Origin of the sequence: Micromonospora sp. LOL_015 (assembly GCF_048060275.1) — a bacterium.
Lineage (GTDB): Bacteria > Actinomycetota > Actinomycetes > Mycobacteriales > Micromonosporaceae > Micromonospora_E.
Genome location: NZ_JBHMIO010000029.1, coordinates 1 through 57671, shown reverse-complemented (window position 1 = coordinate 57671; position 57671 = coordinate 1). Strand labels below are relative to the sequence as shown.

Below are 57671 nucleotides of genomic sequence, written 5' to 3'. Positions count from 1 at the left end.
GGCGCGGCCCGGCCCGGCCAGCAGGAGATGGCGTCGGCGATTGCCGACGCCATCCGTACCCGGCACCACCTGCTCGTGCAGGCCGGCACCGGCACCGGCAAATCGCTGGCCTACCTGGCACCCGCGCTGACCGTCGACGGCCCGGTGGTGGTCTCCACCGCCACCCTGGCGCTGCAGTCGCAGCTGGTCGAGCACGACCTGCCCCGACTCGCCGACGCGGTCGAGCCGATCCTGCGCCGCCGGCCCACCTTCGCCGTCCTCAAGGGCCGGCACCACTACCTGTGCCTGGCCCGGCTGGAGGACTCGGCCGAGGAGGAGCCGACGGACCTGTTCGACGCCGCCGGCGACAACGGCGACAGCGGCGGTAGCAACGGTGGCGGCGGCACCCGCTGGCTGGGCGCTGCCAACCGGCTCGGCAAGCAGGTGCAACGGTTACGTGACTGGGCGATGGAGACCGACACCGGCGACCGCGACGAGCTGGACCCCGGCGTCGACGACCAGGTGTGGCGGCAGGTGTCGATGCCGGCCCGGGAGTGCGTCGGGGCGGCCCGCTGCCCGTACGGCGAGGAATGCTTCGCCGAGGCGTCCCGGTTCCGGGCCCGCGAAGCCGACGTGGTGGTCACCAACCACAGCCTGCTCGCCGTCGACATGCTCGCCGACCGGCACATCGTGCCGCCACACAAACTGCTGATCGTCGACGAGGCCCACGAGCTGGCCGACCGGGTCTCCTCGGCCGCCCAGGCCGAGCTCACCCCGGACGTGATCGACCGGGCCACCCGGCGGGCCCGGCCGCTGCTGCCGCCGGAGACCGCCGAGCAGCTCACCGAGGCCGGTGACGCCCTCGCCGTCGGGCTGGGCGAGTCGCCGGCCGGGCGGCTGACCAGCGGTCTGCCGCCGGCGCTGCGCGAGGCGTGCACCCTGCTGGAGTCGGCGACCCGGGCCGCGCTGGACAAGATCGGCGACATCAAGGCCGACGACCCGGACCCGGTGCGCAAACAGCAGGCCAAGTCGGTGCTGGACGAGCTCTCGACAACCGCCCAACGGCTGCTCGACGAGGCCGAACACGACGTCGCCTGGGTGGAGAAGCCGGACGGTCCGGCCGCCAACCGCCGGGCGCTGGTGGTGGCACCGCTGTCGGTGGCCGGCACCCTGTCCAGCCACCTCTACGAGGAGCGGACCGTGGTGGCCACCTCCGCCACCCTGACCCTGGGCGGGCGGTTCGACACGGTGGCCCGGTCGCTGGGTCTGGAGACCGCCGCCCCGGTCACCGACCAGACCGAGGCGGTCACGGCCGACGATCTCAGCTGGCGGTCACTCGACGTCGGTTCCCCGTTCGACTACCCCAAGCAGGGCATCCTGTACGTCGCCGCGCACTTGCCCCGGCCGACTGTCTCCGGGCTGCCCGCCCAGGCCGGCGAGGAGCTGCTGTCGCTGATCGGCACACTCGGTGGCCGTACCCTCGGATTGTTCTCGTCCCGGCGGGCCGCGCAGCAGGCCGCGGAGCTGGTCCGGGCGCGGACCGGGCTGACCGTGCACGTGCAGGGCGAGCAGGCGTTGCCGCTGCTGGTCCGCCGGTTCCGGGAGGACCGGGCGAGCTGCCTGTTCGGCGTGATGTCGCTGTGGCAGGGGGTGGACGTGCCCGGCGACGCCTGCCAGCTGGTGGTGATCGACCGGCTGCCGTTCCCCCGGCCGGACGAGCCGCTGGCCGCCGCCCGCGCCGCCGCCGTGGACGCCGCCGGCGGCTCCGGGTTCGCGGCGGTCAGCGTGCCGATCGCGGCGGTACGCCTGGCGCAGGGAGCCGGGCGGCTGATCAGGTCGACCGGTGACCGGGGCGTCGTGGCGGTGCTGGACTCCCGGCTGGAGACCGCCCGTGGCTACGGCGCGTTCCTGCGCCGGTCGCTGCCGCCGTTCTGGTACACCACCCGGCCCGAGGTGGTGCAGGGCGCGCTGCGCCGACTCGCCGCCAGCTGACCGCCGCGAACGCCGCGAGTCAGGCGGGTCGGCCGCCGGCCGGCGGCGTTCAGATCACGGTGGGCTGGTGCCGGTCACCACGGACTCCGGCGGTGGCGGCGGCGGCGGGACGTGCCGGCGGCGGGCCAGCCGGCGTACCGCCGTGTTCAGCACCGCGATCAGCGGTACGGCGACCAGCGCGCCGACGATGCCGGCCAGCACCACACCGGAGGTCACTGCCAGCACCACGGCCAGCGGGTGGATCGCCACCGCCCGCCCCATGATCAACGGCTGCAGGACGTTGCCCTCCAGCTGCTGCACCGCGATCACCGCACCCAGGATGATCAACGCGGTGACCCAGCCGCTGTCCACCAGGGCCACCAGGATGGCCACCGCGCCGGACAGGGTCGCGCCGACGATCGGGATGAACGCCCCCAGGAACACCAGCGCGGCCAACGCGAACGCGAACGGGATGTCGAACAGCACCAGGAAGATCCCGATGCCCACGGCATCGATGAACGCCACCAGCACGGTCGCCCGGACATAGGCGACCAGGGTCGTCCAGGCCGCGCTACCTGCGTCGTCGACCCGCCACCGGGCACCGGTCGGGAACAGCCCCACCAGGAACCGCCAGATCCGCTGCCCGTCCCGGAGGAAGAAGAACGTCGAGAACAACACCAGCAGCGCACCGGTGAACAGTTCGACGACCGTCCCGGCGGTGGAGACCGCGCCGCTGGTCAACGTCTGGGTGTTCTCGTTGATCCAGTTCTGTCCGGCCTCGACGTACTGGTCGAGCTGTCCATCGTCGAGCTTCAGCGGACCGGTGCGCAGCCACTGCTGGATCTCCCCGATGCCGCTGGACGCCTTCTCGCTCAGGTCCGGCAGTCCGGTGATGAACTCGTTGACCACCAGGGTCAGCGTGCCGACCACCCCGGCCAGCCCGGTGATCAGCACCACCGCCGTGGCCAGGGTGCGGGGCACGTGGGCCCGCAGCAGCCAGCCGACCGCCGGGGCGAGCAACGCGGCGAGCAGCAATGCCACCAGCACCGGAATGATGACGATCCGGACGTTGCCGATGACCCGCAGCAACGCCCAGCCGACGATGCCGATCACGATCAGCCGCCACGACCAGGCGGCGGCGATCCGGAGCGCGTGCGGCACGTCCGCGTCGTCGCGGCTCGTGGTCGACAGGTGCCCGTCGCCCGGCGGCGGGGTCTCCGCGCCCGGCTCGGCACCCGCGCCGGCCAGCTCGTCGGCGGCACCGGCCGCGGCGGCCCGGCGGGACCGTTCCCGCTCCCGGGCGGCCCGCACCGATTCCCGCCCAGCCTCGTACGCCTGGCGTAGCCGCCCTCTCATTTGTTGCAGCCGGCTCAAGCCAACCCCCGGAGTCAAGTAATCGGTCCGTACACGGTAACGGGCACATGTCCACCGTTGTTGCCGCTACCTCCCTGAACTCTCCCCGAAGTGCCCCGTACGGGCATCGGGCAACCATCCGGCCGACCCACCCGCGACCGGCCGGCACACCCCACGCGGTACGGTTCGGTCGTGACCGCCGACCCACCGCACGACAACGGTTTGCCGATCCGCCTGCTGCACGACCGAGTGCTGGTCAAACTCGAAGGCGGCGAGGGCGAACGCCGCTCCACCGCCGGCATCGTGATCCCGGCCACCGCGTCGGTGGGCCGGCGACTGTCCTGGGCGACCACGGTCGGGGTCGGGCCGAACGTACGCTCGATCGTCACCGGCGACCGGGTGCTGTTCGACCCGGAGGACCGCTCCGAGGTCGAGCTGCACGGCCGGGGTTACGTCCTGCTCCGCGAACGCGACGTGCACGCGGTGGCCGCCCAACGGGTCGAAGAGGACTCCACCGGCCTCTACCTGTAGTTCAAAGGCCCACGCCGTCTCTGCACGCCAGCGGCGGGGCCCGTTGCGGTGGCATCCGACAGTAGGATCGGCGTGTGACGCCGGACGAGGCCAGTTCTGAGCCGCTGACGGCGGCGCAGCGCTTGGCGGCGGATCTGGGGTGTACGGGGGCAGGCTGCGGCGTGAGGCTACGCCCGCCACGGATCTTCGACGGCTCGGCGCTGATTGATCTCTTTCACGGCTACCGGGAGCTTGGCGAACTGCTCGACCAAACCGAGTCCGGCTGACCACGTCGTGCACGAGACTGCGGCGGTACGCGGTGTCGTGGTTACCCGCTCGCCGGGAACCTACAGCGGTCTACGCGTTCCGTTGCTGGTGGTGTAAGCGCAGGCGCCGCCTTCTCTGCCCGCGCGTCGCTGACCAGGTCGCGGGCAGCCACCCTCGCGATCGTCACGGCCAATGATCAGCGAACTGGCCGCCGACGCTCCAGTGTGGCTGCGGCACCAGCGGTACGCCCGCGACACCGTACGCATGATCAGCACCAGTCGACGTCGGGCGATGGGCCAGGAGCTGGCGAAGCTCGCCACGTTGATGGACGGCCAGGCCGCCTGACCTGACACCGCCGCTCTGCATTGATCCAATGCGCCCCATCAACTCGACACGCCGACCCCACCTCAGATCACCCGCATCCGATCCCGCGCCGACTCGCTTCCCACTGGTCAGGTCACTTTTGCGCTGCGGCTCGTTCCTGGCGAACCTGTTCCAACATGGCGGTGTCTGAGGCGAGGTCCGGGTGCTCCACCTGACGGTCAAGCTCGACGACGAGCTCCAGCTCGCCGATCGCCTTGTCGAGGTCCCCTTCCGCCCGGTGAACCATCGCGAATTTGTACCGGGTGACCGCCTCACCAGCCCGATCACCCACCTCCCGCCGAATCGGCAACGCCTCCTCCAAAAACACCAACGCCCGCCGCCGATCCCCCAACCCGTCATACACAAGCGTAGCCGCTTCGCCAACACGGTCACCAACCTCCCGATGAATAACAAGCGCCTGTTCATAGTAACCAAGCGCCCGCTGCCGATCCCCGAGGCCGTCGTAAGCGTTGCCGATGTTGTTTAGGGTAACCGCTTCGCCAACACGGTCACGAAACTGCCGCCGAATGATGAGCGCCTGTTCGTAGTACTCTAGCGCCTGTCGCAAATTCCCCAGCCCGTGCTGTGCGGCACCGGTGTTATTTAGGGTGGCTGCTTCGCCAACACGGTCACCAACCTCCCTATGAATAACAAGCGCCTGTTCGTAGTAACCAAGCGCCCGCTGCCGATCCCCAAGGCTGTCGTACATGCGGCCGATGCCGACAAGGGCGGCCGCTTCGCTGCCGCGATCGCCTGCACTGCGGTACAGGCACAGAGCTTCCTTGTAGCTCGCCAGGGCTCACCGGTGTAGGACAGAGCCCAGCCAAGGTCGTACGAGGCCCCGGCGTCCGGGCCAAGCGTCAGGGTTGCGGTAGCCATCGCCACGACGTCTACGAACCGGGACGTACGTAGCCACCCCATCGCCACCCGGTGACCGACGTCACGGGCGATCGCCGCCTCCCGGCCGGCCACCGCGAGTCGGTGCACCTCCACCAACTGGCTGACGGTTGCCGACGACCTGCCACGTACCGGCGTTTCCAGGTCCCCGAGACGACCGAGCGACGCCCCTGAGGCTGGATCAGCTGTCAACCCGGCACCGTCCCTGTCCCATGTGAGCGGTCGTCTCGACACCGCCATCGGTCGTCAGCAAGCCGAAACCCTCTACAACGGCCAGCAGAATAGGGCAGGCACCGATGCGGCGGCCAGAAATGACCATGATCTGACATCGCGAGTTGACCATGGCTTCAACAAGGACGACGTTGATCAGGCTGACGGCTATCGGCGATCCTGGATGGCGTCAGGGGCACGGAGTACCGTCTGGTGTGGTGGTGTGCCGGGGCTCGCGGTCTGGTGTGCCGCTGTCCAGACCGTTGACGGGGAAGGACCACCCGATGGCCACCATCGGCGACAACATCGCGCAGGTCAGGCGCCGGCAGTCGATCACTCAGGAACAGCTTGCGGCTGCGGCTGGGGTGAGCACGGAGACGATCCGCAAGCTGGAGACGAATCAGCGTACGACGCCTCGGATCGCGACGTTGCATGCGATCGCGCGGGCGCTGGGCGTACCGACGGCTGCGCTGCTCGGGGATGCGAGCACCGGTGCAGCCCGCCGGGAGCGCAATCATCGTCCGTTGGCGTTGCTCGACCTGCGTCGGGTGTTGATCCCTGCCCGTGGCCCGGCGGGGCTCATCGCTGACGAGGTGCCGGCGTTGCCGGCGGCCGGCGTCCCGGGTCGGCTCGCCGAGGCGGACCGTGCCTACCACCGGGGCGACTACGCCGCAGCGTTGGCAGTGCTGCCGCCGCTGATCGCCGGAGCCCGGCATGCCGCCGAGAACGCCGACGACGCCAACAGGCCGGCCGCGTACCGGACCTTGGCCCGCACCTATGACCTGACCAGCAGCCTGTTGATCCAGGTACGCGCGGTCGACCTCGCCTACCAGGCAGTGAACGCCGCCCAGGACGCTGCCGCATCCGCCGGCGACGAGCTGCTCAGCGCGACGACGGTCAAGCGCATGTCATGGCTGTTGCTGCGCCAGGGCCGGCTGACCGACGCGGAGCGGCTGGCGATCGCCACCGCTGACAGCGTCGAGCCACGGATCTCCCGCGCCACACCAGATGAACTCGCGGTGTGGGGCTGGCTGATGATGGCGGCAGCCGCCGCTTCCGCGCGGGACAACCGCCCGGACGACGCGGCCGCCCAGCTCGACGCGGCGGCTGCCGCCGCTGCCCGGCTGGGCACCCGACCGGTCAGTGCTGGTCACCTGACGATCGTTGGTGGAATGCGGTCAACCAAGGTCGACATGATGCGGGCCGAGGCGGCGGCGGTCGCTGGCGAGCCGCGCCGGGTTCTTGACCTGGCGACCAATGTCCGCCGTGGTGGTGCTGAGAAGACTTCGTGGCGGCGGCACCGGCTCGACGTGGCCCGCGCCCACGCCGAGCTGCGGGACTGGTCGGAGGCAACGGCGGTGCTCAGCGAGCTGACCGCCGACGCTCCAGTGTGGCTGCGGCACCAGCGCTACGCCCGCGACACGGTCCGCATGATCACCACCAGTCGCCGTCGGGCGATGGGCCAGGAGCTGGCGAAGCTCGCCGCACTGATGGACGGCCAGGCTGCCTGACCTGCACAACCGGCACCGGGAGTACCGGTTTTGGGGTCTGTCGGACACCGGGCACAACCCATGCATTCACTCTCAGTGATCAACTCGGCATCCTTCTACGTAGGACGGCGGTGCCGGGTCGCGCGCCATCACACAGCGGAACACCGCCCGGCCCGCCGTCCGCTCAGCTGGGCCCGACGCCGTACCCGCGATCGCCCTTTCACGCGTCGGGCCCGCCCGCTGGGCGGCGGCCCCGGGGTCGACACGGAGAGCCACCTCGGGTTGCCGCCCTCCACGCCCTATGCCGAGAGGGAGCCTGTGTAGTGATGGATACGCGGAGTAACGTCTGGTGTAGCGGCAAGAGCCAGAAGGTTGTTGGTCGGTGCCACCCGGCAGCTGACAAGGTGGTGACGCGCATGACCCGCATCATCGACCCACGATGGCCGTCGGCCTTGCGCCAGTTGCGTCAACAGGCCGGGCTCTCGCTGCGTGATCTCGCCGCGAAGGCGCACTACGCCAAGTCGTACCTGCATGATCTGGAGACCGGTCGCAAGACACCGACGCCCGAGGTCGCCGATCGGCTCGACGACGTGCTCGAAGCCGGTGGTGCGCTCTCCGCGATGCTCACCGACGACGGCGCACACGATTCCGCCGAGCTGGCCCGCCGGGTCGCGGCCACCGACATCAGCAGCAGCACCCTCGCTGGTCTGGAAGCGGCCGTCGACGAGCTTGCCGTCGCCTACCCCGTCACCGCGTCGCACGTTCTCCTTCCACGCGTCCGCCAACACCTGACCTACGTCACCACCCTGATCAGCTCCGGCCGCCGGATGACGCTGGACCAGCACCGACGGATCCTCGTCGCCGGCGGATGGCTGTCGCTGCTCACCGCTACCGTGCTGATCGACCTACGGCGGACCGGTGCCGCTGCCGGGCACCTGCACACCGCCAACGAGATGTCCGCCCACACCGAGCACGCCGAGATCCGTGCGTGGTGCCTGGAAACCCGCGCTTGGGAGGCGCTCACCAGCGGCGAGCCCGCGACGGCGCTTGCCCTGGCCGAGGGGGCGCAGACCGTCGCTCCGACCGGCAGCAGCGCCAAACTGCAGGCGACCGCTCAGACCGGCCGGGCGCTGGCGCTGCTCGGCGACCGACCGGCCACCGGGCAACGACTGGCCCAGCTGGAGCGGATGGTGTCGCCGTTGAGCCAGCCGGACCGGCCTGAGCACCACTACCGCTACGACCCGGGCAAAGCCCGAGCGTACGTGGCGACCACCTTGGCGTGGGTCGGTGATCCGGCCGCCGCCGCCGAGGCCAGCGAGGGCCTGGCCAGGCTGCTCGCCGAGGGCAGCCGCCCCCGGCGGATCGCGTCGGCCCGGTTGGATCTCGGCCAGGCCGTGCTGCCAATTGATCCGCACGAGTCGATAGCGCAGGTTGCGGCGGCGGTCGCCTCGGGCCGGGTCGCGGCGTCGAACTGGTGGCGGGTCGACCGGGTACGCCGAGGTCTGGCCGAGGTAGGGGTGCCGGCGGCCGAGTTGGATGAGCTGTGCGCCACACATCAGCCATCATGTGGCAGCGGACAGTAGCCAGCACTGGCGGACGGCGACACTGTAGACCGTCGGCCGAGCGCCGGTCAGGCTGGGACCAGGTCGCATCACCTGTGGATCAGCGACCTGCCAGCAGGGCCCGACATCGCATCCCGTGATCGCCCTTTCGCGCGTCGGGCCCGGCTACGGCGGCGGCCTCGGGGTCGACACGGAGAGCCACCTCGGGGTCGCCGCCCTCCACACTCGTCGAGGGGGACGTTGTGTTCGGGAAGTGGTTTCAGCCTGCGGACATACCGGTCGATGTGGTGTATCCGGTGCCGGGTCGGCGGCGGTACGCCGACCGGACGGTGCCGCCGCCGGACCGGCGGCCGGCGACCCGTACCGACCGCGCGGAGCGCCGGGGCGGTAACGCCGGCCGGCACTACCTGCGGTGAGAGAGCCCCAGGCCGGTAGCGGTGGGCCGGTGCACGAGCCGATGCGTCCGTCGTGGTGCTGTGCGGTGTGCCCGGAGGGGACGCCGTGGCCGTGCCCACCCGGCCGTGCGCCGTGAGTGTGGCGGTCGGGCGGCGGGTGGCCCTGTGGCGGGTCCGGCGACGGATGACCCAGCAGGTGCTCGCCGACCGGATCGGCCGGTCGAAGAGCTGGGTGGAAAAGGTGGAGCGCGGTGTCCGGACGCTGGACCGGTTCTCACTGATCCAGCAGGTCGCCGACGTGCTGCGGGTCGACCCGACGGAGTTGCTGGGCGACACCGGCCAGCCGCAGTCCGGCGGCGCGCCGGCCGGTGTCGACGCGGTCCGGGCGGCGCTCGCGCGTTACGAGGTGTTCGCCGCCGGGCCGGTCGGGCCGGCACCCGCTGCCGGGGAGGTGTCGCAGCGGGTCGAGCATGCCTGGTCGACGTACCGGCACGGGGACCATCCTCGGCTGCTGCGGACGGTGCCGGAGCTGCTGGACGCCGCACGGCGGCTGCACACCGCGCGACCGGAACATGGGACGGGTCTGCTGGTGCAGGCGTACCGGGTCACGGCGCTCGTGCTCGTCAAAGTCGGCGAGTCGGAGCTTGCCTGGCTGGCCGCCGACCGGGCGCTCGCGACGGCGGGCAGCGATCCGCTACCGGCCGGGTCGGCAGCGGTGCCGCTCGCACAGGCGCTGCGCGGGCTGGGCCAGGATCAGCTGGCGATGACCACAGCGGTCGCCGCCGCCGACCGGGTCGCCACATCCACCAATGGGAAGGCGAGACCGGGTTCCCGGGCGGTGTACGGGACGTTACTGCTGCAGGCCGGGTTGGCCGCTGCCGGCTGCGGCGACACTCACGGTGTCAGTGGGCTGCTCGGCCGGGCTGCCGACGTCGCCGGACAAGTTGGCGACGGGCAGGACTACCGGACGGCGAGCTTCGGCCCGGCGGCCGTCGAACTGGCGCACGTGGTGGCGGCGGTGGAGGCGGGCGACGCCCGGCAGGCGGTACGCCGACACGAGACAGCCACTCGGCGGCAGGCGTGGCGCGGGCTGCCTGCCGAGCACCGGGCGGCGTACCTGGTGGACGCCGCACGCGCGTACCTCGACGTCGCTGACTTCACTGCGGCAGGACGGTGGGTAGTCGAGGCGGACCGCGTCGCACCGGCTGAAATCCGCTCCCGGCCTTCCGCCCGTACCCTCGTGGCTGAGATTTCCCGCCACGGACCGCAGGTCGCCGGCGTCGCCCGGCTGGCGACGGCGCTCGGGTTGACCCGCTGCTGATCTCCCGCTAGCCCGGGGGCGGGCCGTAGCCGGGCGGCGGTGGGTTGTAGTAGCCGGGCCGGACCTGATATCCGGACGGCGGACCGTACCCAGGCGGGGGCGGAGCGCCGTACCCAGGCGGGGGCGGAGCGCCGTACCCAGGTGGCGGAGCGCCGTAGCCGGAGAACGGGGGCGGGCCGTAGCCGGGCGGGGTGCCCGGACCGGCACCGGGCCAGCCCGGGTAGCCGGCGAACATCGGCGGCGGAGGGGGCGGTGGCGCGGTGAGCACCACCGGGATCGGCACCACCGGCTCATCCGGCGCGGGCACCTGCCGCTGGCTGCCGTCCGGGAAGGTAATTTCGTAGTCCGCCCCGTTCCACAGCGCGTGCGGCGCCTGCGGGTCCCGGCCGACGAATGCCTGCCGGTAGGCGGCCAGCGCGGTCAGTAGCCGCTGCTCCTCCTTGGCATGGCGGGCCAGCTCCTCCGGTTTGCTCTCCAGGCCGCGCAGCAGCCCGTCGCGCAGCAGCGCCAGCTCGGTGGCGGCGGCCTGGAAGTCGCGCATCGCCCGTACGCCCGGCTCGCCGGCCACCCGGCTGGCCCAGCGGCGCGCCGAGTGCCGCCGGCCCAGGCTGCCCAGCGCCGCCACCTCCGGCGGGGTAAACCAGCCGGCCCGGACATAGTCGGGCAGCACCCGCTCGGTCAGCCGCCCTTCCCAGCTGCGCAGCCACACCGCCAGGCCGACCATGCCGAAGAAGATCGGCACCATCAGGCCGATGTAGCCGTACAGCAGGATCAGGGTCTGGCCGGTCGCCTCGACCAGCGTCGGGATCAGGTTCCAGGCCCCGTGCAGCATCATCGCCAGCAGCAGCCCAGCGGTCGGCGCGAGCACCCGGATCCGCCGGTCGGCGCTGCGCGCGGCCACCCCGAGACCGACACCGGCCATCGAGGTGAACAGGGGGTGGGCGAAGCCGGTGAAAAGGATCCGGACGATGAAGATGGCGAAGACGTTCTGCGCGCCGGTCGCCGGGCCGTACTGCTCGGCGCCGGCGGCGTAGCCGTATCCGCCGAGGTAGAGAATGTTCTCCACCATCGCGAAGCCGATCGCGGACATGCCGCAGTAGACGATCCCGTCGGTGATGCCGGACCACTCGCGGCGGCGGGTCAGCAGCAGCAGGATCGGGCCGAGGGTCTTGGTCAGCTCCTCGATGAACGGCGCCACCAGCACCGCCACCAGCGCTTCCGAGTAACCCAGATTGTAGAGCAGATCCGCCGAGAAGGTGTTCACGTTCAGCGAGGCGTACGTAGAGACGAACGCCCCCCAGGCGAAGCAGAAGGCGAGGTAGCGCACCGGCTCCGGTTCGTACCGGTCCAGCCACAGGAAACAGGCGACCAGCACCGGTACGGGCAGCACTGCCGCGATGACGCCGACGGTCAACGCGACCGGGCCGAGCGCGGTGCCGAGGTAGACCAGGATGGCGACACCGCAGCCGGCGATCAGCACCACGATGCCGGCCAGGGTCAGCCAGCGCAGCCAGACGCTGCGCCGCAGCCGATCGGCCGGCACGGTCCCGTCCGCCGGCTCCGCCGGAACGGCCGCTGGGGCCGCTGGCTCAGCCGTTGAAGCCGCTGGCTCAGCTGCGGTTGGCGGGTCCGCCGCAGGTACCGGCTCGGTCGAAGCCGCCGCAGGGCGGGAGCCGGATGGACCACCGGGGACAGTGTCGGACATTGGGCTAGCGTAGCCAGCGTCGACGAACGGCGGGCAGCGTGTCACCCGGTGGGTACGCCAGGAATGCTGACCGGTTAGTCCGATTCCTCGTTCCCGAACGCCTCGCTGATCATCTCTTCCACCACCCCGGCCTCGGTGCCACTGGCCCGGACCAGGTCGCTCGCGGTAGCCCTGATCTGGGCGACCACCACGCTGCCGTTGAATCCCACCCCGGCGCCGTACGCCGCACCGGCGCACCTGGCGGCGTCCAATGCCCGACGTCGGGTGCGCACCGGGTCGGTACCCGTGTCGAGTTCGTGGCGCAGGATGCGCACCGCGTCGCCGAGGTGGCAGACCGCCTCCGGCAGAGCAGACGGCACCGGCTCGTCCTCGGTCAGCAGGGAGACCACCCGCCGGGTGAGCACCCGCGAGTTGCGCAGCCCTCGGGTGACGTACTCGGCGCTCTCGGCGTACTGGGCCAGTGGGCCGCGGGCCCGCCAGCGCGCCGGCGCCAGGACCGCCGTCTCGTGTCCCGCCTCGACCGCCTCCCGGAACTCGGACAACTCCTTCTCCGCATCGTGCAGCCGCTTCGATGCGGCCTCTGCCCGGCGGCGGTCCCGCCCAGCCAACGCCTTTCCGCTGAGGATCAGCATGTCGGACAGTACGTCCAGCGCCGGGTCGGCGGCGCGGCGCGCGATGACCAGCGGGTTGAGCGGCAGCAGCAGGATCAGCACCACCAGCCCGACCAGCCCGCCGACCAGGGCATCGATGAACCGGTCGGGGTAGAGGTTTTCCGACTGCGACGTCAGGGTGGCGACCAGCACTCCGGACGACGCGGCCTGGGTGACCAGGGCCGCGCCGCTGCCCAGAAAGACGGCGGCCACCACCGCGAGCGGCACGATCAGCAGCAGCTGCCAGGTGCCGGTGCCGATGGTGATGACGATCAGGTCGCCGATGGCGATCCCGACCGCGACCCCGACCACCAGTTCGGCGGCGCGTTTGAGTCGTTGCCCGATCGAGGCGCTGAGGATGATCACCGCCGCGATCGGGGCGAAGAAGGGCACCGGGTGGCCGATCACCCGGCGGGCGATGAACCAGGCCAGCGCCGCCGCCAGACCAGCCTGCAGGGCGAGTACGAGGTTGGCGCGGACCCGGTCCGACCGTTCCCGGAACTCGGTTCCAACCCGGCTGCGGGTCAGCGTGAGCAGCCCGGTGAGACGGGGTGCCGCCGCCGCACGTGGTGGCTTCCCGGCGTCGGCCATGCGGGCAGCGTACCGAGCAATTCGCGGCTTATGGTGGTATTGCCCATCCGGTCACGCCCGCGGTGGCCGATCTGGTGCCGCGCTGGCTAGCCTGCGAAGATGTCCGACCTCATCGAGGCACTCCGCGCGGCCTTGCCCGACACCGCGGTCCTCACCGACCCCGACCTGCTGCGCGGCCACCAGCGCGACGAGGCCGACCTGTGCGCCGCCGGCACCCCGGCCGTCGTGGTCCGACCCCGGACAACCGCCGAGGTGGTCGCCACCGTCAAGGTTGCCGCCCGGTACGGCGTACCGGTGGTGCCGCAGGGTGCCCGGACCGGGCTGGCCGGCGCGGCGAACGCGGTCGACGGCGCGGTGGTGCTCTCCACCACCGCGATGGACCGGATCGTCGACGTCGACCCGGTCAACCGCACCGCCGTCGTCCAGCCCGGCGTGGTCAACGCCACCCTGGCCGCCGAGGTGGCCCGGTACGGGCTGCGCTACCCGCCGGACCCCGGCTCGTGGGAGTCGTCCACCATCGGCGGCAACGTGGCCACCAACGCCGGCGGCATGTGCTGCGTCAAGTACGGCGTGACCGGCGAGTACGTCATCGGGCTCGAAGTGGTGCTGGCCAGCGGCGAGGTGCTGCGCACCGGCCGGCGCACCGCCAAGGGGGTCGCCGGCTACGACCTGACCCGGCTCTTCGTCGGCTCCGAAGGCACCCTCGGGGTGATCACCAAGGTGACCGTCGCGTTGCGGCCGGCCGCCGACGCCTCGCTCACCCTGGTCGCGGTCTTCGACTCCACCGCCGCGGCCGGCACCGCCGTCGCCGGCATCGCCTCCGGCGGGCTCAGCCCCAGCCTGCTGGAGCTGCTGGACCGCACCCACCTGCGGGCGATCGAGGTGTACCGGCCGATGGGGTTACGCACCGACGCCGCCGCGCTGCTGCTCGCCTCGGTCGACACCGGCACCGCCGCCGGCACCGACCTGGACCGGATCGCGCAGGTGTGCACCGCCGCCGGCGCCACCGAGGTGTACGCCGCCAGCGACGCGGTCGAGGCCGCCGCCCTGCTGCAGGCCCGCCGGCTGGCCCACCCGGCGATGGAACGTCTCGCCGCGCAGACCTTCCCCGCCGGCAACGGCGGGCTGATCATCGACGACGTGGCGGTGCCCCGCTCGACGCTGGCCCGGATGCTCGACGGTGTCGAGGCGATCGCCGCCGAACACGCCGTACCGATCGGCGTCGTCGGGCACGCCGGCGACGGCAACCTGCACCCGAACATCGTGGTCGACCGGGCTGACCCGGACAGCCTGACCCGCGGCCGGGCCGCCTTCGACGCGATCATGCGACTCGGGCTGGAGCTGGGCGGCACCTGCACCGGCGAGCACGGGGTCGGCCTGCTCAAACGCGACTGGCTGGCCGAGGAGATCGGCCCGGTCGGCATGCGGGTGCATCGCGCCGTCAAGCAGGCGCTGGACCCGACCAGCCTGTTCAACCCCGGCAAACTGCTCTGACCTTCAGCCGGTCGGCATACCGGAGTCGGTCGGCCAGTCCACACCCCGGTCGGCGGCGAAGCCACGGACGTCCGCCGCACCGAGGCGCGCCGCATCGGCGGTCGCGTCGTCCGGCATCCGCTGCGACTGCAGCTCCGCCGCCACCCGGGCCCGGTAGTGCTCCACCTCGCGGTCCCGCACAGCCTCGTCCCAGCCAAGCACCCGGCCCATCACCTCGGCGGCGTGCCCGGCCGACTCGTTGCCCCGGTGCGGCGTCTCGATCGAGATGCGGGTCCGCCGGGTCAGCACGTCGTCCAGGTGCAGCGCGCCCTCGGCGCGGGCCGCGTACGCGATCTCGACGGCCAGGTACTCGGGTGCGCCGGGCACCGGGCTGGCCAGCAGCGGATCGTCGTCGATCAACGCCAGCAGCTCCACCGCGAGGGTGCCGTACCGCTCCAGCAGGTGCTCCAGCACCCCGACCGGGACGCCGTGCCGGCGGGCCACGTCGGCCCGGTCCCGCCACATCGCGGCGAACCCGTCGGCACCGAGCAGCGGCAGGTCGGCGGTCCGCGACGGCCGGTCCACCCCGAGCCGGGCCGCCGCCCGGTCCACCACGTCCGCGGCCATCACCCGGTACGTCGTGTACTTGCCACCGGCCACCAGCAGCAGACCCAGCATCGGCTCGACCACGGCGTGCTCGCGGGACAGCCGCGACGTCGAGTCCGCCTCACCGGACAACAGCGGCCGCAGACCGGCGTACACCCCTTCGATATCGCGCGGCGCCAGCGGCCGGTCCAGCACCGTGTTCACCTGGTCCAGCAGGTAGCCGATGTCGCGTTCGGAGGCGGCCGGGTGGGCGCGGTCGAGCCGCCAGTCGGTGTCCGTGGTGCCGATGATCCAGTGCCCGCCCCAGGGCAGCACAAACAGCACCGAGGTGGCGGTACGCAGGATCAGCCCGGCCTCACCGGTGATCGCCGACCGGGGCACCACCAGATGCACGCCCTTCGACGCGCGTACCCGCAGGCCGGGCCGAACCCCGACGTCGCCGAGCATCCGCGACACGTCGTCGCTCCACACTCCGGTGGCCGCGATGACGGTACGGGCATGTACCTCGAACTCGGCGTCCGGATCGCCGGGCCGGGCCTCCATGTCCCGGACCCGCACCCCGGTCACCTCGCGGGCCTGGCGCAGCAGGCCGACGGCGCGGGCGCTGGTCACCACGGCCGCGCCGAGACTGGCTGCGGTCCGCGCCAGGGTGACCACCAGCCGGGCGTCGTCGACCTGACCGTCGTAGTAGCGCACGGCACCGGCGACGGCGTCCGACCGCAGGCTGGGGAAGACCCGCCGGGCGCCTTCGCGGGACAGGTGCCGGTGCAGCGGCATCCCCCGACCGCCGCCGAACACCCCGGCGAACACGTCGTACGCGGCGACCCCGGCGCCGTAGTAGGCCCGCCGCCAGACCCGGCCGGGCAGCGCCCGTGGCCCGCTGGCGCCGCCCTGCGGCAGCGGAACCAGGATCGGCACCGGCCGGACCAGGTGCGGGGCGATCCGGGAAGCCAGCAGCCCACGCTCGGTCAACGCCTCGTGCACCAGCCCGAACTCGAGCTGCTCCAGATAGCGCAGCCCGCCGTGAATCAGTTTGCTGGACCGGCTGGACGTGCCGGCGGCGTAGTCGCGGGCCTCGACCAGCGCCACCTTGAGCCCACGGGACGCGGCGTCGAACGCGGCGCCGACGCCGGTCACCCCACCCCCGATCACCAGTACGTCGAACCGCTCGCCACGGAGGCGGCGCAGATCGGCGGCGCGGCGGGTCACGGACAGTTGGCCGGCTGCGTACCGGGAGACGGCAGGGTCACGCACCTCTCCACCGTATCCCGCCGCCTAGGGTGGCGGACATGACGCAGCCGCCCGGTCATCCCGGCTACCCGTACCCCGGTCAGCCCTACCCGGTGCCGCCGCCGTACCCGATGCAGCCGTCCGCCGCCGCCGGGCCGCCGCCGGCCAGCGTGTGGCCGACGGTCGCCGCGGTGGCGATCGCGATCTGGTCGGTCGGTGTGACGGTGTTCGCGCAGGCTGGCGGCTGGCTGACCGATCAGGTCCTGCTGGCCAGCGGGTTGCCCACCCCGGCGGTGGTCTGGCCGTTGATCGCGTTCGGCAACGCGCTGCTGGTCGGCGTACCCACCATGCTGCTGGCGCTGGTGCCCCGGTCACCGGCGGTACGGGCGACCGGCCGGGCCTGGCTGGTCGCCGCGTTCGCCCTCGGCGGTTTCGGGCTGCTGCGGGCCGTACCGACCGTCCACCACGAGCTGTACCTGGCCGCGCTCACCGTGCTCGCCGCCGGCGGCGCCGCCGGGCTGCGGGCGCTACGGCGCCGGGCCGAACCGGACCAGGCCGAGCCGGCTCAAGCCGAGTCAGGTCGGGCTCAGTCAGGTCCGGCCGAGCCAGCTCACGCTCAGTCTGACAAGGCGGACCGGATGGTCGCTGTGCTACTCGCCGTCGCGGCCGGGCTGGTCATGCTGCTGCCCTGGTGGTGGGTCGGCGCGCTGGGCGGCGCGGTGGAGACGGCACTCGCCGTCGCCGCAGCGGCCGCGACCGGCTGGTACGCCGCCGAACTGCTGCCCCGGCGGTTCTGGACGGCGATCGGTGCCGGCCCGCAGGGGCGCTCGGCGGTGCGCACCATCCTGCTCGGCGGGACGGCCGCCGGGGTTGGGCTGCTGCTGCTCGCCGCCGGCATCGGCCATCCCGGCGGGCAGCTGGCCGCGATCCTGGTGCTGCCGCCGATCGGGTACGCGGCTGCGGCGATCGGCTGGGCCGCCGACCGGTCCAGCGCGCCGGTCGGCGTACTGGCCGGGCTGTCCGTCGGCGGACCGCTGGCCCTGCTCGACCCGGAAGAGGTATCGCTGCTCCTGGCCATCGGCCGTGACCTACCGTTCTGGGCGTCGGTCGGTGCCGGCGTCGGAATGGCGCTGGCACTCGCGTTGGGTGTCGGCCTCGGCTTCGGTCTCGGTCGGCGACGGGCGGGTCGACCACCACGGCTGGCAGGTCGACCACTGCGGCGGGTGGCGGTGGCCACCGTCGTGGTGCTGGCGGCGGCCGGTGCCGCCGTGCACCTCGCCGTCGGGCAGCCGGGGCTGCACGGCGAACGGCTGTTCGTGATGCTGCGGGAACAGGCCGATCTGTCCGACGTGCCGCGCGGCACCGGACCGCAGGCCCGCGACGAACGGGTCCGGACGGTCTTCCAACGGCTGGTCGACACCGCCGAGGCCAGCCAGGCCGACCTGCGCGACGATCTGGACCGGTGGGGGCTGTCCTACTCGCCGTACTACCTGGTCAACGCGATCGAGGTGGACGCCGGGCCGGCGCTGCGGCCCTGGCTGACCCGGCGGGACGACGTCGACCGGGTGCTGATCAGTCAGCAACTGCGGCCGCTGCCGGCCACGGTCGAGCCCGAACGGGGCGACCAGCCCGCTCCGCGTACCCCGCCGTGGAACATCACCATGCTCGGTGCCGAACGGGTCTGGACGGAGCTCGGTGTCGACGGCGCCGGCATCGTGGTCGGCGCCTCGGACTCCGGGGTGGACGGCGACCATCCGGCGCTCGCGGACGGGTTCCGGGGCGGCGACGACTCCTGGTTCGACCCGTGGAACGGCACCGGTACCCCGACCGACAACAACGGACACGGCACCCACACGCTCGGCTCGGCCGTCGGCGACACCTCGATCGGCGTCGCCCCGGGTGCGTCCTGGGTCGGCTGTGTCAACCTGGACCGCAACCTCGGCAACCCGGCACGCTACCTGGACTGCCTGCAGTTCATGCTGGCCCCGTTCCCGACCGGGGGCGACCCGTTCGCCGACGGGCGACCGGAACGCGCTCCGCACGTGCTCACCAACTCCTGGGGCTGCCCCGAGCTGGAAGGCTGCGACCTGAGTTCGCTGCGGCCGGCCACCGAGGCGCTGGCCGCCGCCGGGCTGATGATGGTGGCCGCGGCCGGCAACACCGGCCCGTTCTGCAGCTCGGTCGATGACCCGCCGGCCCCGTACACCGATGTGCTGACCGTCGGCGCGGTAGACGCCGACCGGGAGGTTACCGACTTCTCCAGCCGGGGCCCGGCGCCGGACGGCACCGTCAAACCGGACCTGGTGGCACCGGGCGCCGACGTGCTGTCGGCGATGCCCGGCGGCGGGTACGCGGCGCTGGACGGTACGTCGATGGCGACCCCGCAGGTGGCCGGGGTGGTGGCGCTGCTGTGGTCGGCGCGACCGGAGCTGATTGGTGACCTGGACGGCACGGCGCGGATCCTGCGGCAGACCGCCGCCGAGGCCGGCCTCGGCGGCGGTGACACCTGCGGTGACCCGGCGAACCTCACCGGCGCCGGTCTGGTCGACGCGTACGCGGCGGTGCACGCCGCCCGGTCCGGCGGCTGATCGCCGCTCGGCCGGAGACGCCGCAGGGCGGTTACCGGGAAGCTGCCCGGTAACCGCCCTGCGGTTCTGTCGCTACTGCGGCGTGGCTGGACTCAGAAGTCCATCTCGCCGCCGCCCGGCGCACCCGCCGGGGCCGGGGTCTTCTCCGGCTTGTCCGCCACCACGGCTTCGGTGGTCAGGAACAGCGCCGCGATCGACGAGGCGTTCTGCAGCGCCGACCGGGTCACCTTGGCCGGGTCGATGATGCCCGCCTGCAGCAGGTCCACATAGTCGCCGTTGGCGGCGTTGAGGCCGTGGCCGGCCTCCAGGTTGCGGACCTTCTCCACCACGACGCCGCCTTCGAGGCCGGCGTTGACGGCAATCTGCCGCAGCGGGGCGTCCAGCGCGATCTTCACGATCTGCGCGCCGGTCGCCTCGTCGCCGACCAGGTCGAGCTTGTCGAAGGCGGTCTTGCCGGCCTGCACCAGAGCGACGCCACCACCGGGGACGATGCCCTCCTCGACGGCTGCCTTGGCGTTGCGCACCGCGTCCTCGATGCGGTGCTTGCGCTCCTTGAGCTCCACCTCGGTGGCCGCGCCGACCTTGATCACCGCGACGCCGCCGGCCAGCTTGGCCAGCCGCTCCTGCAGCTTCTCGCGGTCGTAGTCGGAGTCGCTCTTCTCGATCTCGGCCCGGATCTGGTTGACCCGGCCCTGGATCTGCTCGGCGTCGCCGGCACCGTCGACGACCGTGGTCTCGTCCTTGGTCACCTGGACCTTGCGGGCCCGGCCCAGCATGTCGATGGTCACCGCGTCGAGCTTCAGGCCGAGCTCCTCGCTGACGACCTGGCCGCCGGTGAGGATCGAGATGTCGGTCAGCATCGCCTTGCGGCGGTCACCGAAGCCGGGAGCCTTGACGGCAACCGACTTGAAGGTGCCGCGTACCTTGTTGACGATCAGGGTGGCCAGCGCCTCGCCCTCGACGTCCTCGGCGATGATCAGCAGCGGCTTGCCCGACTGCATGATCTTTTCCAGGATCGGGAGCAGGTCCTTGACCGAGGAGATCTTGCTGTTGACGATCAGGATGTAGGGGTCGTCGAGGACGGCCTCCATCCGCTCCGGGTCGGTCCAGAAGTAGGGCGAGATGTAGCCCTTGTCGAAGCGCATACCCTCGGTGAGCTCCAGCTCCAGGCCGAAGGTGTTGCTCTCCTCGACGGTGATGACACCTTCCTTGCCGACCTTGTCCATCGCCTCGGCGATGATCTCGCCGACGCTGGCGTCTCCGGCGGAGATCGACGCGGTGGACGCGATCTGCTCCTTGGTCTCCACGTCCTTGGCGAGCTTGCTCAGCTCCTCCGCGACGTTGGCGACGGCGGCCTCGATGCCCCGCTTCAGGGCCATCGGGTTCGCGCCGGCCGCGACGTTGCGCAGGCCCTCGCGGACCAGGGCCTGGGCCAGGACGGTCGCCGTCGTCGTGCCGTCACCGGCCACGTCGTCGGTCTTCTTGGCGACCTCCTTGACCAGCTCGGCGCCGATCTTCTCGTACGGGTCCTCGAGCTCGATCTCCTTGGCGATGCTCACACCATCGTTGGTGATGGTGGGAGCGCCCCACTTCTTTTCGAGCACGACGTTGCGGCCCTTCGGGCCCAGCGTCACCTTGACGGCGTCGGCGAGGGTGTTCATACCCCGCTCGAGACCGCGGCGCGCCTCTTCGTCGAACGCGATCATCTTGGCCATACGGCGTTGTCCTCCTGGACGCTCGCAGCACCGGAGCCGGTCAGCTCCGCCATGCCGCCTGCTCTACGCACCTTCGGACGTCGCTACCCAATGACAGTGACGTCCGCCGGCCGGGCCGGATAGCCCGCGACGACCGGCCATCTCCGTCACCCCGCGAAGCGGGACGACGGCGGTGGCCCCACCGCCCCGACCTTTGGCACTCCCGGTTGGCGAGTGCCAATCCTTGTTTAGCACTCTCCCCTGTCGAGTGCAAGCGAACAGCAACTTGCCGCCCGACGTACCCCTTCGGGCCGCACGGCCGCAGACGGCGGTCACGGTCAAGATCGGGTGGGCAGGATCGCCGGGCGGCGAAACGATGAAAGGCGCCGGCTCCACGAGGAGAACCGACGCCTTGCGGGTGCGCAGACCTGTGTCGAGCTATCAGCTACGTCGCCGTCCGGTCGGGCGGCCGCACCGGCCACCGAACGCGCAGTTGGCCAGCAGGGTGACCGCGCCGGCCAGCAGGGTGACTAGGCGATGACCCGGACCCTCTCCGCCTGAGGACCCTTCTGCCCCTGAGCGATCTCGAACTCGACGCGCTGCCCGTCGTCGAGCGCCTTGTAACCGTCCATCTCGATGGCGGAGAAGTGGACGAAGACGTCCTGACCCCCGTCGACCGCGATGAAACCGTAGCCCTTTTCGCTGTTGAACCACTTCACGGTGCCCTGTGCCACGGTGCACTTCCTCACTTCTGTCGTGCCGGGCCTCTGCCGGCCCTCTGACCGGCGTGTTCGCCGGCCGGAGCCACCGATCGGGACTCTCGTACGGGTTGCCCGAGTACAGCAGCCGGAATCGCACGCTACACGAGGTCTGACGGCACCGCACTATCCCAAAAGGGGACATCAACCCCCAGTCAAGTCTCCCTGGCACCACATTTCGTTGACCACGTGTGTCCCGTACACCGCAGAACGTGAAGCCCGGACGGCATCGCGCGCCTGGCAGCCGGGCCGCCCGACGGTCGGACCGCACCGTGCCCCGACGCGACCGCGTCCGCCAACGCCACCCGGCGGCCGCCGCCGTCGGGCTACTCATCGTGCTGTCGGCGTTCACCGGCGGCCTGCCCGGGGACGCCGGCAAACCACCGCCGCGCGAGCCGGGCTGGACCGTCGCCGACCAGGACCACGACCACCAGCAGCGCAGCGTGTTGCTGCGCGCCGGCCCGGTGCCGACACCGACCGACGGATTCTTCTCCTGGGCGGCGCTGAACCGGCGTACCGGGCTGATCACCGGGTCACCGAACTTCACCGCGCAGAGCGACACCATGTCGTTGATCAAGGTGTGGCTGGCTGCCGACGACCTGCGCCGCGCCGACGAGCAGGGCAACATGCTCCGGACACCCCAGCTGGCCCAGCTGTCGTCGATCATCCGGGACAGCGACAATCCCGGCGCGGACGCCACCTACGACCGGGTCGGTGGCCGGGAGTCCATCGAGCGGATGGTACGGCTCTGCGGGCTGACCGACTCGGCCCCGGAGCGCGACCGGTGGAGCAACACGGTCGTTTCCGCCCGCGATGTCACCAGGCTGGGGCGCTGCATCGCCGACGGACGGGCGGCCGGGCCGCAGTGGACGCCGTGGCTGCTGTCCGAGATGCGCGCCGTCCGCGGCGCAGGCGACTTCGGCCCACGGGACGCGCTCACCGCCGAGTACGCGGCCACCATCGCCATCAAGAACGGCTGGCTGCTGCGCGACGAGGACGGGCTCTGGCACATCAGCTGCCTCGCGATCGGGGAGACCTGGGTGATCGGCGCGCTGGCCCGCTACCCCGGGCGGCAGGGGCTCGACCACGGCATCGCCTACTGCCGGCAACTCGGCACGGCTTTGTTGCTGGTCGCGTGACCCCGTTGCCGGCGAGGGCGCGACCGTCGGCGGCTGGTGGCGTGACCGGTACGGGCCGGGCCGAAGGCGGGATTCCGGTTGTCTGCGAAGCCGCGCCGGGCGAGCATGCCGACGTGGAAACTGGGACCGGCCCCGCTCACGTCGTACCGCCGGTGGCCGCGGTCCGGCGGATCCGGGCCGACGACGCCGCCCGGATGCGCGCGCTGCGGCTGGAGATGCTCGCCGATTCGCCGCTGGCGTTCATCGAGCGGCTCGCCGACGCGGCGGCCCGTCCGCTGCACGAGTACGCCGAGCGGGCGGCCCGGTCCGCCGTCGGTGACCTGATCGCCCAGTTCGTGGCCGAGACCGGACCGGCCACCCCGGAAGCCGGCCCGGCACCGGCTGGCGAGCCGGCCGGCCGGCGGTTCGTGGCGCATGCGGGAGCGCACGTCTGGCGGGACGACGCGTCGGTGTCCGTCCTGTTCGCCGTCTACATCAGCCCGGCCTGGCGCGGCCGGAACCTGCTCGCCGAACTGGTCGACGCGGTCGCCGCCTGGTCACGCGCGACCGGTCGGCCGGAGCTGCTGCTGGAGGTGGTGGTCGGCAACGACCGGGCGGTACGGGCGTACCAGCGGCTCGGCTTCGCCGACACCGGCGTGCGTCTGCCACACCCGACCCGGCCGGACCTGACCGAGTTGCAGATGCGCCGGCCGGCGTGACCGGCCCGGCCAGCTGGCCGGGCCGGTCGGCATCCGTGGCGGGTCGGACGTGCCGGCGGGACTGGACGTTTCAGACGTGCCGGCGGGACTGGACGATCCGGAACCGGCCGGCGACGTACGCGCCGTCGGTCAACGCCGAGTTCGCCGCGGCGTTGGCACCGCTGGCGTGGAAGTCGGAGAAGGCGGCCGACTGGTTGACGAACACCCCGCCGGTGAGGTTCGCCGACAGGTGCACACCGACGTCCAGCGCGGCGGCCTCCACGTCGGCGAGCACCTGCTGGTCGGTCGAGTAGACGCCGGCGGTCAGCGCACCGCGGGCTGTGACCGTACGCCGGAATACTTCGACGCTGCGCGCGGTGGACCCGGTGGCGACGACGAAGCTGACCGGCCCGAACCACTCCCGGCCGTAGACGTCGTCGGCGTCCGCGCCCAGCTTGACGACCAGTGGGGTACGCACCACTGCGTTCGGGTACGCCGGGTGGCTGATCTCCCGCGACTCCAGCACCGGCTCGCCGAGCTTCGCCGCTGCGGCGAGCCGGTCGAGGACCGCGTCGTCGACGATCGCGCCGATGAGCTCGACCGCCCGCGCCGGATCGCCGGTCAGTTTGCCGATCGCGGCGGCGATGCCGGCGGCCACCTCGTCCGGGCTCTTGCGCCCCTGATCGGTTTCGATGCCGCCGGCCGGCACCAGGATGTTCTGCGGCGTGGTGCACATCTGTCCGCTATAGAGTGACAAGGAGAAGGCGATGTTGCGGCACATGCCGACAAAGTCCGCCGTGGAGTCGACGATGATCGTGTTGACGCCGGCCTTCTCGGTGTAGACGGTGGCGTGCCGGGCGTTGGCCTCCAACCAGTCGCCGTACTCGGTGGAGCCGGTGAAGTCGATGATCCGCACCTCGGGGCGGCCGGCGAGGACGGTCGCCAGCCGCTCGCCCGGCGCCTCAGCGGCGAGCTGCACCAGGTTGGGGTCGAAGCCGGCCTCGCTGAGCACCTCGCGGGCGTAGCGGACGGTGATCGCCAGCGGCAGCACCGCGCCGGGGTGTGGTTTGACCAGCACCGGGTTCCCGGTGACCAGGGAGGCGAACAGCCCCGGGTAGGAGTTCCAGGTCGGGAAGGTGTGGCAGCCGATCACCAGGGCGACGCCGCGCGGCACCACATGGAATGTCTTGGTCATCCGCAGCGGCTCGCCGCGGCCGGTCGGCTTCTCCCAGCCGGCGGTGCGCGGGTGGCGGGTCATCTCGGCGTACGCGTAGGCGATGGCTTCCAGGGCGCGGTCCAGCGCGTGCGCCCCGCCGGCCTGGAACGCCATCACGAACGCCTGACCGGTGGTGAACTGCACCGCGTTGGCCAGCTCGAAGCTGTGTTCGTGCAGCCGGGCGAGAATCTCCAGACAGACGCCGGCCCGACTGCGCGGTCCGGCGTCACGCCAGGCGGGCAGCGCGGCCTGGGCGGCGGTGATCAGCTGGTTGACGTCGGCGCGGGGGTACCGGACGCCGAGTTCGATGCCGAACGGGCTGTCGTCGGTGGCGACCGCTTCGCCGGTGGCGGTGGGCTGGTCGAGGGGGAAGTCCTTGCCCAGATAGGCGTGGAACGCCGCCGCGCCCTCGGCGGCGGCGTGTTCGCCGTAGATCCGCGGGCTCGGCGACTCGGGGTAGGCCGACCAGTAGTCGCGTTCGGCGATCGCGGTCAGCGCGCGGGCCAGGGTGTCGGCATGCGTGACGTACAGCGGGTGCGGGGTCTCCGTCATTCCGCCATCATGCCTCAGATGGTCTGCTGCCAGTTCTGCCAGATGTCGACCGCCCGGAAGCCGATCGCCTCGTTGATCGCGATCATGTGCTGGTTGCTGTCGGCGTTCCAGGTGTCGATCACCCGCAGCGCCGGTTCGTGGCGCAAGGTGAACCGCAGGTTCTCGATCTTGACGATGGTGCCCAGCCGGTGTCCGCGATGATCCGGGGCGACGATGGTGATCTGCTGGTAGGCGTGCCAGTCCGGTTCGGCTGGCCGGGTGATGTTGCTCCAGGCGACGATCCGGCCGCTGTCCAGATGCCGGGTCACCGTGTGGTAGCTGCGGGTGCGGGCCGCTTTTCGGGCCAGATCCGCTTCGTGGATCCGGTCGGCGTCGACGTTTTCCGGCTCCCACTCCAGGTCACCCATTGGCGAGTCGGTCACCATCCGCCCGTCCAGGTAGGCGAGATCGGCGCGGTACTCCTCCGGGCAGGGCCCGACCCAGGTCAGCAGCTCGTAGCCAGGGGCGCGGTGCCAGTACTCGGCGAGCATCATGTCGAGCGCCGGCTGGTCGACGGTGTCGATTTCGAGCCGACGGCGCGCCTCGACCAGGGCCGATTTGACCCCCATGGCGTGAGCGAAGGCGGTCGGCGCCGGGTCGCGGGCGACGCCGCCGGGCATGGTGTCCGCCGAGTGCCCCATGATCCGGGTCCGGCCGGTCTCCCGGACCCGCCGCACGGCGTACGCGTACAGCGCTCGACCGATGCCGCGCCGCCGGTGCGCGGGGGCCACCTGGATGTCCACGCCGACGTTGTCGAGGTTGTCGAGCAACGGGAACTCCATGGCGACCAGCCCGACCGGTACGCCGTCCACACTGGCCAACGCGGCTTCGTACCGTACGCTGTGCCGCTGATGCCGCAGCAGGGCCTCGAACCACTGCCGGGGCGCCGGCGGCATGTCCGGGACAAAGCGGGCCGACCGCCTGATCTGGTACGCCTGCTCGAAGGCGGCCTCGTCGGCCGGATCCAGCGGGGTGATGGTGATGTCCATGCCGTCGAGCGTGACGGGGCCGGGCCAGCCGCGCGACCCAATTACCGGCCGGGGGACGTTGGTCGGGAGGACGCTCGCACAGCGCCTCCGGCGCCGCCGGTCGTTGGGACCCGGGGTTGAGATTGTTGCCAAGCTCGGTCGGGGCCCTTACGGCGAGTCGTCCTCCCGCACAGAGCATCCTGCGCCGTGCAAGTGCAGTCGTCAAGACCCCACCGGCGTATTTTCTCGACCTATGGCAAAACACTGACTACGGACCGCACATGAACATCGGCTGATCGGCGTACGCCGATCAGCCGATGCAGTGGAGGGTGTGCTGGTCAGAAGGTCAGCCGAGTAGTCCGGCCGCACGAACCGAACGCAACGACGGCTTCACCCGGTGAGTCGGGCCGACCTGCCCGGCGACCGCGTCGATGGTCTTCAGACCTTCGCCGGTGTTGTAGACGACCGTCTCGGCGGTCGGGTCCAGCTGTCCGCTGTCGACCAGTTTCTTCAGCACCGCCGTGGTTACCCCGCCGGCCGTCTCGGCGAACACCCCGGTGGTCCGGGCCAGCAGCCGGATCCCCTCCCGGATCTCGTCGTCGTCGGCGTAGTCCATCCAGCCACCGGTGCGCTGCACCGCCTCCAACGCGTACAGACCGGCGGCCGGGTCACCGATGTTGAGCGACTTGGCGATCCCGGTCGGCTTCACCGGCACGATCTGGTCGGTGTCGCGGTGCAGCGCGGTCGCGATCGGGTTACAGCCGGCGGACTGCGCGCCGAACACCCGCCAACCGTTCGCCGGCGCGTCGACCAGGCCGATCTCGACCAGCTCGGTGAACGCCTTGTCCACCTTGGTGAGCAGTTCCCCGCTGGCCATCGGAATCACCACCTGCTCGGGAATCCGCCAGCCGAGCTGCTCGGCCACCTCGTAGCCGAGCGTCTTGGACCCCTCCGCGTAGTACGGCCGCACGTTGACGTTGACGAACGCGGTGTCCTCGAACTCGTCGGTCTCCACCAGCTCGCTGCAGAGCCGGTTCACGTCGTCGTAGGAGCCGTCGATTGCGACCAGCTCACCGCCGTACACCGCGGTGGTGACGATCTTGCCGGGTTCCAGGTCGCCGGGGATGAAGACGATCGACGGTACGCCGGCGCGGGCGGCGTGCGCGGCGACCGAGTTGGCCAGGTTACCGGTGGAGGCGCAGGCAAACCGGGAGAAACCGAGCGTACGGGCGGCGGTGAGAGCGACGGAAACGACCCGGTCCTTGAACGAGTGGGTCGGGTTGGCGCTGTCGTCCTTGACCCACAGCGGCGCCCGGATGCCGAGCTCGGCGGCGAGCGCGGCGGCCGGGACGAGCGGGGTGAAGCCGGGATCCAGGCTGACCCGAGTGGCCGGGTCCTGGCCAGCGGGCAGCAGCGGGGCGTACCGCCAGATGTTGGCCGGACCCGCCTCGATGTCGGCCCGGGTGACGCGAGCGAGAGCCGCCGGGTCGTAGCCGACCTCCAGCGGCCCGAAACACTCGTAACAGGCGTGTTGCGCGGCGAGCGGGTACTCGGCACCGCAGCCGCGACAGACCAGGACACGGGCCGGGCTGGTGGTGCTCACCGGGGCGGAGTCAGGGCTGGTGGTGCTCGCGTCGATCAGCGACGTCATGGCGGCTGTCCTCTCATCTTTCCCTGCGCCGCGCGGTGCGACGGGGACGGAATTGGCACCTGCCCCGGCTGGCCGATTGCGACCGGCGCGACGGGTGGGGTGGTTGCCGGGGCTTCATCGGGCCGTGTCCCTCTGCCCCTCTGGATGAGGTATGAAGTTGTGTTCCCAGCGAGTGTACGGGCGCTGGTCGGACCGGGCACCCGGCGATCCCACGGTGTGAGCAAGCCCGCACCCGCCGCCACCGAAAGGCGCCCATGTGCGACCGGCCGTCACACCGGGCGGGCTCGGCGCAGCCAGTCCCAGGCCTGCCGCTCCGCACCGGCGTGGAAGTGCCGCAGCTCGATCGGCGTCATTGCGCCCGAGGCCCGGGTCACCCACTCGGCCACCCGGTTGCCGCCGACCACCGCCGCCCGGTCGATGTCGGTCAGATGCTCCCGGGCGAACCGCAACCGGTCGTCGATCGCCGAGAGCTCCATACCCGGCCGGCTGTCGTCCGGCAGCCGGCCGAGGACCGAGACCGAGCCGTACTCGGCGATCGCCGCCCGCAGCTCCCGGTCCAGGTCGCGGTACTCCTGCTCGGTCAGTTTCCCGGCTACCTCGTAGCCGAGCACGTTCCCTTCCTGCCCGATCTTGGTGATCATCCCGTTCCTTCCCTGCCGCCGTCCGGATCCCGGATACCGCCCGGTCGTCGACCGACGCGGCCGTCCACTGCCGTTCCCGGATGGCGATCCCGCACACCTGCGAGTCGCCGTCGTCAGGTGAGCCCGCCGTCGTCAGCCGCCGCCCGTACCTGCGCGAGCACCTCGTCGAGCAGCGGTGGAGCCGCGGCGATCGTCGCGAACGAGTCGAGGCTGTGCGGCGTACCGTCGATGTCGACGACGGCGGCGCCCGCCTCCCGGGCGATCAACGTGCCGGCGGCCATGTCCCACGGCTTGTTCGACAGGGCGATCGACACATCGGTACGGCCGTCGGCCACCCAGACCAGGTCGATCGCGGCGGAGCCGAGCATCCGCACCCGTAGCGCGCCCCGGGCCATCCGCTGGGTGAGCGCTAGCCGGGCGGCGTTACGCTCTGCGGCTTCGTCGCCCACCGCGAAGTCACCGAGGTTGACCAACGCGTCGGGCAGCCGCGTCGTGCCCCGCACCCGGATCGGCCGGCCGTCGCGCCACGCGCCGCCGCCGAGGGTCGCGGTGTACCGGCTGCCCAGTAGCGGCAACTCGATCACCCCGACCACCGGACGCCGGTCCCGGACCAGGGCCAACGACACCCCGCACAGCGGTACGCCGTGTGCGAAGTTGACCGTGCCGTCGACCGGATCCAGCACCCACTGGGGCCCGTCGCCGACCCCGGAGACGCCTTCCTCCTCGCCGAGGAACCCGACGTGCGGGGTGGCGTCGGCCAGGAAGGCACGCAGCTCCCGTTCGACAGCGAGATCCACTTCGGACGCGTAGTCCCGGTCGCCCTTGCCGGCCAGGTGTCCGGGCTCACGGGTACGGATCAGCTCGGCACCGCGTGCGGTGGCCTGTGTCGCGATTGTGAGCAGGTCGTCCAGGGCAAGCGAATCGTCAGCCATGCCGCCAACCCTAGACAGGCCACCAGCCCGGGACACACCGCCAACCGGGACAGCCGGTCGACGGCTGGTCAGAAGCTCGACGCGTACCCGCGGCTCGACTCGATCGCGCTCTGCGCGAGGGCGGCCGCTTCGGCCAGCTTCTGCTTGGCCTGCTCGACCTTGGCGATCGTCTCGGCCACCTGCGAATGGCTGGACCCGCTGGTGATCGCCCGCAGCGCGGCCCCGCTGGTGCTCAGCGCCTCCGCACTCGCCCGAATCGCCCCCACCTGCTGGCCGAGTTCGTCACCGAACCGGGCTACCCCTGCCTTGACCTCTTCGACCGAGCTCACGCCTGAACCCTCCCCATCGGACGACCACCGGACCGGTACGACGCTACCGGACGTGAACCATCGTCGAAGTCCACCGGCCGACCAATGCAATCACTAAGAGTAGTCATAGCGAGTCAAGATGTAGCAGCGGCGGACCCGCCGGAACGGCCGGTGGGCACCGGTCCCGGCCACCCACCGGCCGGCCGGTGCACCTTTCGATGATCACCGACGGCGACGATAAGGTAGGCCCGGCCGTGTGGGGCAGACCACGCTCAAAGGTCACGCTCGAGGTATGGAGTCGCTGTGGGACAGGGTCGCAATCAGGTAACCGCGCTGATCGAGTCGGATCACCGACGCCCGGTCCGGCCGGTACTACGGAGGCGGGACGTCGCCGCCTACACCGGGGCGACTGTCGAACACGCGCTGCGGCGGTTCATGCAGCTGGGTTCGGTCGGCGTTGACGACCGCGACACCGACCCGGGGCTGCCCCGGGTCGGTCGCCACTGACGAGCGCCGGAGCCGGCCCAGGTAGCCCGGCTGGTGAAGGCGACCGAGGGCGGCTGTACGGCGACCGCCCTCGGCCAAGCGTCACGACCCAGTCGGACTGACCGGCACCCGGTCCCAGGTCACCGGCAGACCCGCCGGCATCCAACAGCCACCCGGCGAGTGTTCCCGTGCCTAACAGCATCTCCACACAGGAACACTCGCGCGGTCCGGGTCGGCTACCGGGTCACTCCCAGCGAATCTTGACGCAGTTGCCGGTGGTGTAGCTGCCGTTGTCGTGCTGCGCCAGTTCGTGGGCGGAGTTCGCGATCCGGGCGCACACCTTCGGCTGGTCGCCGACCGCGTTGATGAACGCCGGGTCGTCGGTCCAGACCACCGACGGCTGCTTGGCCTCGACGTACCAGAATCCCTGCTGGCCGTCGGGGACGTGGCTGCCCATGATGTGGTCCGGCGGGTTGGTGCCGTCGCTGCCGTAGATGTGCAGGTGCCATCCGCCGTTGGTGGACGGCTGGTTCCCGCCGAACTCGGCCTCGTACTCCACGGTCAGTTTGCCGCCAGCGACCCGGGCCGAGGTGAGGCAGACCCAGGTCCAGTTGCTCTTGATCTCGTCAGTGCACTGTTCGTCGGCCGGAATGTCTGGGGTTTCCGGCTCCGGCTCGCCGGTCTGCTCCGGCTGCTGAGCCTGCGGCTGTTCCGCTCCGTCGTCCTGGTCCGGGCCGGGCGTGGCCAGGCCGCTGGCAACCTCTCGGCCGTCGTCGCCCTGTCCGCTGGTCAGCGCGTAGGTGACCCCGACGCCAGTGAGCAGCACCACCAACACGGCGGCGGCCACGATCAGCGGCCCCCGGCCACGCTTCGCCGACGACTTCTCCCCACCGCGTCGCCCCGGGGAGTCTTCAGTGCCGATGGAGTTCGCCGAAGCGAATGTCTCGGTACGGGACGGATAGCCGCTGCCGACGTCCGGGCTGCCGCGTCCGACGGAAGCAACGCCAGTGACGCCAGCCGGCGGCGGCGACGTGCGGTAGCCCGCTGCGGAGACCGGGGTGGTCGACGCGGTCGGCGGAACCGGCGCGGTCGACGGAACCGACGCGGTCGGCGGCACTCGGTAGGTGCCGGTCGCCGCAGCCGGCGGAGCCGGGATCGGGGTCGGGGTCGGGGCGGGCCCGGCCGGCATCGTCTGGCCGGTCAGCTCCGCTGCGGCCAGCCAGGCGGCACCGAGCGAGACAGAGTACTTGGGGTGTGCGTCCACCGCCACCGGCCGGCCCAGCTCGGAGCCGACCAGCTGGGAGACGATCGGCATCCGCGACGACCCACCGACCAGCAGCACCGAGTGCACCTGCTCCGGCGAGCAGCCAGCGGACCGTACGGCCCGGTGCAGCGCCTCGATCGAGCCGTGCAGCACCGGGCGGACCATCGCCTCGAGCTCGGAGCGGGTGAGCCGGATCTCGGTGGAGATGTTGGGCAGCAGCACCGGGATCGAGGTGTCGGTGTCCGACGACAGCGCCTCCTTGGCCTGAATGCACTCGTCGCGCAGCCGGGCGACGGCGGCGATCGCCGCCGGATCCTCCTCGTCGAGCTCCTCGAGTTTTCCGCCGAGCGTTGCCCGGACATGGTTGAACACCGCTGCGTCGAAGTCGATGCCGCCGAGTCGCTCGATGCCCTCCGGCTGGCCCATGATCTCGAAGCCGGTGGGGGTCTTGCGCAGCATCGCCGCGTCGAACGTCCCGCCACCCAGGTCGTAGACGGCGACGATGGAACCCGGCTCGATCCGCTGCTGCTCGGCGTAGTTGATCGCTGCGGCGGCGGGCTCGGTGGTGTAGGTCACCGGCACATCGAGGTTGGCCATCCGCACCGCTTGGCGGAGCAGGTCGAGCTTGTACGGCCCCCAGTTGGCCGGGTGCGAGACGCAGATCGCCGCAGGGAAGCTACCCTCTCGGCGGGCCACCTCCTCCACCACCGACCGTAGCAACCGGGACATCAACGCTTCGGCCGACTGCGGTACGCCGCCGAGCAGGATCGGGGTGGTGTCGCCGAGCCGCCGCTTGAACTCGCGGGCCACCCGCTGCGGCTCGGAGAGCCCACGACGGTGCGCCGCCTCGCCGGTGAGGAACGTCTCGTCCTGCCGTAGCAGCACCACGGATGGGATCGCGGAGCTCCGGCCGCCGAGTGAGACGGTCTCCACCCGGCCTTCCCGCCAGATCGCTGCCGCCGTGAACGTTGTGCCAAGGTCAATGCCGAGTGCGTACATCAGGGTTGCTCCGATGAAGTTTGTGGAGACAGGTATGGCCGGGTCTGGGTGGCCGACCGCCGGTGCGCCGCACACCACAGGGTCGGACAACTGCTGGAAACGGTAGTGGTACGAGGCGAGCGTCCGGCGGCGCCGCTGGGCCGGGGGGATCCCGCCGGGTACCCGGTCACCGGGGCCGCCGCTGGTCGGCGATGATGCCCTCGCAGGACCGAACCGCCACCCGGGCGGCCACGGCCAGCTCGTACGGGGTCATCGGGCTCTCGGCGCGCCGCTGCCAGCGGCCCAGCGCCTCGACCGCGCTCTCGGTCACCTCGGCGGTGGTCGCGTCGGCCGGCAGCCGCAGCCGCTGGTGCGCCGCCGCACCGGAGCCGCCGATCACCTGCTCGAGCTCGGCGACCACCGGGGCCTTGCCGGTGATCCACCCCGCCCGCAGGCTGGACAGTACGCGCAGCTCGTTGAACGGGTGCGCCGAGGCGATGATCTCCTCGACCGCGCCGGCCACCTGCTCACTGCCGGGTCGGACACAGACCCGGGTGACGTCGGAGAGCGCCAGCAGCGCCGACCGGGACTTGAGCACGTCCCGGCGCTCGAAGAACAGTGAGCCGAGGACCTCCCGCAGCTGGGTAAGCCCGCTGCGCTCGGTCAACTCCTGGGAGAGTTCGGTGGCGGTGGCCACGCCGTTGTGGCGCAGCATCGCGGCGGACAGTCGTAGACCAAACATGCCGAGCCGGGCCAGCAGCGCTTCCCGTTCGATCGTGGTCAGCCCGAGTTCGGGCATGTTCTGCACGAACCGGTCGGCGGAGAGCAGCAGCTGCTCGGCCTGGGCCACCGGCAGTTCGGCGACCCGGCGCAGCTGCGCGACCTCCACTTCGGTCAGCGTCGCGGCGGTCTCGGCGAGCAGGCCGGCGACCGGGACGACCGACTGCACCAGCCGTCGCACGTTCGCGTCGGTACTCAGCCGTTCGGCGATCCGCCGGGCGGACGCCATCGCGTCGAGCCGCCCGACGCCGATCTCGTCGGCCCGGGACAGGATGCCGATGGCGTTGACCGGGTTGGGCCGGGACACCTCCACGTCGTGGAAGGCCCGCAGGAAGTCGACGTCGTTGGAGTGCAGGTGGCGCATCAGGTAGACGACGGCGTCGGCCGGGGTCTCCTCCTCGTCCGGGACGAGTAGGTCCCAGGCGCGCCGGGAAGTTTGCTCGGAGAGCGAACCGATGCCGGGAGTGTCGATGAGCGTCACGTTGCGCAGTGCCTGCGACGGCCAGGTGATGTCCAGTTGCGCGACGTCGTCGACGGACAGATTGCCCAAATCGACGTCGATGGCGCCGTCCTCGCGGGTGAACCGGAGCTGGCGTGGCTCGCCCTCGGTGGGCGTCGCCAGCACCCGGTAGGTATGTCCGTCCTGGTACCAGGTGACGATCCGGGTGCACTCCCCGGCGTCGGTCGGGGCCAGCCGGTCACCGACCAGCGCGTTGAGCAAGGTGGACTTGCCCGCTTTGACCCGACCGGCGATCGCCACCCGCAGCGGCTCGTCGAGCCGGTCGCGGACGGTGCTGAGCCGCCGCTCGTACGCGGTGCCCCGGTAGACCTCGATGGCGTGGCCGAGCACGCTACGGGTCCGGTCGATCAGACTCATCTGGTCACCGCCGGTGACCGTAGCCTGGGGATATGGCTACAAACCAACTCGGACTCCACATTTTTCACACCGCTACTTCCTAGTCCGCCGGGGATGTGTCGTGTTGTCTCGCTCGTCGGAGTCGGCCATCGGTATCGGACCGACCCACGGATCCACCCGGGCAACTCTGTCGATCAACGAGTTGCTGACCGGCTGAACAGCCCAGCCGGGAGGCACAGCACAGCTGACCACGCGCACGTTCGGCGGCCGGCGGAACGCACGTACGGGATACGGCACACTCAGCGCCCAGGTCGGGCCGAGAGTACACGGTACACGCGTACGGGGTCAGGCCATGCGTCGGCCTGCGGAGCCGTCCGTACACTGCCTCACTGACACGGGCAAGGAGGGGCTGCACCGGTGACTGTCGTGGTGGGTGTGGACGGTTCCGGGCGATCGCGGCGGCTGGGCGAGATCGCCGCAGCCGCCGGCCGACCGGCCGTACGCGTGACGCCCGCGACAACCGACGACCTGCAGGTTCTTCTCGATCAGGCCCGAGCTGACGACGCCCTGGTCCTGGTCGACGACGCGCACCACCTGACCCCGGCAACCTTACGGTCACTGACCGTGGCTGCTCACGGCGGGGTGTCGATGGCGATCGCCCGGCGTCCCACGATCACCGGTCCGGAACTCGCCGACCTGGACGAGGCGGTCTCCGGGCAGGGCCCGGTCGAGCGGCTCGGCCCACTCGCACCGGCCGCCCTGGCCGAGCTGGCAAAGGAGGTCCTCGGCCGGCCGGCCACAGCAGAACAGCTGGACGCGCTCCAGGTTGCCTCCGCCGGGCTGGCCGCCGTCGCCGTCGCGGTCGCCGCCGACCCGGCCGGTACGCCGCCCGCGCTGGTCGCCCGGCTACAGCGTCGATTCGCCGCCGCCGGACATGACGCCGCCGGACGCGATGTCGCCGGGCTGGCCGCGGTCCTGGCACTCGACCTGGACCTGGCCGACGGCGTGGTCTGCGCCGCGACCGGCCTGGACCCGGCCGAGGCGGCCGCTACGATGCGGTCGCTGCGCGACGAGGGATTACTCACCCCCGACGGGGAACGGATGATCCCGGCGGTCGCCCGGGCGGTGCTGTTCGACCTGCCCCCGTCGGAGCGTCGTCGGCTGCACGAGACCGTGGCCACGGCACTGCTGGCCAGCGGTGCCGACCCAGTCCGCGCCGCCGGACAGCTACGCGCCGCGCGGGCCCGGACCCCGACCGCCGCCGACGTCTACCGGCAGGCCGGCGACCGGTTGCGGTTTACCGACCCGGGCAGCGCGCTGACCTGGTACGACGACGCGCTGGACGCCGGCGCCGAGCCGTCCACGGTGACCGCCGGACGGGCCGAGGCGGCCACCCTGCTGGGGGTGCCGGTCGACCTGGACGGGCCGGCTGCGGCACCGGCCGACACCGGCCGGATCGCGCTGGTCGCCGGGGCGGCGGCGGCGTACGACGGCCGCGCCGGTCGAGCGGCGGAGGCGTTGCTGGGCGCCGACGCTCCCGGCCCGGTCCTCGCGGTACCGGCCCTGGTGGTCACCGGTCAGCTGGCCGCCGCGCGGACGGCGGCGACCGGATCGGCTCCGCTGCCGGTGCGGCGACTGGCCGACGCCGCGCTGGCGATGACGGATCCGGCGGCGGCGCTGCCGTTGCTGATCGAGGCCGCCGAGAGTTTCGAGAAGGCACCGCCCCCGGTTGCCGTACCGGACCTGCCGCACGCGGTCGGGGCGCTGGTCGCGGTGGTCGCCGGCGACTCCGCTACCGCCGAGCATCTGCTGGAGCGGGCGTCGACCAGCGGGGCCGGTGGTCCCGTCGCACTGGACCGGCACCGGACGTTGCTGGCCTGGGTCCGGATGCGTACCGGCCGGTACGACTCGGCCGTCGCCGAACTGCGCCGGCTGTCCGGTGCCATGCTGCCCGGCCGTGAACGGCTCACCTACGCCGGCCTCACCGCCGGGATCGCCCGCCGCAGCGGGGACATCGCCCAGCTGCGGACGGCCTGGTCCGTCGCCGAGCCGGTGCTGGCCCGGCGGGCCGTGGACCTGTCCCAGCTGGAAGTGGTCGAGGAACTACTGGTCGCCGCTGCCCGGCTGCGCCACCACCAGCGGATCGCACCGGTCCTGGCCGACCTGGCCGGCATCATCGACCAGCTGGGTCGACCGACGGCATGGACGGTGTCGCTGAGCTGGATCCGGTTGCAGATCGCGGTCGTGGGTGAGGAGCCGGCGGCGGCTGCGGCAGCGGCCGACGAGCTGGGTTCGCTCGACCCGGGCGGATTCCGGCAACAGGCGCAGTGCCGGGCCGCCGGCCGGTGGGCCGCCGTACTCGCCGGCGAGGTCGACCCGGACGCGGTGTTGGCCGACGCCGCCGAACTGGCCGCCGCCGAACTGCCCTGGGAGTCGTCCAGACTGATCGGCCAGGCAGCGGTCCGTACCACCGACGCGTCGGCCGCCCGCCGGCTCCTGGAACGAGCCCGGGAACTGTCCCGGATGGACCCGGTGCCGGACGAGTCGCGGCCGGAGGCCTCGCACGGTGGCCTGTCGGACCGGGAGGTCGAGGTGGCCCGGCTCGTGCTCGCCGGCCGGACCCACCGGGAGATCGGGACGCAACTCTTCCTGTCCCCCAAGACGGTCGAGCATCATGTGGCCCGGATCCGCGGCAAGTTGGGGGTTACCACCCGGGCCGAGATGGTCGCTACGCTGCGAAGTCTGCTCCCCGAGGAGTCCTGACTTGTCGGTTAGCTGACCTGAGCTTGGTGGCACCCCCCTAGACCCCAGAACCTGGCAGGGGGGAAGCCCCGATGCGAGGGGCGGGCGTCGACCCGCAGTCTTGTACCTGTCCGGCCGATCGGACGGACCAGAACCCCTACGAACCACGAATATCAGGAGACATCATGGCCGCGGTAGAAGTCACCCCGTTGATCGTCGAGAAGGTCAAGGCGCTGTTCGACAAGGTGTTCAGCAGCGAAGAAGAGACCGCCAAGTTCCTGGCCGACCCGGAGGGCGCGTTCGCCGCCAACGGGATCGAGGCGGAGACGCTCAACGAGCTCGACGTCGACCAGATCGTCAACGAGGCGGCGTTCGGCAGCAGCGAGGGATCCGGTGGGGGCGGCTTCGCCGGAGGTGGGGGCGGCGGGGGCGGCGGCTTCACCGGAGGGGGTAGCGGCGGGGGCGGGGGCTTCGCTGGCGGGGGGGCCGGTGGAGGCGCCGGAGGGGGCGGCGGCTTCACCGGAGGGGGCGGCGGCGCCGGTGGGGGCTTCGGCGCCGGCGCCGCCGCCAACGTACCGACCCCGGAGGTCGTGCAGCAGGTGACCCAGGTGACGCAGAACTTCACCAACCAGAACTTCATCGACAACTCGCAGACCTTCACCGACAACTCCACGGAGATTGACAACTCGGTGGACGTCGACGTGGACGGTCCGGTGCTGGGCGACATCGACGTCGACTCCGAGAACCTCAACCAGACCGGGGACGGCAACGTCGCCAACACCGGTGACGGGGACGTCAACGCGGCCACCGGCGACGGGGCGGTGGCGCAGCAGGGCGACGGCGACCAGGTCGCCGCGACCGGCGGGTCGGTAGCGGCCGGCGACGACGCGTTCGGCGTCACCGGCGACAACTCGTCGCTGGAGTTCGTCGACGGCGACAAGGTGATCGCCGACGATGGCGCGGTGGTCGGCACCGGCGGCGGCGACGTGCTCGGTGCGACCGGTGACGGCGCGTTCCTCGGCAACTCCGAGTCCGGCGACGTGGTCGGCAACACCGGCGACAACGCCGTCACCGCAGGCGACGACATCGACGGCGTGGTCAACACCGGGACCAACTCCGGCGTGATCGCCGATGGAGACGTCGACCGGACGGTGCTGGGCGACAACACCGGGATCGTCGCTGACGACGTCGACAAGGCCGTGGTCGGCGACAACAACCAGGCTGCCCAGTTCGACATCGACACCAGCGGGGCGGCCGGCGGCGACGCCAGCGGCACCGGTGGGGCCGGCGGCGTCGGTGGCGACGCCGACGCCGACGGGGGCAACGGCGGCGACGGCGGGACGGGTGCCGGCGTCGGTGCCGGCGTCGGTGTCGGGTTGCGAGGCAAGGGCGAAGGTAAGGGCGAGGGTGACGGCGAGGGCGGCGACGGCGGGGCCGGCGGGGCCGGCGGCACCGCGACCGGTGGCAGCGGTGCCGGTGGCGCCGGCACCGGCGGCAACGCCAGCGGCGGCGACGGCGGCGCGCTCGGGCCGATCAACATCAACTTCGGGGGCGGCAGCCAGCAGAACACCACCGACTCGAGGATCGAGGACTCGTCGCTGGCCTCCGGGGGCGACTCGGCCAGCACCCAGGACTCGTTCAACGACCAGTCCACCAACGACTCGTTCAACGACCAGTCGACCGACAACTCGGTGAACACCGACGACTCGTTCAACCAGGAGGACTCCTTCAACCAGGAGGACTCGTTCAACACGGAGGACTCGTTCAACACCGACGACTCGTTCAACAACACCGCCGAGGCGGACACCACTGCGGACCCGACCCTCGGGGCGTGACCGGACAACCACGGAGCGGGCCGGACGTCGCACGGCGTCCGGCCCGGTGAGCGCCAACATGGCGTGGCAGGTCCGGCCGGGGCCTGCCACGCCATGTTGGCGCTCGCACGTTTCCCCGCTGACCACCGCCTGCCGACACCAACCTCGATCGAGGAGCGACGTTGACCGCGAAAACGACACCCCCTGACGCTGACGGCACGCTGCAACGGGCGACACAGATCGTCGATCTCGCGGTACGCGCCTGCGAGGCGTACGACCGCCCCGACCTCGGTGGTCGGCTGGCCACCATCCGGCACACCCTGTCCGACCCGGTGGTGCACGTCGTGGTCGTCGGCGAGTTCAAACAGGGCAAGAGCTCACTGGTCAACGCGCTGGTCGGGACGAAGATCTGCCCGGTCGACGACGACGTGGCCACCGTCCTGCCGACCTACCTCCGGCACGGACCGCAGCCGTCGGCGCAACTGCTGTTCAGCGACGACCCCGCCCGGCGGGAGCCGCTGCCCATCGATCAGGTGCAGGATGTGGTTCTGGAACGGGCCACCGGCGGCGCCACCCCACCCGGGATCGCCGGGGTGGAGGTCCGGCTGCCGCGCAACATCCTGTCGAACGGCCTCGTCATGGTCGACACCCCGGGAGTCGGCGGTCTGGGCTCGGTCCACGCCGCAGCCAGCCTGGCCGCCGCGTCAATGGCCGACGCGCTGCTGTTCGTCACCGACGCTGCCCAGGAGTTGACCCGCAGCGAGCTGGACTTCCTGCGGCAGGCCCACGAGGTGTGCCCGACGGTGGTGTGCGTGATCACCAAGACGGACTTCTATCCGCACTGGCGGAAGATCCGGGACCTGGACGAGGGCCACCTGCGCCGCGAGGTCGAAATGCCGATCATCCCGGTGTCGTCCGCGCTGCGGCTGCGGGCAGTCGCCGGCAACGACAAGGAACTCAACGCCGAGTCCGGGTTCCCGGACCTGGTCAAGTTCGTGACACAGCGGGTGGCCGGTGGCGCGGCGACCCGGGTCGCCACACAGGCCGCCGCGTCGGTCGTCGGCATCTGCGAGCAGATGGAGAACCAGTTCAAGGCCGAGCACGCCGCGCTCGCCGACCCGGAGGCCGCCGCCACGGTGGTGGCCGAGCTCAACGCGGTGAAGCAGCGGGTCGAGTCGCTCAAAGCGGCCGCAGCGAAGTGGCAGCAGACGCTGAGCGACGGGATCTCCGATCTCAACGCCGACGTCGACTACGACCTGCGCGGCCGGCTCCGGCGCATCCTCGAAGAGGCCGACGCCGCGATCGAGGAGATCGACCCCGCTGACGCCTGGGACGAGACCGAACGCTGGCTGCAGGCCAGGGTGTCCAACGAACTGCTGGCCAACTACATGATGCTGCGTGACCGGGCGATGAGCCTGAGTGACGACGTGGCTCTGCACTTCCAGGAGGCCGCTGGCGAGGTGCTTCGCCACGTCGCGATCCCCGACCCGGTCCCGTTGGTCGGCACCGCACAGGTGGACCACAAGATCGAGCTGGCCAAGATGAAGCTTGGCAAGCAGGCGATGGTGGCGCTCAAGAGCGCCTACGGAGGCGCGCTCATGTTCGTCATGCTCGGCTCGTTGACCGGGATCGCGCTCGGCCCGATCGGTATCGGAATCGGGCTGGTGATGGGCCGCAAGGGCCTGCGCGAGGAGAAGAAGCGGCAACGCGTGAACCGGCAGAACCAGGCGAAGAACGCCGTCCGGCGGTACTGCGACGAGGTCAGTTTCGTGATGACCAAGGACTCCCGGGACACGCTGCGCCGGATTCAGCGCCAGCTCCGCGACCACTACAGCGCGCTGGCCGAGGAGTTGTCCCGGTCGAACGCCAAGGCGCTGGCCGCCGCGTCGGAGGCCGCTCAGCGGACCAAGGCCGAGCGGGAGAGCCGGCTCCGCGATCTGAACGCCGAGTTGGACCGGCTGCGTCAGCTACGCGAGCACGCCACCGCGATCGTCGGCGCCTGACGTCACATCGGACCGCAGGACATCGCCAGAGGGTCCACACCGGCTCGGCCCGGGTCGGCCACGCCGATCCGGTCAGCCGGCCCCGAGGTCGTCGATCTCTGCGACACCGTCCACCCCGGCGGTGCCCTCGGATATCGGCGGCAACGCCCACGGGTCACCGGACGGTAGCGGACCGTCCAGGAGATCCGCCGCGTCCGGTTGGCCGTCATGGCTGGCCGGTTCGGCGTCGTCCCCGGTCGGGCCGGCCGGGAATGGCTCGACCGTTGCCGGCTCACGATCGTCGACGGACGGGCCGTCGCCGCGGCCGAACGCCGCATCCATCCCCGGTCCGGCCGCGAAACCCGGGTCGTCGAACCCGGCTGGGGTGTCGAACCCCGGACCGTCCGGCGGCGCCGCGTCGAGCCCCAGGCCGTCCAGGTCCGGGCCGTCGAACGCCGGATCATCCGGCATGGCAGCGTCGAACGCCGGGGCCGGAGCCGTGGCGAGCAGGTCGAGCGGCGAGGCCAGCTCATCCGGTACGGTGCCGTCGCCGCCGACCTGGCTGTGCGCCGTGACGAACGGGGCCAGATGTTCGGCCACCTCAGCCGGGGCGGTGTCCGCGAAGCTGACCACGGCCTGCGCCAGCAACTCCGGGGGAAGGTCCGCGTAGCCGTTGGCATCGAGCACGGCAGCGACGTCGCTGTGGGCTGCGGCGTCGCCGGGCAGCCCAGCGAAGATCTCGTGCAGGGATCGCGCCGGTGCCATGTGACCACTGTAAGAAGAGCACCACCCGGACCGGCAAGGGGGACATCCCCGCCCCGCCCCCCTAACCCTGCGACGGTCAGGACGTGACGTCCTTGCGGGTGAACCGCCAGAACGCCAACGACAGGAAGACCGTGGCGTACGTCAACGCCGACACGCAGCCGCGTACCACGTCGTCGGTCTGCATCGGGGTCGACAGCAGCCCCAGCCAGGCGGTGCTGAAATGGGTCGGCAGGAAGTCCCGCAGCACGCCCAGCGCGGTGATCTGGTCCAGGATGCTGGACAGGATCCACAGCAGCACCGCGCCGCCGACCGCGCCGAGCGCCGCGTCGGTCGACACCGACAGCAGGAACGCCAGCGACGCCACGATCAGCAGCACCACCGCCAGGTAACCGAGGATGCCGAGCAGCCGCAGCGTGCCCTCCCCGGCCGGGATCTCGGCAGCCACCGTCGAACGCAGCGGCGACCAGCCGTACCGCAGGGTGCCGACCAACAGCGCGGTCGCGGCGAGGACCAGAACCGACAACCCGGAGTACGCCAACGCGGCGACCAGCTTCACCGCCAGCAGCCGGGCCCGGGGCACCGGCACGGCCAGCAGATAGCGCAGGCTCCCCCAGCTCGCCTCGCTGGCCACCGTATCGCCACAGAACAACGCCACCGCCACCACCAGCAGAAACGTCGACGACACGAAGATGGTGAACAGGGCGAAGTTCAACCCGCCGGTGGTGGCCAGCTCGACCAGGCTGGCGAATTCGCCGCCGCCGTTGTCGTCGTCACCGTCGTCGAACTCGAAGGCGATCAGCACGATCAACGGCAGCAGCACCATGAAACCCAGCGTCAGCTGAGTGCGACGGCGGGCCGCCTGGCGGCGTACCTCGGCCCAGAACGGCAAGGTGGCGCGAGCCCGGTAGCCGGCGGCGGCGCCGGACTGATCGACCGGCCGGTCCGGCTGCCGCACGTCCGATGATCCGACGGTAGCCATCAGCGGTCCCCGCTTCCCCGTGAGTTCTCGCCGACCAGGGCGAGGAATGCATCCTCCAGCCGGCGGCGGGGCACCACCCGGTCCACCGCCACCCCGGCCCGGACCAGCTCCGCGACCACCTCGCTGCGCGGCGTACCGTCGACGTCGACGATCAGTCCGCCGTTGTCGGCGGCGACGGTACGCACCCCGGCCAGCCGCTTCAGCACCGCTTCGGCGGCGGCCACGTCCGAGACGTCGAACTGCACACTCGGCGAATCCCCGACGATGTCGTCGACCGGTCCGGCGGCCACGATCCGGCCCTTGTTGACCACCACCGCGTGGGTGCAGGTCTGCTCCACCTCGGCCAGCAGATGGCTGGAGACCAGCACCGCCCGCCCACCGGTGGCGTACCGCTTCAGCACCCGGCGCATCTCGGCGATCTGCGGCGGGTCCAGCCCGTCGGTCGGTTCGTCGAGCACCAGCAGCTCCGGCAGCCCGAGCATGGCCTGGGCGATGGCCAGCCGTTGGCGCATCCCATGGCTGTAGTTGCGGATCCTGCGGTGGACCGAATTCCCAAGCCCGGCAATCGCCAGGGCCTCGTCGAAGTGCGCGTCCGCCGCCGGGCGTCCGGTGGCCCGCCAGTACGCCCGGAGGTTGTCGATGCCGGACAGGTGCGGCAGGAACCCGGGCCCCTCGACGAGTGACCCGATCCGGGACAGCACCGGCGCGCCGGGCACCAGCCGGTGGCCGAAGACCAGGATCTCACCACGGGTCGGCTGGGTCAGCCCCATCAGCACCCGCAGGGTGGTGGTCTTGCCGGCACCGTTCGGCCCGAGCAGGCCGACGACCTGGCCGCGTTCGACGGTGAAGTCGACCCGCTCGACCGCGACGAACCCGTCGGCGTACTCCTTGCGCAGGTCCCGCACCACCAGCGGGGTCTGCGCGCGCGCGGCGTCGACGGTGTGGTCGGTGCGCCGCTGCCGCAGCCGCACCACGGCGAGGACCACGACCAGTCCGACGACGATCGCGGCGACCAGCCCGGCGAGCACCCAGCGCCACAGCGCTGCCGAGGTGGCGATCGGCTCACCGGCCACCTGCGGCAGGACGACCGGCGCGCGGTCGGTGCCCCCGGCCGCGGTGCCGTCGCCGACCGCGACCGTGTAGACGGTCGGCTCGACCGGGGTGGCGTACCCCTGGTCCGAGGTGGCGACCACGATCCGCAGCCGGTTGCCGGCCTCGAACCGGTGCACGATCGCCGGCAGGGTCACCTCGACCGGTTGCGCCTGCGCGATGTCCGCCGGCAGGCCGGTCAGCCGCACCGGCGCGACCAGCCCACCGGGCAGGCTCATCGCGCCGTCCGGGTCGACGTCGTACAGCTTGACGAACAGCACCGCCGCACCGGTCGGCGACGCGGCCCGGACGGTCACCGTCGGCGCGCCGACCACGTCGACCGGGTCGGCCAGCGGCGCCGAGTCGAAGTGGCTGTGCTGTCCGGGCAGTTCGCTGACCAGACCACCGGCCACGCCACCGAGCGCGCCGGCCAGCCCGCCGGCCATCGGCAGCGAGGAGACCGCCGCCGGGTTGCCGGCCGGTGGGTTGACGATCAACTGCGGCGGACCGTCGACGGTGACCGTCGTCGTTGCCGTGCCGGCGGTGCCGGGGTAGTCGGTGATCCGGTAGCCGGTGGCGACCAGTCCCCGGTCCATCGCGTCGAAGCCGGCGATCCGCGACCAGGTGAAGCTGCCGCCCGGGGCCTCGCCGTCCCCGGCGACGTGGTGGTCCAGCCACTGCGCGGTGAGGAACTTGACCCGGTCCTGGTCGGTCAGCGGACCGCTGCCACCGTCATGACCACCGGTGTACCAAGCGACCCGCACCGGGGTGCCGCTCGCGGCGATGCCCCGGGCGTTGGCGTCGGCCTGGGCCAGCGGGAACAGCGTGTCCGCCGTGCCCTGGATCAGCAGCGTCGGCGCGGTGATCCGGTCCAGCACCTGAGCCGGGCTGGACCGCTGCAGCAACGCCACCGCCGCTGGGTCCCCCCGGCCGGTGGTGGCGATCCGCAGGTACGCGGCGCACACGTCGGCGGCGAACCGCCCGCACTGCGGATCGGGCCCACCCGGATCCGCCGGCACCCCCGGCCCGCCGACGCCGGTCGGCGCCCCCGGGCCAGCCGGGTCGGCCGGCATTCCCGGCCCGCCGGCGGGTGCCCCGGCGCTGCCGAAGAACAGCCCGGCCCAGCCCTTCTTGAACACCCCGTCGACCGGGTCACCGCCGGTCGACTCCGGCAGGAACGCACCGGCCAGGTCGTTCCAGGTGATCATCGGCACGATCGCGTCGACCCGGTCGTCGGCAGCGGCCAGCAGCAGCGCCAACGCGCCGCCGTACGAGCCGCCCACCACCCCGACCTGCGGGTCGCCGTCGGCGTCGGTGCGTACCTCGGGGCGCTGCGCCAGCCAGTCGAGCAGCCGGGCGGCGTCGCGCACCTCGTGGTCGGGGCTGTTCAGATGGATCTGTCCGCCGCTGGCCCCGAACCCGCGCGCCGAGTACGCCAGCACCGCGTACCCGAGGGTGGCCAGCTCCTCGGCGTCGGCAGCCACCGACTGCTTGGATCCGCCGAAGCCGTGGGCGAGCAGCACCGCCGGCACCGGATCGGCCGCCGAGGCCGTCTCCGGGAGGTAGAACGTGGTGTCCAGATCGACCGGCTGGTCACCGTCCGGGCCGGAGCGGACCGTGAGCCGCTGCTCGGTCACCGCGTACGGCACCGACTCGGGCCAGACCGCCCAGGTGACCACGCTGGCGACCAGGACGAGCGCGAGCAGCCCGCCGGTCAGCCGCCGCTGGTACGACCCGGGCAGGACCCGACGCAGCCGCGTGGACAAGGGAGTCGGCATGTGCCACACGGTACGGCCACCGCCCGCCGGCCAGCTGTGAACCCTCTCAGCCGCGGCGGTGGATAGGCTCGGCGGGTGGCCGACCCCGAACTGACCTTGACCGCGAGCCTGCGGCCCGCCGCGTTGGACGCCCGCCGGGGCATCGTCCGACTGCACCCGGAGGTACTGGCCGCGCTCGGCGTCACCGCCGGCACGCCGGTGCGGCTGACCGGGCGACGCAGCACCGCCGGGGTCGCGGCCCGCGCCGAGGCCGGCGCCAGCCGCGCCCTGCTGTACGCCGACGACCTGACCCTGGGCAACCTCGGTGTCCGTGACGGCGGTCAGGTGACCGTGGCCCCGGCACCGGAGGTCGCCGCCCGCCGGCTGACCCTGGACGGACCGGTCGAGATCGCCGCGGTGGTCAGCCCGGAGATGCTGCGGCTGGCCCTGCTCGGCAAGGTGGTCACCGCCGGTGACGACGTGTCGCTGCTGCCGCAGGACGTCTTCTCCGACTCGGCGCACCGCGGCCTGATGGAGGCGGCCAGACGCAGCCTCGCCAACGTCGTCGGGTACGCCTGGACCAGCACCCTGCTGACGGTCGCCGACGCTGAGCCGGCCAACCTGGCCCGGACCGGGGACCCGGTGCTGGTCACGATGGACACCGTGGTGGCCTGGCGGCACGGGCCGGCCACCCACGGGTCGTCCGGGGAGGAGGTCCGCCCGGCCGGGCCGGTGTCGCCGGCACCGGCACCGGACTTCGTCGACGAGCCGGCACCCAACCTGGATGACCTGCCCGGCCTGCGGGCCCAGGCACACGAGCTGACTGAGCTGCTCGACCTCGGCTTCCACCACCGGGAGGTGCTGGACCGGCTGGGCACCACCGTGTCGCTCGGCGTACTGCTCAGCGGGCCGGCCGGGTCCGGCAAGTCGGCGCTGGTGCGTGCGGTCGCCGCCGACCTGGACGCCCGGGTGGAGACGCTCTGGGCGCCGGAGCTCGCCGCGCTCACCAACGACGCCGCGGCACAGCGGCTGCGTCGGGCCGCCGAGTCGGTACGCCGCGGCGACGCCGCAGTGCTACTGATCGCCGACGTGGACGCGGTCGCGCCCCGCGACGAGCCGGGTCCGTTGTCGACCGTGTTCCGGCAGGTGCTGGCCGAGACGGTGGCCGCCGGGGCGGCGGTGGTCTGCACCACCAGCCACCCGGAGGCGCTGGATCCCGGGCTACGCGGCCCGGACCTGCTCGCCGTGCAGGTCGCGGTGCCGCTGCCGGACGCCGCGATGCGTCGGGAACAGCTGGCCGTGCTGACCCGGGGCATGCCGTTGGAGGACGACGTCCGGCTCGACGACGTCGCCGGGCGTACCCCCGGGTTCGTCGCCGCCGACCTGGCCGCGCTGGCCCGCGAAGCCGGGGTACGGGCGGCGCTGCGGCAGAAGTCGGCGGAGGCGCCGATGGTGGCCGCTGCCGACTTCGAAGCCGCGCTGGAGGTGGTCCGGCCCACCTCGATGGCGACGTCCACTCTAGAGCTGGCGCGGGTGACACTGGACGACGTCGGCGACATGGCCCAGGTCAAGCAGATGCTGACCGAGTCGGTGCTCTGGCCGTTGACCTACCCGGACACCTTCGCCCGGTTGGGCGTGCAGCCGCCGCGCGGGGTGCTGCTCTACGGTCCGCCGGGCTGCGGCAAGACGTTCCTGGTGACCGCGCTGGCCGGCACCGGCAAGGCCAACGTGCTGTCGGTCAAGGGCGCCGAGCTGCTGTCGAAGTGGGTCGGGGAGAGCGAACGGGCGGTCCGCGAACTGTTTCGCCGGGCCCGCGAAGCAGCGCCGACCCTGGTGTTCCTGGACGAGGTGGACGCCCTGGCACCGATACGCGGGCAGGCGTCCGACGGCGGCACCACCGACCGGGTGGTCGCCGCGCTGCTCACCGAACTGGACGGGGTCGAGGCGCTGCGCAACGTCGTGGTGATCGGTGCGACGAACCGGCCGGACCTGGTCGACCCGGCCCTGCTACGGCCGGGCCGGCTGGAGCGGTTGGTGTACGTACCGCCGCCGGACGGTGCCGCGCGCACCGAGATCCTCAAGGCGGCGGCGAAGTCGGTGCCGCTCGCCGACGATGTGGAGCTGACCGAGCTCGCCGCGTCGTTGGACGGGTTCTCGGCGGCGGACTGCGCCGCGCTGGTCCGCGAGTCGGCGCTGGCCGCGATGCGGGAGTCATTGGAGGCATCATCGGTGACCGCCGCGCACGTCGCGGCGGCCCGGGACCGGATCCGGCCGTCGCTGGATCCGGCGCAGGTGGCCTGGCTGGCCGCGTACGCCGAACAGCAGTCCGCCCGGTAGGGGCACGTCGCGCCCTTGAAGTGCCGCTGCGCGCCAGACGCGCCGGCATACCCGGGTCAGCGCGCCCGGATCAGCCGGCCAGGTCAGTGGTGAACGCCTCGTCCAGCCAGAACCGGGCGTGCACCTGGCCCTGCTCGACCCCGATGATCGCGCCGCACCGCCGCAGCAGGTTGATCGCCGACCGGTTGGCCGGGGTGGTCCGGGCGATGACCAGGTGGGCACCGAGCCGGACCGCTTCGTCCAGCACCGCGCGTAGCGCGGCGGAGCCGACCCCCCGCCCACGGGCGGACCGGCCGAGCCAGATGCCGGTCTCCACGACGGAAGGGGTGTCGAGCCGGCTGAGCCGGATGCCGCCGACCACGTCCCCGCCGATGGTGACCGCGTAGACGATGGTGCCGGCGGGCCCGAACTGCCCGCCGCCGAAGTGGGACCGGTAGAACGTGCGAAAGGCGTCCCGGCGGGCGGCGGTCCAACCGGCCGGGCCGGGCACCGGCGGCATCACCTCACCCGGCTCGGCTTCGGCCACGGCGGCGGAGAGCAACGGCTCCAACAGGTCGTCGCTCATCGGGGTCAACCGCACGTCGTGCCGCACGGCGGTAGTCTCCCAGGCCGGTGCCGATTCCGCCTTACTCATTCCGCACCTCCCGTCTACCCAGCTACCGGCCCCTGGGACGGATACTTGCTCAGTTCCAGCGCTGCCGAAACGGCCTTCGGGACACCGGTCACCCGTCGACCGGCGGCCCCGGTCCAGCCCGCCAGCTGTTGTCCCAGCTCAGTACGCATCGACTGACCGGATCAGCCGGTATCGAAAAGGCAGAATATCGCCGTGGCGTCGTCGTGCCGCTTGTGACCGGTCGACGGATCCGGCTCGGCGGTCTCGGCGACCCGTACCTGGCGGATCAACTCGGCCGACCCGGCCTCGGCGAGCAGCTCCATCAGCTGCGGCCAGCTGTACAGCCCGAACCGTTCGACGGCCCGCGACGCCCCGTCACTGAGCAACGCCGCCCGGGTGATCCGGCCCGGTCCGGTCAGCGGCAGGGTGCCGCAGAGCGCCCGGTCGGCCGCAGCCGGGTCGGCGGCGGCCACCCAGTAGCCGTCCGGCTGGTTCATCCACTGCCGCTGCCACCGTACGGCCCGGTGGTAGCGGTGCCGCGGGTCGTCGGTGGCCGGCGGATCGTGCTGTCCGCGCAGCCTGGCCATGATTTCGGCCAACCGGTTGTCGGCCACCACGCCGACCTGCCCGGCGGCTTCGAACACCAGTGGACTGTCGCACAGCACCAGGTAGTCCAGGTGCCCACCGGAGCGGCGCAGCAGGCACACCGTGGCCGACGGGGTGCCCGGGTGGTCCACGTCGCAGGTGGCCGCGTGGTCTTCGCGGACCGCCCGGATGGCCTCGGCGAGCAACCCGGCCAGCGGCGCGGCCGGGGTAGCAGCGCTGGCCAACCCGAGCCGGGCGGCTAGCCGGCGCACGTACCAGGCCGGCCCGTGGCTACAGCCGGTGTCGAAGCCAGCCGGTGTGGTGGCACCGTCCAGCACTCCGACCAGGTCGCCGTACTGCAGGATCTGGTCCTCGTTGTCCGATTGTCCGGGCGCGGCAACGGAACATGCGTCCACCCGCATGGTCGGCAGGTCGGTCGGCGGGACCGACGGCTGGCTTGTCACCGCCGGCACCGGAGTCGGTCGGGAATCACCCTGAGCATCTCTCACCAACTCTCGGAATCCAGTCCGTCACCGACGGTAGCTTGACCGGTAGGTGGGTGTCGAGGATCGCGGGCCGCGCGGCGCACGTGACAGCGGCGCCCGGAACACAGGGGGACCACAGATGTTGCGTCAACTGCACGAGAAGGGCCTGCGGGCCGAACACATGTACGTCGCCGGCATCGTCAGCATCGGGATATCGCTGACCAGTTGGGTGCTGTCCAAGCGGTTCGAGGCGGCGGGCGTCGACCGGGCTGACCGGTGGGGCATCTTCGTCGGCGAATGGGCACCGACGTTCATCGCGCTCGGCAACGGGCTCAAGATGTACGAGAAGTGACCGGCCGACACCGACTGGCCGGCCCTGGCCGGCCTGCCCCGGCGGCCCGGCTCAGCCGCGCCGGGCTCGCGACCGGGCGGCCCGAAGCCGGCGGAGCCGGGCCACCAGCACCGGTTCGACGGCCAGCGCGGCCGGGTTGTCCAGCAACTGGTTGAGCAGCTGGTAGTAGCGGGTGGCGGAGAGACCGAAGGTGTCCCGGATCGACTGTTCCTTGGCACCGGCGTGCTTCCACCACTGCCGTTCGAAATCGAGGATCCGCTGCTCACGCTCGGTCAGCCCGGTCGCGGCCGGGCCGGCGGCAGCCGTACCGCTGACGGTGTCGGCGCCGACCGGCACGGTGCCGGCGTCGGACCCGCCGGCGTCGACCGGCTCGGTGCCGGCGTCGTCGTACCCGTCGGCGTCGAGCGGCTCGCTGCGTTGCCGGGGAACGCCGGCCGTCGTCCGGGGAACCGGCCCGGCGCCCGGTCCGGTCCGGGGTTCGTCAGCAGCCGGCACCTCACCAGGGTAATCGCCCACCCGACGGGTACGCATCCGCCGGTTTGCGCCGTCGGGTGTGTCGGGCTCAGCTGACGTCGCGCCGACGCACCGTCCACGCCGCGACGACCGACACCAGCAGCACCACCGCCGCCATCAGCACACCGGTGTGCATCCAGGTCAGTTCCATGGTCGGCGGTACGCAGCCGGGCTGCCCGCCGCAGGCCTGCCAGTTGGTCAGCTCGATCGACGAGTCCATCCAGGCGATCCAGTACACCGGCAGCAGCCATGCCTCGACGAAGGTCGCGTCGGTCACGTCGGCGAGGAAACTCAACGCGGACTGGCCCAGCACGAGTACGGCGAGGACGCCGCCGAGCGCCAACGCGGTGTGCCTGCCGATCGCGGCCAGCCCGAAGCCGACCGTGGCGGCCGCGACCACCAGCACCACCACCCGCAGCTCGGTCAACGCGATGGACCGCCAGGCGCCGGCGGTCATCTCGGCGGTCGAGCCGCGCCACACGGCGGTGGCCCAGAGCGCCGCCGTCCACAGCAGCACGGCGGGCACCGTCACCGCCAGTACGCCGGTCAGCAGCGCGGCCAGCTTGGTGAACAGGACACGGAGCCGGCGTGGCCGCCACAGCAGCAGGTTCATCATCCCGCCGGAGGTCCACTCGGCACCGATGAACGACGCCCCCGCCACGAAGAAGACCAGGGTCGACAGGGTGGCGAAGACGTACAGGGTGGCCGGAAACTCGCGGTGGAAGGTGAACGTCGCCGGCAGGTACGGCTCGGCCGGGTACATGTCCCGGGTCGGCGGCACGATGTCGGCACAGTTCGATGGGAAGCGGTTCGGGTCGGCGGCGCCGCTGGTCTGGCTGCGCTCGCATTCGGCCTGCCACTGCTCGGCCCATTCGACCCCGGCCCGGTACTCGGCCTCGGCGGTGCGCTCGGCTTCGGCGAACGCCGCCGGGCCGATCTTCTGGTTGCCGAGGAACGTCCCGACGGCGATCGCGACCAGCGCCAGCAGCACGGCGGCCACCAGGTAGCGGACGAAGCGTCGTTTGCCGAGGCGGCGCAGCTCGGCCCGGTACAGGTTCATCGCCCGGCTCCCGTCGGGTCGGCGGCGACCGTCTGCTCGGCGTCGGCGGCATGGCCGTCGTCGGCCGTCGGGGCGTCGTCGGCGGTCAGCTGGAGGAAGACACTTTCCAGGTCGGCGGTGACCGGGGTCAGTTCGCTGACGTACAGGCCGGCGGCGGCGAGGGTACGGGTCACCCGGGCCGGCTGGTCGACCCCGTGCACCACCAGGTGGTCGGCGTGCCGGGTGACGGTGACCGGCGGGCCGTCGGCGGCGGTGAGGGCCGTCTCGGCGGCCGGCAGGTCGGCGGCGGCTTCCAGGCGTACCCGCAGACCGCCGGCGGAGTGCGCGGCCAGCACCTCGGCGACCGGGCCGGCGGTGACCCGGCGGCCCCGCGAAATGATCGTCACCGAGTCGCAGATCACCTGGATTTCGCCGAGGATGTGGCTGGACAGCACCACGGTGGTGCCGGCGGCGACCAGGTCACGCATCAGGGTGCGCATCTCCCGGATGCCGGCCGGGTCGAGGCCGTTGGCCGGCTCGTCGAGGATCAGCAGCGCCGGTTCCTTCAGCAGCGCCGATGCGACGGCCAGCCGTTGACGCATGCCGAGCGAGTAGGTGCGGACCCGCTCGCCGGCCCGGTCGGCGAGGCCGACAAGGTCCAGCACCGCCGGCACCCGCTGCGGAGCAAGACCGCCCGCTTGGGCGAGCAGCGACAGGGTGTCCCGGGCGGTGAAGTGTGGGAAGAACTGTGGACTTTCCACGATGGCACCGACCCGGCCGATCACCGCCGGCAGCTGCTGCGGGACCGGCTGGCCGAGGATCGCCATCCGGCCGCCGTTCGGCGCGACCAGACCGAGCAGGGTACGCAGTGTGGTGGTCTTGCCGGATCCGTTCGGGCCGAGGAAGCCGTGCACCTGGCCGGCCTCGACCCGCATGTCGAAGCCGTCGACGGCATGCCGGACCCCACGTCGACGGCTGCGGTAGGTCTTACGCAGCCCGGAGATTTCCAGTACGGCCGTCATCCGCCACCTCCGCCGCGTACCCGACGTCAGAACAAGGACACACCATACGGGACAGACGGCTCAGGCGGTGACCACCGTCACGCCGAGTTCGCGGAAGACGGCGACCGTGCCGGGCTCGGCGCCGGAGTCGGTGATCAGGGTCTCCACCCGGTCGATCGGGCAGATCCGGGCGAAGGCGTGCCCGCCCAGCTTCGACCCGTCGGCGATGATCACCACCCGCTTGGCGCGGGCCACCATCAGCGCGTTCATCGACGCTTCGCCCTCGTGGTGGGCGGCGGCGCCGAGCTGCGGGTCGATCGCGTCGACGCCGAGCAGCGCGACGTCCAGGGTGACCTCCCGCAGCAGCGCGCCGCCGAGCGGCCCGACCAGCTCGAACGACTGCGGGCGGACCACCCCGCCGGCGACGACGATCTTCATCCGGGAGCGGACCAGCAGCTCGTTGGCGATGTTCAGCGCGTTGGTGACCACGGTCAGCTGGGCGCCGTCCGCGCTGGTGTTCAGATCCGGGCGTACGGCGAGCGCGCGGGCCACCTCGGTGGTGGTGGTGCCGCCGTTGAGCCCGACGACCATGCCGGGTTCGACGAGTGCGGCGGCGGCCGTGCCGATGCGCTGCTTCTCCGCCGAGTGCTTGGCGGTCTTGTAACGCAGCGGCAGGTCGTAGGAGACGCCGTTGGCGACCGCGCCGCCCCGGGTACGGGTGATCATCTGTTGCTGGGCGAGCTGGTCGAAGTCGCGGCGGATGGTGGCCTGGGAGACGTCGAGGCGGGTGGCGGCGTCCTCGACGGTGATCCGGCCGCTGTCGGTGAGCAGTTCCAGCAGAGCGTTCCACCGTGCGTACCGATCCATGCCGCCCCTTCCCACGCCTCGCTGCTACCGCGCCTCGCTGCTTACCACGTCCAGCTGCGCAGATGGTGACCAGTTTGCTGCACACTAGTGCGCGAAACGCCCGGTAGCAAAACCTCCGTCTGCGCGATCGGGCATCACCCCAGCCCGGTTGTTGCGACCCGGTCACGAGAACGCGCACAATGACGCGCGAAAAGGTGCCAGTTCGAGCCCGAACGAGCACCGCTGCTTGTCGTCAGCGAGGAGTGTCGCGATGAGCTACGTCGACGCCGAGATCGCCAGCCAGCCGGAGTGCTGGCGCCGGGCGGCCGCACAGGCCGCCGACACCCCCGCACCGGCGCTGCCCAGCCCCGGCGAGCGGGTCGCCGTGGTCGGCTGCGGCACCTCCTGGTTCATGGCGATGGCGTACGCCGGGCTGCGGGAACGCGCCGGCCACGGTGAAACCGACGCCTTCCAGGCCTCCGAGTTCCCCACCGGCCGGCACTACGACCGGATCATCGCGATCAGCCGCTCCGGCACCACCACCGAGATCACCGACCTGCTCGCCGCCGTCGACGACCCGCAGCGCACCACGGTGCTCGTCGGCGACCCCGGCTCCCCCGCCGCTCAGCTCGCCGGCCACGTCGTCGCCCTGCCGTACGCCGACGAACGGTCTGTGGTGCAGACCCGCTTCGCCACCAGCGTGCTGGCGCTGCTGCGGGCCCACCTCGGCGCGGACGTCGCGGCGATCGCCGCCGACGCCGAGGTCGCCGTCCGGGCCCGGCTGCCGATCGACCCGGCGCTGATCGACCAGGCCACCTTCCTCGGCCGGGGCTGGACCGTCGGCCTGGCCCACGAGGCGGCGCTGAAGTGCCGCGAGGCCGCCATCTTCTGGTCCGAGGCGTACCCGGCGATGGACTACCGGCACGGGCCGATCGCGATTGCCGGGCCGGGCCGGATGGTGTGGGCGTTCGGCGAGATCCCCGACCACCTGGCCGACGACGTGGCGGCGACCGGCGCGGCGTTCGTGCACAGCCGGACCAACGGCGTGTACGCCGTCCTCGACCGGTGGGCCGCCGGCCGCCGCCCGCTCGACCCGATGGCCGACCTGATCCTCGCCCAGCGGTTCGCGGTGGCCCTCGCTGCCAGCCGGGGCCTCGACCCGGACAACCCGCGCCACCTGACCCGGTCGGTCGTGCTGACGTGACCCTGGCCGGCGGAGTCGACCCGACACCGCCGGGGCCGTCCGACGAGGTCGTCATCGCGTTGGACGTCGGCGGCACCGGCATCAAGAGCGCCCTGGTCGGGCTGACCGACCGGGCGGTACGGCACACCGAGCGGCGCCCGACCGCGGCGGCCCGGGGGCCGGCCGCCGTCGTCGACACCATCTGCGACCTCGCCGGGCAGCTCGCCGACACCGCCCGCGCCGACGGGCTCACCCCGGTCGCGGTCGGCGTCGCCGTACCCGGGGTCGTCGACGAGTCGGCCGGCGTCGCGGTCTGGTCGGCCAACGTCGGCTTCCGCGACGTACCGCTGCGTGACCTGGTGGCCGCCCGGGTCGGGCTGCCGACGGCGCTCGGCCACGACGTACGGGCCGGCGGGGTCGCCGAGGCCCGGATCGGCGCCGGCCAGGGCAGCCGGCACGTGCTGTTCGTGGCGATCGGCACCGGCATCGCGGCCGCCGCCGTCGTTGACGGCACCGGCTACCCCGGCGCGCACGGCGCGGCCGGCGAACTCGGCCACGTGGTGGTCCGCCCCGACGGGCCGGCCTGCGGCTGCCGGCAGACCGGCTGCCTGGAGGCGGTCGCGTCGGCGTCGGCGATCACCCGCCGGTACGCCGACCGGGCCGGCCGCCGCACCGGCGGCGCCGCCGAAGTGGCCCGGCTGGCCGCCGCCGGCGACCCGACCGCCGGCCGGATCTGGGCCGACGCGGTCGACGCGCTCGCCGACGGCCTGCTGATCGGGCAGGCGATGTTCGACCCCGAGCTGGTGGTGCTGGGCGGTGGGCTGGCCGAGGCCGGCGACCAGCTGCTCGCCCCGCTGGACGCCGCCGTGCGCCGCCGGGCCACCTTCCACCGGCTGCCCCGGCTGGTCCAGGCCGCGCTCGGCGACGAGGCCGGCTGCCTCGGTGCCGCGCTGCTCGCGTCGGACCTGCTCGCGTCGGACCTGGTCGAGCGGGCCGCCGAGCCGGTCGAGCGGGCCGCCCGATGAGGGTCGAGGGCCGGCTGGTCACCCCCGACGGGGTACGCGAGCACGGCCGCCTGACCATCGACGGCGACACGATCACCGAGGTGGCGACGACCGGCGGCGGCCGGGCCGGGGTGCACGCGTCGGCGTCGGGCTGGACCGTGCCGGGCTTCGTCGACATCCACAACCACGGCGGCGGCGGACACACCTTCACCACCGGCGACCCCGACTCGGCCCGCCGGGCCGCCGCCTTCCACCTGGCCCACGGCACCACAAGCCTGCTGGCCAGCCTGGTCAGCTCGCCGGTCGAGCTGATGCGCGACGCCGTCACCCGGTACGCCCCGCTGGTCGCCGACGGCACCCTCGCCGGGCTGCACTTCGAAGGCCCCTACCTGTCGGTCGTACGGTGCGGGGCGCAGAACCCGGCGTACCTGCGCGACCCGGAGCCGGCCGAACTGGCCGGGCTGCTCGACCTCGGCGACGGCGTGATCCGGATGGTCACCGTGGCCCCGGAGCGGGCCGGTGCGCTGGCCGCGATCGCCCGGCTGGTCGACGCCGGGGTGGTCGCCGCGATCGGCCACACCGACGCCGGCTACGACCAGACCCGGGCGGCGATCGACGCCGGAGCCACCGCCGGTACGCACCTGTTCAACGGCATGCGGCCACCGCACCACCGCGAACCCGGCCCGGTGTTCGCCCTGCTCGGCGACGACCGGGTCACCTGTGAACTGATCGCCGACGGGGTGCACCTGCACGACGGCACCCTCACCTTCGCCACGTCGGTCGGCGGCCCCGGTCGGACCGCGCTGGTCACCGACGCGATGGCCGCCGCCGGCATGCCCGACGGCGCGTACGAACTCGGCGGGCAGGCGGTGACGGTGTCCGGCTCCGTCGCCCGGTTGGCCCGCGACGGGTCGATCGCCGGCAGCACGCTGACCATGGACGCGGCGCTGCGCCGGGCGGTCGCCGCCGGCATCGACATCGTCGACGCCGTACGGATGGCAGCCACCACCCCGGCGGCGACGATCGGCCTGGCCGGCACGGTCGGCGCGATCGCCCCCGGGCACCGGGCCGACCTGGTCGAGCTCGACGACAACCTGCGGGTACGCCGAGTGATGCGCGCCGGCGTCTGGCAGTGAGCCACGGTCACCGGCTGGTCAGAATGCTGGTGGGCGGCAGTCGATAGCCGACTTGCTGGCCGTAGGTCATCAGGGGGCGCAGGGTCGGCAGCAGGGTGGTGGTCTCCGAACGCCAGTGGTGTCCCCGGTTACCGTCGAGTCGGCGGTGCCGGGCGGATGTCGTCTGCCGCAGCCGTAGGGCGCGCAGTCGCTGGGACGCCGTGGACCGGCCGGAGCGCAAGTCGAGCCAGCGCAGCCACCAGTCACGCAGTACGTCGATGATCAATTTTGTTCTCCCTGGTCAACAGTCACGTCGCGGTGCGTTTGGGAAATCGGTAAAGTCCGTGGCGCTGGACGAAGATCTCCCGCCGATCGATGGCGTTGCCGTGGCGATCCATCACGTAGCCGGTGAGCCAGATCCAGCCGTCGTACGTCCACTTCCGATCCACCGCGATCACCCGGAATCGGATGCCGCGGTCGTCGGCGAACTGGACGCTCGCCTCCACGGGCACGGCAAAGTCGGCCGGGTTGGTGTTTAGGCTGGTTGGAGCTGTAGGAGTTTGAGGATTCGGCTGTTGTTGCGGGCGTTGTAGCGCAGGGCGGCGGCGATGTTGGTGGTGTCGTGGATTCCCAGGAGGCTGACCGACACGTTCCGTAGGGTCGCCATGACACGCGGCGCGTTGCCGGTACGGATCCGGGAAGCGTCCTCCCGGAAGGTCACATCCCTCACCCAGTGGAGGACCTCGATTCCCCAGTGCTGACGGACGTAGGCCAGCAGGTCAGCGGCGTCGGCCTGTCCGGCGGTGAGGCTGGTGACATACAGCATCGCCTGGTAGCTGGTACGGCCCTTCACGGTGACGGCGCGCTCGATCAGGAACACCTGCGCGACGTGCGGAAAGTTCAGATCCGGCGGGGCGGGCATGACCTGACGGTACGTACCTCGTGGCGGCCCCGGTCGTCATCCACACTGCGCCCGGTGACCGGCACCCCGGCCCAGTCCAGCGCGTCGAGCCGGTCGAACAGGGTCGGCTGGTTGTCGAGCACCGGGAACACGAAATGCGCCTCCTTGACCTCCCGCAGCCAGCGGGCATGCTTACGCTGCGTCTGCATCGCGTCGGCGGTCACCACGTGATCAGCGAGGTCCAACGGCGTCAACAGCCCGGTGAACGCGGCGATCCCGTTGCTCCTGCCCGGGACCTGACACTGGGCGAGGACCACCCCGGCGCAGGTGAGCGCGGCCAGCAGATGCGGCGCCGCCCGGTCGCGGGTCCGCGCGCCCCGGCTGGTCTTGCCGTCCACCGCGACCTGCGGCAACCGTGGCCGGTGACGGTCCCGCGCGCTGGCGCGGCGGTGTCGCTGGCCAGCGGCCC

The 57671-nt window shown here is 72.0% G+C and carries 48 protein-coding genes and 1 riboswitch (1 of these 49 running past the window's edge); of the genes, 20 read left to right on the top strand and 28 right to left on the bottom strand.

Annotated elements, in window-relative coordinates:
• Positions 1 to 1971, top strand: the 3' portion of a protein-coding gene (locus ACFHWU_RS21190; protein ID WP_416591392.1) for an ATP-dependent DNA helicase. The gene continues 171 nt to the left of window position 1, outside the view; the window shows 1971 of its 2142 coding nt (coding positions 172-2142); its start codon lies off the left edge, out of view; the stop codon is at positions 1969 to 1971.
• Between the two features lie 54 nt (positions 1972 to 2025).
• Here the strand turns inward: ACFHWU_RS21190 and ACFHWU_RS21185 are convergent, their stop codons facing one another.
• Positions 2026 to 3306: an AI-2E family transporter gene (locus tag ACFHWU_RS21185; protein ID WP_416551868.1), complete on the bottom strand. Its 1281-nt coding sequence runs from the start codon at positions 3304 to 3306 to the stop codon at positions 2026 to 2028.
• A gap of 189 nt (positions 3307 to 3495) precedes the next feature.
• Between ACFHWU_RS21185 and ACFHWU_RS21180 the strand changes: the two genes are divergently transcribed.
• From ACFHWU_RS21180 to ACFHWU_RS21170, 3 genes are all read left to right on the top strand, one after another.
• Positions 3496 to 3834 (top strand): GroES family chaperonin, encoded by a 339-nt coding sequence (locus ACFHWU_RS21180; protein ID WP_123605868.1) that lies wholly within the window; start codon positions 3496 to 3498, stop codon positions 3832 to 3834.
• Positions 3835 to 3908: 74 nt separating this feature from the next.
• A complete protein-coding gene (locus ACFHWU_RS21175) occupies positions 3909 to 4100 on the top strand; it encodes a hypothetical protein (protein WP_416591391.1) in 192 nt (63 codons plus the stop codon).
• Between the two features lie 172 nt (positions 4101 to 4272).
• Positions 4273 to 4425, top strand: coding sequence for a hypothetical protein (locus ACFHWU_RS21170; RefSeq protein WP_416591390.1), 153 nt, complete (start codon positions 4273 to 4275; stop codon positions 4423 to 4425).
• Positions 4426 to 4537: 112 nt separating this feature from the next.
• Here the strand turns inward: ACFHWU_RS21170 and ACFHWU_RS21165 are convergent, their stop codons facing one another.
• Positions 4538 to 5152, bottom strand: coding sequence for a tetratricopeptide repeat protein (locus ACFHWU_RS21165; protein WP_416591389.1), 615 nt, complete (start codon positions 5150 to 5152; stop codon positions 4538 to 4540).
• 682 nt (positions 5153 to 5834) lie between these two features.
• Between ACFHWU_RS21165 and ACFHWU_RS21160 the strand changes: the two genes are divergently transcribed.
• The 3 genes from ACFHWU_RS21160 (at position 5835) to ACFHWU_RS21150 (ending at position 10318) form a co-directional block, all read left to right on the top strand.
• Positions 5835 to 7061 carry a helix-turn-helix domain-containing protein gene (locus tag ACFHWU_RS21160; protein WP_416591388.1) on the top strand — a complete coding sequence of 409 codons (1227 nt, stop codon included), beginning with the start codon at positions 5835 to 5837 and terminating at the stop codon, positions 7059 to 7061.
• Between the two features lie 395 nt (positions 7062 to 7456).
• Entirely contained in the window at positions 7457 to 8623 is a 1167-nt protein-coding gene (locus ACFHWU_RS21155; protein WP_416591387.1) for a helix-turn-helix domain-containing protein, read from the top strand.
• A gap of 480 nt (positions 8624 to 9103) precedes the next feature.
• A complete protein-coding gene (locus tag ACFHWU_RS21150) occupies positions 9104 to 10318 on the top strand; it encodes a helix-turn-helix domain-containing protein (protein ID WP_416591386.1) in 1215 nt (404 codons plus the stop codon).
• Positions 10319 to 10325: 7 nt separating this feature from the next.
• On the opposite strand, the gene ACFHWU_RS21145 is transcribed toward ACFHWU_RS21150, so the two are convergent.
• Entirely contained in the window at positions 10326 to 12023 is a 1698-nt protein-coding gene (locus ACFHWU_RS21145; protein WP_416591385.1) for a PrsW family intramembrane metalloprotease, read from the bottom strand.
• A 74-nt stretch (positions 12024 to 12097) separates the two neighbouring features.
• The gene (locus tag ACFHWU_RS21140) at positions 12098 to 13264 is read right to left on the bottom strand and encodes an FUSC family protein (RefSeq protein WP_416591384.1); all 1167 of its coding nucleotides are present in this window, start codon (positions 13262 to 13264) and stop codon (positions 12098 to 12100) included.
• 99 nt (positions 13265 to 13363) lie between these two features.
• Here ACFHWU_RS21140 and ACFHWU_RS21135 point away from each other — a divergent pair, with 99 nt between their 5' ends.
• Positions 13364 to 14758, top strand: a complete 1395-nt coding sequence (locus tag ACFHWU_RS21135; protein ID WP_416591383.1) for an FAD-binding oxidoreductase — start codon at positions 13364 to 13366, stop codon at positions 14756 to 14758.
• Positions 14759 to 14761: 3 nt separating this feature from the next.
• Here ACFHWU_RS21135 and ACFHWU_RS21130 read toward each other — a convergent pair whose 3' ends face one another.
• Entirely contained in the window at positions 14762 to 16597 is a 1836-nt protein-coding gene (locus tag ACFHWU_RS21130; RefSeq protein WP_416591382.1) for a glycerol-3-phosphate dehydrogenase/oxidase, read from the bottom strand.
• 107 nt (positions 16598 to 16704) lie between these two features.
• On the opposite strand from ACFHWU_RS21130, the gene ACFHWU_RS21125 reads away from it, so the two are divergent.
• Positions 16705 to 19161, top strand: coding sequence for a S8 family serine peptidase (locus ACFHWU_RS21125; protein ID WP_416591395.1), 2457 nt, complete (start codon positions 16705 to 16707; stop codon positions 19159 to 19161).
• A gap of 92 nt (positions 19162 to 19253) precedes the next feature.
• Here ACFHWU_RS21125 and groL read toward each other — a convergent pair whose 3' ends face one another.
• Both groL and ACFHWU_RS21115 read right to left on the bottom strand, forming a co-directional pair.
• Positions 19254 to 20876, bottom strand: coding sequence for a chaperonin GroEL (gene groL, locus ACFHWU_RS21120; protein ID WP_416551875.1), 1623 nt, complete (start codon positions 20874 to 20876; stop codon positions 19254 to 19256).
• A gap of 509 nt (positions 20877 to 21385) precedes the next feature.
• A complete protein-coding gene (locus ACFHWU_RS21115; protein ID WP_067305333.1) occupies positions 21386 to 21589 on the bottom strand; it encodes a cold-shock protein in 204 nt (67 codons plus the stop codon).
• 296 nt (positions 21590 to 21885) lie between these two features.
• Between ACFHWU_RS21115 and ACFHWU_RS21110 the strand changes: the two genes are divergently transcribed.
• Both ACFHWU_RS21110 and ACFHWU_RS21105 read left to right on the top strand, forming a co-directional pair.
• Positions 21886 to 22752, top strand: coding sequence for a serine hydrolase (locus ACFHWU_RS21110; RefSeq protein ID WP_416591381.1), 867 nt, complete (start codon positions 21886 to 21888; stop codon positions 22750 to 22752).
• A gap of 194 nt (positions 22753 to 22946) precedes the next feature.
• Positions 22947 to 23450 (top strand): GNAT family N-acetyltransferase, encoded by a 504-nt coding sequence (locus tag ACFHWU_RS21105; protein WP_416552084.1) that lies wholly within the window; start codon positions 22947 to 22949, stop codon positions 23448 to 23450.
• Positions 23451 to 23520: 70 nt separating this feature from the next.
• On the opposite strand, the gene paaN is transcribed toward ACFHWU_RS21105, so the two are convergent.
• From paaN to ACFHWU_RS21075, 6 genes are all read right to left on the bottom strand, one after another.
• The gene (gene paaN / locus ACFHWU_RS21100; protein WP_416591380.1) at positions 23521 to 25197 is read right to left on the bottom strand and encodes a phenylacetic acid degradation protein PaaN; all 1677 of its coding nucleotides are present in this window, start codon (positions 25195 to 25197) and stop codon (positions 23521 to 23523) included.
• Positions 25198 to 25211: 14 nt separating this feature from the next.
• Positions 25212 to 26225: a GNAT family N-acetyltransferase gene (locus tag ACFHWU_RS21095; protein ID WP_416591379.1), complete on the bottom strand. Its 1014-nt coding sequence runs from the start codon at positions 26223 to 26225 to the stop codon at positions 25212 to 25214.
• A gap of 325 nt (positions 26226 to 26550) precedes the next feature.
• Complete coding sequence (gene thrC / locus ACFHWU_RS21090) at positions 26551 to 27855, bottom strand: threonine synthase (protein ID WP_416551879.1); 1305 nt, start codon at positions 27853 to 27855, stop codon at positions 26551 to 26553.
• A 10-nt stretch (positions 27856 to 27865) separates the two neighbouring features.
• A riboswitch (SAM riboswitch) is annotated at positions 27866 to 28006 on the bottom strand.
• A 118-nt stretch (positions 28007 to 28124) separates the two neighbouring features.
• A complete protein-coding gene (locus tag ACFHWU_RS21085) occupies positions 28125 to 28496 on the bottom strand; it encodes an STAS/SEC14 domain-containing protein (RefSeq protein WP_416591378.1) in 372 nt (123 codons plus the stop codon).
• 113 nt (positions 28497 to 28609) lie between these two features.
• Positions 28610 to 29428 carry an inositol monophosphatase family protein gene (locus ACFHWU_RS21080; RefSeq protein WP_416551881.1) on the bottom strand — a complete coding sequence of 273 codons (819 nt, stop codon included), beginning with the start codon at positions 29426 to 29428 and terminating at the stop codon, positions 28610 to 28612.
• Positions 29429 to 29496: 68 nt separating this feature from the next.
• Positions 29497 to 29757, bottom strand: a complete 261-nt coding sequence (locus ACFHWU_RS21075) for a hypothetical protein (RefSeq protein ID WP_278171781.1) — start codon at positions 29755 to 29757, stop codon at positions 29497 to 29499.
• 282 nt (positions 29758 to 30039) lie between these two features.
• Between ACFHWU_RS21075 and ACFHWU_RS21070 the strand changes: the two genes are divergently transcribed.
• Positions 30040 to 30243 (top strand): hypothetical protein, encoded by a 204-nt coding sequence (locus ACFHWU_RS21070; RefSeq protein ID WP_416551882.1) that lies wholly within the window; start codon positions 30040 to 30042, stop codon positions 30241 to 30243.
• A 223-nt stretch (positions 30244 to 30466) separates the two neighbouring features.
• On the opposite strand, the gene ACFHWU_RS21065 is transcribed toward ACFHWU_RS21070, so the two are convergent.
• Together ACFHWU_RS21065 and ACFHWU_RS21060 are read right to left on the bottom strand one after the other, a co-directional pair.
• Positions 30467 to 32485, bottom strand: coding sequence for an Hsp70 family protein (locus ACFHWU_RS21065; RefSeq protein ID WP_416591377.1), 2019 nt, complete (start codon positions 32483 to 32485; stop codon positions 30467 to 30469).
• Between the two features lie 166 nt (positions 32486 to 32651).
• Positions 32652 to 34121 (bottom strand): dynamin family protein, encoded by a 1470-nt coding sequence (locus ACFHWU_RS21060; protein WP_416551884.1) that lies wholly within the window; start codon positions 34119 to 34121, stop codon positions 32652 to 32654.
• Between the two features lie 396 nt (positions 34122 to 34517).
• Here ACFHWU_RS21060 and ACFHWU_RS21055 point away from each other — a divergent pair, with 396 nt between their 5' ends.
• The 3 genes from ACFHWU_RS21055 (at position 34518) to ACFHWU_RS21045 (ending at position 40659) form a co-directional block, all read left to right on the top strand.
• The gene (locus tag ACFHWU_RS21055; protein ID WP_416591376.1) at positions 34518 to 36863 is read left to right on the top strand and encodes a LuxR C-terminal-related transcriptional regulator; all 2346 of its coding nucleotides are present in this window, start codon (positions 34518 to 34520) and stop codon (positions 36861 to 36863) included.
• A 164-nt stretch (positions 36864 to 37027) separates the two neighbouring features.
• Positions 37028 to 38677, top strand: coding sequence for a hypothetical protein (locus ACFHWU_RS21050; protein WP_416551886.1), 1650 nt, complete (start codon positions 37028 to 37030; stop codon positions 38675 to 38677).
• A gap of 161 nt (positions 38678 to 38838) precedes the next feature.
• Positions 38839 to 40659 (top strand): dynamin family protein, encoded by a 1821-nt coding sequence (locus ACFHWU_RS21045; RefSeq protein WP_416551887.1) that lies wholly within the window; start codon positions 38839 to 38841, stop codon positions 40657 to 40659.
• Positions 40660 to 40731: 72 nt separating this feature from the next.
• On the opposite strand, the gene ACFHWU_RS21040 is transcribed toward ACFHWU_RS21045, so the two are convergent.
• The 3 genes from ACFHWU_RS21040 to ACFHWU_RS21030 all read right to left on the bottom strand — a co-directional run bounded on the left by ACFHWU_RS21040 (position 40732) and on the right by ACFHWU_RS21030 (position 45249).
• A complete protein-coding gene (locus ACFHWU_RS21040) occupies positions 40732 to 41403 on the bottom strand; it encodes a hypothetical protein (RefSeq protein WP_416568938.1) in 672 nt (223 codons plus the stop codon).
• A gap of 76 nt (positions 41404 to 41479) precedes the next feature.
• The gene (locus tag ACFHWU_RS21035; RefSeq protein ID WP_416551889.1) at positions 41480 to 42382 is read right to left on the bottom strand and encodes an ABC transporter permease; all 903 of its coding nucleotides are present in this window, start codon (positions 42380 to 42382) and stop codon (positions 41480 to 41482) included.
• Positions 42382 to 45249 (bottom strand): alpha/beta fold hydrolase, encoded by a 2868-nt coding sequence (locus ACFHWU_RS21030; RefSeq protein ID WP_416591375.1) that lies wholly within the window; start codon positions 45247 to 45249, stop codon positions 42382 to 42384. The genes ACFHWU_RS21035 and ACFHWU_RS21030 overlap by 1 nt, the downstream gene beginning before the upstream one ends.
• Positions 45250 to 45324: 75 nt before the next feature.
• On the opposite strand from ACFHWU_RS21030, the gene ACFHWU_RS21025 reads away from it, so the two are divergent.
• Entirely contained in the window at positions 45325 to 47565 is a 2241-nt protein-coding gene (locus tag ACFHWU_RS21025) for an AAA family ATPase (protein ID WP_416551891.1), read from the top strand.
• Between the two features lie 70 nt (positions 47566 to 47635).
• Here the strand turns inward: ACFHWU_RS21025 and ACFHWU_RS21020 are convergent, their stop codons facing one another.
• Positions 47636 to 48157: a GNAT family N-acetyltransferase gene (locus ACFHWU_RS21020; RefSeq protein ID WP_416568949.1), complete on the bottom strand. Its 522-nt coding sequence runs from the start codon at positions 48155 to 48157 to the stop codon at positions 47636 to 47638.
• A 203-nt stretch (positions 48158 to 48360) separates the two neighbouring features.
• Positions 48361 to 49227 (bottom strand): hypothetical protein, encoded by an 867-nt coding sequence (locus ACFHWU_RS21015; protein ID WP_416591374.1) that lies wholly within the window; start codon positions 49225 to 49227, stop codon positions 48361 to 48363.
• Between the two features lie 160 nt (positions 49228 to 49387).
• On the opposite strand from ACFHWU_RS21015, the gene ACFHWU_RS21010 reads away from it, so the two are divergent.
• Entirely contained in the window at positions 49388 to 49600 is a 213-nt protein-coding gene (locus ACFHWU_RS21010; RefSeq protein ID WP_282232450.1) for a hypothetical protein, read from the top strand.
• Positions 49601 to 49651: 51 nt separating this feature from the next.
• Here ACFHWU_RS21010 and ACFHWU_RS21005 read toward each other — a convergent pair whose 3' ends face one another.
• The 4 genes from ACFHWU_RS21005 to ACFHWU_RS20990 are packed head-to-tail and all read right to left on the bottom strand — an operon-like array spanning position 49652 to position 53020.
• A complete protein-coding gene (locus tag ACFHWU_RS21005) occupies positions 49652 to 50131 on the bottom strand; it encodes a DUF3263 domain-containing protein (RefSeq protein ID WP_416591373.1) in 480 nt (159 codons plus the stop codon).
• Positions 50132 to 50162: 31 nt separating this feature from the next.
• A complete protein-coding gene (locus ACFHWU_RS21000) occupies positions 50163 to 51173 on the bottom strand; it encodes an ABC transporter permease (protein WP_416551895.1) in 1011 nt (336 codons plus the stop codon).
• Positions 51170 to 52174 (bottom strand): ABC transporter ATP-binding protein, encoded by a 1005-nt coding sequence (locus ACFHWU_RS20995; protein WP_416551896.1) that lies wholly within the window; start codon positions 52172 to 52174, stop codon positions 51170 to 51172. Before ACFHWU_RS20995 ends, ACFHWU_RS21000 begins: the two co-directional genes overlap by 4 nt.
• Positions 52175 to 52234: 60 nt before the next feature.
• Positions 52235 to 53020, bottom strand: a complete 786-nt coding sequence (locus ACFHWU_RS20990; protein ID WP_416551897.1) for a DeoR/GlpR family DNA-binding transcription regulator — start codon at positions 53018 to 53020, stop codon at positions 52235 to 52237.
• A gap of 250 nt (positions 53021 to 53270) precedes the next feature.
• On the opposite strand from ACFHWU_RS20990, the gene ACFHWU_RS20985 reads away from it, so the two are divergent.
• The 3 genes from ACFHWU_RS20985 to nagA are packed head-to-tail and all read left to right on the top strand — an operon-like array spanning position 53271 to position 56322.
• The gene (locus tag ACFHWU_RS20985; protein ID WP_416551898.1) at positions 53271 to 54203 is read left to right on the top strand and encodes an SIS domain-containing protein; all 933 of its coding nucleotides are present in this window, start codon (positions 53271 to 53273) and stop codon (positions 54201 to 54203) included.
• A complete protein-coding gene (locus ACFHWU_RS20980; RefSeq protein ID WP_416591372.1) occupies positions 54200 to 55207 on the top strand; it encodes an ROK family protein in 1008 nt (335 codons plus the stop codon). Before ACFHWU_RS20985 ends, ACFHWU_RS20980 begins: the two co-directional genes overlap by 4 nt.
• Positions 55204 to 56322 carry an N-acetylglucosamine-6-phosphate deacetylase gene (nagA, locus tag ACFHWU_RS20975; protein ID WP_416568933.1) on the top strand — a complete coding sequence of 373 codons (1119 nt, stop codon included), beginning with the start codon at positions 55204 to 55206 and terminating at the stop codon, positions 56320 to 56322. The genes ACFHWU_RS20980 and nagA overlap by 4 nt, the downstream gene beginning before the upstream one ends.
• A gap of 7 nt (positions 56323 to 56329) precedes the next feature.
• On the opposite strand, the gene ACFHWU_RS20970 is transcribed toward nagA, so the two are convergent.
• The 4 genes from ACFHWU_RS20970 to ACFHWU_RS20955 form a co-directional block, all read right to left on the bottom strand.
• Positions 56330 to 56587 (bottom strand): hypothetical protein, encoded by a 258-nt coding sequence (locus tag ACFHWU_RS20970; RefSeq protein ID WP_416551901.1) that lies wholly within the window; start codon positions 56585 to 56587, stop codon positions 56330 to 56332.
• A gap of 22 nt (positions 56588 to 56609) precedes the next feature.
• Entirely contained in the window at positions 56610 to 56807 is a 198-nt protein-coding gene (locus tag ACFHWU_RS20965) for a hypothetical protein (protein ID WP_416591370.1), read from the bottom strand.
• 29 nt (positions 56808 to 56836) lie between these two features.
• Positions 56837 to 57223: an ISAs1 family transposase gene (locus ACFHWU_RS20960; RefSeq protein ID WP_416591369.1), complete on the bottom strand. Its 387-nt coding sequence runs from the start codon at positions 57221 to 57223 to the stop codon at positions 56837 to 56839.
• Positions 57202 to 57671 (bottom strand): ISAs1 family transposase (locus ACFHWU_RS20955; RefSeq protein ID WP_416591368.1); only part of this gene is annotated, 470 nt, incomplete at its 5' end. The genes ACFHWU_RS20960 and ACFHWU_RS20955, both read right to left, overlap by 22 nt.

Coding starts and splice junctions, on each gene's coding strand:
- ACFHWU_RS21160 (WP_416591388.1), top strand. CDS start 5,835: ATGGCCACCATCGGCGACAACATCGCGCAGGTCAGGCGCCGGCAGTCG.
- ACFHWU_RS21170 (WP_416591390.1), top strand. CDS start 4,273: ATGATCAGCGAACTGGCCGCCGACGCTCCAGTGTGGCTGCGGCACCAG.
- thrC (WP_416551879.1), bottom strand. CDS start 27,855: ATGACGTCGCTGATCGACGCGAGCACCACCAGCCCTGACTCCGCCCCG.
- ACFHWU_RS21095 (WP_416591379.1), bottom strand. CDS start 26,225: ATGGACATCACCATCACCCCGCTGGATCCGGCCGACGAGGCCGCCTTC.
- ACFHWU_RS21080 (WP_416551881.1), bottom strand. CDS start 29,428: ATGGCTGACGATTCGCTTGCCCTGGACGACCTGCTCACAATCGCGACA.
- ACFHWU_RS21135 (WP_416591383.1), top strand. CDS start 13,364: ATGTCCGACCTCATCGAGGCACTCCGCGCGGCCTTGCCCGACACCGCG.
- ACFHWU_RS21060 (WP_416551884.1), bottom strand. CDS start 34,121: ATGAGTCTGATCGACCGGACCCGTAGCGTGCTCGGCCACGCCATCGAG.
- ACFHWU_RS21145 (WP_416591385.1), bottom strand. CDS start 12,023: ATGTCCGACACTGTCCCCGGTGGTCCATCCGGCTCCCGCCCTGCGGCG.
- nagA (WP_416568933.1), top strand. CDS start 55,204: ATGAGGGTCGAGGGCCGGCTGGTCACCCCCGACGGGGTACGCGAGCAC.
- ACFHWU_RS20995 (WP_416551896.1), bottom strand. CDS start 52,174: ATGACGGCCGTACTGGAAATCTCCGGGCTGCGTAAGACCTACCGCAGC.
- ACFHWU_RS21050 (WP_416551886.1), top strand. CDS start 37,028: ATGGCCGCGGTAGAAGTCACCCCGTTGATCGTCGAGAAGGTCAAGGCG.
- ACFHWU_RS21165 (WP_416591389.1), bottom strand. CDS start 5,152: ATGTACGACAGCCTTGGGGATCGGCAGCGGGCGCTTGGTTACTACGAA.
- ACFHWU_RS21030 (WP_416591375.1), bottom strand. CDS start 45,249: ATGCCGACTCCCTTGTCCACGCGGCTGCGTCGGGTCCTGCCCGGGTCG.
- ACFHWU_RS20960 (WP_416591369.1), bottom strand. CDS start 57,223: ATGCCCGCCCCGCCGGATCTGAACTTTCCGCACGTCGCGCAGGTGTTC.
- ACFHWU_RS20985 (WP_416551898.1), top strand. CDS start 53,271: ATGAGCTACGTCGACGCCGAGATCGCCAGCCAGCCGGAGTGCTGGCGC.
- ACFHWU_RS21185 (WP_416551868.1), bottom strand. CDS start 3,306: ATGAGAGGGCGGCTACGCCAGGCGTACGAGGCTGGGCGGGAATCGGTG.
- ACFHWU_RS21000 (WP_416551895.1), bottom strand. CDS start 51,173: ATGAACCTGTACCGGGCCGAGCTGCGCCGCCTCGGCAAACGACGCTTC.
- ACFHWU_RS21040 (WP_416568938.1), bottom strand. CDS start 41,403: ATGGCACCGGCGCGATCCCTGCACGAGATCTTCGCTGGGCTGCCCGGC.
- ACFHWU_RS21140 (WP_416591384.1), bottom strand. CDS start 13,264: ATGGCCGACGCCGGGAAGCCACCACGTGCGGCGGCGGCACCCCGTCTC.
- groL (WP_416551875.1), bottom strand. CDS start 20,876: ATGGCCAAGATGATCGCGTTCGACGAAGAGGCGCGCCGCGGTCTCGAG.
- ACFHWU_RS21125 (WP_416591395.1), top strand. CDS start 16,705: ATGCAGCCGTCCGCCGCCGCCGGGCCGCCGCCGGCCAGCGTGTGGCCG.
- ACFHWU_RS21010 (WP_282232450.1), top strand. CDS start 49,388: ATGTTGCGTCAACTGCACGAGAAGGGCCTGCGGGCCGAACACATGTAC.
- ACFHWU_RS21035 (WP_416551889.1), bottom strand. CDS start 42,382: ATGGCTACCGTCGGATCATCGGACGTGCGGCAGCCGGACCGGCCGGTC.
- paaN (WP_416591380.1), bottom strand. CDS start 25,197: ATGACGGAGACCCCGCACCCGCTGTACGTCACGCATGCCGACACCCTG.
- ACFHWU_RS21085 (WP_416591378.1), bottom strand. CDS start 28,496: ATGATCACCAAGATCGGGCAGGAAGGGAACGTGCTCGGCTACGAGGTA.
- ACFHWU_RS21105 (WP_416552084.1), top strand. CDS start 22,947: ATGCGCGCGCTGCGGCTGGAGATGCTCGCCGATTCGCCGCTGGCGTTC.
- ACFHWU_RS21065 (WP_416591377.1), bottom strand. CDS start 32,485: ATGTACGCACTCGGCATTGACCTTGGCACAACGTTCACGGCGGCAGCG.
- ACFHWU_RS20990 (WP_416551897.1), bottom strand. CDS start 53,020: ATGGATCGGTACGCACGGTGGAACGCTCTGCTGGAACTGCTCACCGAC.
- ACFHWU_RS21005 (WP_416591373.1), bottom strand. CDS start 50,131: ATGCGTACCCGTCGGGTGGGCGATTACCCTGGTGAGGTGCCGGCTGCT.
- ACFHWU_RS21155 (WP_416591387.1), top strand. CDS start 7,457: ATGACCCGCATCATCGACCCACGATGGCCGTCGGCCTTGCGCCAGTTG.